The organism is Maribrevibacterium harenarium, from assembly GCF_006385675.1.
Lineage (GTDB): Bacteria > Pseudomonadota > Gammaproteobacteria > Pseudomonadales > Marinomonadaceae > Marinomonas > Marinomonas harenarium.
Window position 1 is genome coordinate 1 of the sequence record NZ_VFRR01000013.1, and the last position, 57,671, is coordinate 57,671.

General features: G+C 45.2%; 46 protein-coding genes and 6 tRNA genes (1 of these 52 running past the window's edge). 5 read left to right on the top strand and 47 right to left on the bottom strand.

The genetic code is table 11. The features are described 5' to 3' along the window. Nucleotides 1–71: 71 nt before the first annotated feature. On the top strand, nt 72–1,880 hold the full coding sequence (locus FJM67_RS08120) for an ATP-binding protein (RefSeq protein WP_140588304.1): 1,809 nt from the start codon (nt 72–74) through the stop codon (nt 1,878–1,880). Between the two features lie 199 nt (nt 1,881–2,079). Here the strand turns inward: FJM67_RS08120 and FJM67_RS08125 are convergent, their stop codons facing one another. The 16 genes from FJM67_RS08125 to FJM67_RS08195 all read right to left on the bottom strand — a co-directional run bounded on the left by FJM67_RS08125 (nt 2,080) and on the right by FJM67_RS08195 (nt 23,567). Further along, nucleotides 2,080–2,844, bottom strand: a complete 765-nt coding sequence (locus FJM67_RS08125) for a hypothetical protein (protein ID WP_140588306.1) — start codon at nt 2,842–2,844, stop codon at nt 2,080–2,082. A gap of 148 nt (nt 2,845–2,992) precedes the next feature. Beyond that, a complete protein-coding gene (locus FJM67_RS08130) occupies nt 2,993–3,598 on the bottom strand; it encodes a hypothetical protein (protein ID WP_140588308.1) in 606 nt (201 codons plus the stop codon). 18 nt (nt 3,599–3,616) lie between these two features. Beyond that, nucleotides 3,617–4,078 carry a hypothetical protein gene (locus tag FJM67_RS08135; RefSeq protein WP_140588310.1) on the bottom strand — a complete coding sequence of 154 codons (462 nt, stop codon included), beginning with the start codon at nt 4,076–4,078 and terminating at the stop codon, nt 3,617–3,619. Continuing rightward, on the bottom strand, nt 4,071–4,289 hold the full coding sequence (locus FJM67_RS08140) for a hypothetical protein (RefSeq protein ID WP_140588312.1): 219 nt from the start codon (nt 4,287–4,289) through the stop codon (nt 4,071–4,073). The genes FJM67_RS08135 and FJM67_RS08140 overlap by 8 nt, the downstream gene beginning before the upstream one ends. A gap of 51 nt (nt 4,290–4,340) precedes the next feature. Beyond that, a complete protein-coding gene (locus FJM67_RS08145; RefSeq protein ID WP_235890019.1) occupies nt 4,341–7,358 on the bottom strand; it encodes a type III restriction-modification system endonuclease in 3,018 nt (1,005 codons plus the stop codon). Between the two features lies 1 nt (nt 7,359). Then, nucleotides 7,360–9,219, bottom strand: a complete 1,860-nt coding sequence (locus FJM67_RS08150; protein ID WP_219845930.1) for a site-specific DNA-methyltransferase — start codon at nt 9,217–9,219, stop codon at nt 7,360–7,362. Nucleotides 9,220–9,257: 38 nt separating this feature from the next. Continuing rightward, complete coding sequence (locus FJM67_RS08155; protein WP_140588314.1) at nt 9,258–10,112, bottom strand: DUF4391 domain-containing protein; 855 nt, start codon at nt 10,110–10,112, stop codon at nt 9,258–9,260. Beyond that, complete coding sequence (locus tag FJM67_RS08160; RefSeq protein WP_140588316.1) at nt 10,105–13,386, bottom strand: helicase-related protein; 3,282 nt, start codon at nt 13,384–13,386, stop codon at nt 10,105–10,107. The genes FJM67_RS08155 and FJM67_RS08160 overlap by 8 nt, the downstream gene beginning before the upstream one ends. A 562-nt stretch (nt 13,387–13,948) precedes the next feature. Next, nucleotides 13,949–14,662 (bottom strand): DUF7424 family protein, encoded by a 714-nt coding sequence (locus FJM67_RS08165; RefSeq protein ID WP_140588318.1) that lies wholly within the window; start codon nt 14,660–14,662, stop codon nt 13,949–13,951. A gap of 287 nt (nt 14,663–14,949) precedes the next feature. Then, nucleotides 14,950–18,354 carry a DEAD/DEAH box helicase gene (locus tag FJM67_RS08170; RefSeq protein ID WP_140588320.1) on the bottom strand — a complete coding sequence of 1,135 codons (3,405 nt, stop codon included), beginning with the start codon at nt 18,352–18,354 and terminating at the stop codon, nt 14,950–14,952. Further along, a complete protein-coding gene (locus FJM67_RS08175; protein WP_140588323.1) occupies nt 18,351–20,492 on the bottom strand; it encodes a phospholipase D-like domain-containing protein in 2,142 nt (713 codons plus the stop codon). Before FJM67_RS08175 ends, FJM67_RS08170 begins: the two co-directional genes overlap by 4 nt. A gap of 1 nt (nt 20,493) precedes the next feature. Further along, nucleotides 20,494–21,795 carry a hypothetical protein gene (locus tag FJM67_RS08180; protein WP_140588325.1) on the bottom strand — a complete coding sequence of 434 codons (1,302 nt, stop codon included), beginning with the start codon at nt 21,793–21,795 and terminating at the stop codon, nt 20,494–20,496. Further along, entirely contained in the window at nt 21,788–22,333 is a 546-nt protein-coding gene (locus FJM67_RS08185; protein WP_140588327.1) for a YqiA/YcfP family alpha/beta fold hydrolase, read from the bottom strand. The genes FJM67_RS08180 and FJM67_RS08185 overlap by 8 nt, the downstream gene beginning before the upstream one ends. A gap of 143 nt (nt 22,334–22,476) precedes the next feature. Further along, nucleotides 22,477–22,629 (bottom strand): hypothetical protein, encoded by a 153-nt coding sequence (locus tag FJM67_RS17490; protein ID WP_181161452.1) that lies wholly within the window; start codon nt 22,627–22,629, stop codon nt 22,477–22,479. Between the two features lie 44 nt (nt 22,630–22,673). Further along, complete coding sequence (locus FJM67_RS08190) at nt 22,674–23,009, bottom strand: hypothetical protein (RefSeq protein ID WP_140588329.1); 336 nt, start codon at nt 23,007–23,009, stop codon at nt 22,674–22,676. Between the two features lie 12 nt (nt 23,010–23,021). Then, complete coding sequence (locus FJM67_RS08195; RefSeq protein WP_140588331.1) at nt 23,022–23,567, bottom strand: hypothetical protein; 546 nt, start codon at nt 23,565–23,567, stop codon at nt 23,022–23,024. Nucleotides 23,568–23,779: 212 nt separating this feature from the next. On the opposite strand from FJM67_RS08195, the gene FJM67_RS17495 reads away from it, so the two are divergent. After that, a complete protein-coding gene (locus FJM67_RS17495) occupies nt 23,780–23,932 on the top strand; it encodes a hypothetical protein (RefSeq protein WP_181161453.1) in 153 nt (50 codons plus the stop codon). Between the two features lie 140 nt (nt 23,933–24,072). Here FJM67_RS17495 and FJM67_RS17500 read toward each other — a convergent pair whose 3' ends face one another. The 17 genes from FJM67_RS17500 to thrS form a co-directional block, all read right to left on the bottom strand. Next, nucleotides 24,073–24,774, bottom strand: a complete 702-nt coding sequence (locus FJM67_RS17500) for a hypothetical protein (protein WP_181161454.1) — start codon at nt 24,772–24,774, stop codon at nt 24,073–24,075. A gap of 321 nt (nt 24,775–25,095) precedes the next feature. Next, the gene (locus FJM67_RS08205; protein WP_140588333.1) at nt 25,096–25,845 is read right to left on the bottom strand and encodes an NYN domain-containing protein; all 750 of its coding nucleotides are present in this window, start codon (nt 25,843–25,845) and stop codon (nt 25,096–25,098) included. 340 nt (nt 25,846–26,185) lie between these two features. Continuing rightward, nucleotides 26,186–31,447 (bottom strand): site-specific integrase, encoded by a 5,262-nt coding sequence (locus FJM67_RS08210; protein WP_181161455.1) that lies wholly within the window; start codon nt 31,445–31,447, stop codon nt 26,186–26,188. After that, nucleotides 31,444–32,259 carry a hypothetical protein gene (locus FJM67_RS08215; RefSeq protein WP_140588337.1) on the bottom strand — a complete coding sequence of 272 codons (816 nt, stop codon included), beginning with the start codon at nt 32,257–32,259 and terminating at the stop codon, nt 31,444–31,446. Before FJM67_RS08215 ends, FJM67_RS08210 begins: the two co-directional genes overlap by 4 nt. A gap of 970 nt (nt 32,260–33,229) precedes the next feature. Beyond that, nucleotides 33,230–33,305, bottom strand: a tRNA-Val gene (locus FJM67_RS08220). Nucleotides 33,306–33,321: 16 nt separating this feature from the next. Next, nucleotides 33,322–33,397: transfer RNA gene (locus tag FJM67_RS08225), tRNA-Thr, on the bottom strand. A 13-nt stretch (nt 33,398–33,410) separates the two neighbouring features. Further along, nucleotides 33,411–33,486 (bottom strand) — tRNA-Thr (locus FJM67_RS08230). A gap of 27 nt (nt 33,487–33,513) precedes the next feature. Continuing rightward, nucleotides 33,514–33,589: transfer RNA gene (locus tag FJM67_RS08235), tRNA-Thr, on the bottom strand. A 30-nt stretch (nt 33,590–33,619) separates the two neighbouring features. Beyond that, nucleotides 33,620–33,695: transfer RNA gene (locus FJM67_RS08240), tRNA-Thr, on the bottom strand. Between the two features lie 11 nt (nt 33,696–33,706). Beyond that, nucleotides 33,707–33,783 (bottom strand) — tRNA-Pro (locus tag FJM67_RS08245). 217 nt (nt 33,784–34,000) lie between these two features. Then, nucleotides 34,001–34,297, bottom strand: a complete 297-nt coding sequence (locus FJM67_RS08250; RefSeq protein ID WP_140588339.1) for an integration host factor subunit alpha — start codon at nt 34,295–34,297, stop codon at nt 34,001–34,003. Between the two features lie 2 nt (nt 34,298–34,299). Next, nucleotides 34,300–36,684, bottom strand: coding sequence for a phenylalanine--tRNA ligase subunit beta (gene pheT / locus FJM67_RS08255; protein WP_140588341.1), 2,385 nt, complete (start codon nt 36,682–36,684; stop codon nt 34,300–34,302). Nucleotides 36,685–36,701: 17 nt separating this feature from the next. Further along, a complete protein-coding gene (gene pheS / locus FJM67_RS08260) occupies nt 36,702–37,697 on the bottom strand; it encodes a phenylalanine--tRNA ligase subunit alpha (protein ID WP_140588343.1) in 996 nt (331 codons plus the stop codon). A 110-nt stretch (nt 37,698–37,807) separates the two neighbouring features. Continuing rightward, a complete protein-coding gene (gene rplT / locus FJM67_RS08265) occupies nt 37,808–38,164 on the bottom strand; it encodes a 50S ribosomal protein L20 (RefSeq protein ID WP_140588345.1) in 357 nt (118 codons plus the stop codon). 41 nt (nt 38,165–38,205) lie between these two features. After that, entirely contained in the window at nt 38,206–38,400 is a 195-nt protein-coding gene (gene rpmI, locus FJM67_RS08270; RefSeq protein WP_140588347.1) for a 50S ribosomal protein L35, read from the bottom strand. A gap of 67 nt (nt 38,401–38,467) precedes the next feature. Continuing rightward, complete coding sequence (gene infC, locus FJM67_RS08275; RefSeq protein WP_140588348.1) at nt 38,468–39,004, bottom strand: translation initiation factor IF-3; 537 nt, start codon at nt 39,002–39,004, stop codon at nt 38,468–38,470. A gap of 30 nt (nt 39,005–39,034) precedes the next feature. Beyond that, on the bottom strand, nt 39,035–40,951 hold the full coding sequence (thrS, locus tag FJM67_RS08280) for a threonine--tRNA ligase (protein WP_140588350.1): 1,917 nt from the start codon (nt 40,949–40,951) through the stop codon (nt 39,035–39,037). Nucleotides 40,952–41,199: 248 nt separating this feature from the next. Here thrS and FJM67_RS08285 point away from each other — a divergent pair, with 248 nt between their 5' ends. Together FJM67_RS08285 and FJM67_RS08290 are read left to right on the top strand one after the other, a co-directional pair. Next, entirely contained in the window at nt 41,200–41,826 is a 627-nt protein-coding gene (locus FJM67_RS08285) for an O-methyltransferase (RefSeq protein ID WP_140588352.1), read from the top strand. 93 nt (nt 41,827–41,919) lie between these two features. Beyond that, nucleotides 41,920–42,639: a GIY-YIG nuclease family protein gene (locus tag FJM67_RS08290; protein WP_140588353.1), complete on the top strand. Its 720-nt coding sequence runs from the start codon at nt 41,920–41,922 to the stop codon at nt 42,637–42,639. A gap of 73 nt (nt 42,640–42,712) precedes the next feature. Here the strand turns inward: FJM67_RS08290 and FJM67_RS08295 are convergent, their stop codons facing one another. From FJM67_RS08295 to ppiC, 4 genes are all read right to left on the bottom strand, one after another. Continuing rightward, nucleotides 42,713–44,062, bottom strand: coding sequence for a class II 3-deoxy-7-phosphoheptulonate synthase (locus FJM67_RS08295; protein ID WP_140588355.1), 1,350 nt, complete (start codon nt 44,060–44,062; stop codon nt 42,713–42,715). 37 nt (nt 44,063–44,099) lie between these two features. Beyond that, nucleotides 44,100–44,711 carry a helix-turn-helix domain-containing protein gene (locus tag FJM67_RS08300; protein WP_140588357.1) on the bottom strand — a complete coding sequence of 204 codons (612 nt, stop codon included), beginning with the start codon at nt 44,709–44,711 and terminating at the stop codon, nt 44,100–44,102. A gap of 125 nt (nt 44,712–44,836) precedes the next feature. Continuing rightward, nucleotides 44,837–45,259: a TIGR01244 family sulfur transferase gene (locus FJM67_RS08305; protein WP_140588360.1), complete on the bottom strand. Its 423-nt coding sequence runs from the start codon at nt 45,257–45,259 to the stop codon at nt 44,837–44,839. A 14-nt stretch (nt 45,260–45,273) separates the two neighbouring features. Beyond that, nucleotides 45,274–45,552, bottom strand: a complete 279-nt coding sequence (ppiC, locus tag FJM67_RS08310; protein ID WP_140588362.1) for a peptidylprolyl isomerase PpiC — start codon at nt 45,550–45,552, stop codon at nt 45,274–45,276. A gap of 96 nt (nt 45,553–45,648) precedes the next feature. On the opposite strand from ppiC, the gene FJM67_RS08315 reads away from it, so the two are divergent. Further along, a complete protein-coding gene (locus FJM67_RS08315; RefSeq protein WP_140588363.1) occupies nt 45,649–46,446 on the top strand; it encodes a response regulator in 798 nt (265 codons plus the stop codon). A gap of 15 nt (nt 46,447–46,461) precedes the next feature. Here FJM67_RS08315 and mutT read toward each other — a convergent pair whose 3' ends face one another. The 10 genes from mutT to murG all read right to left on the bottom strand — a co-directional run. Next, nucleotides 46,462–46,857, bottom strand: coding sequence for an 8-oxo-dGTP diphosphatase MutT (gene mutT / locus FJM67_RS08320; RefSeq protein ID WP_140588365.1), 396 nt, complete (start codon nt 46,855–46,857; stop codon nt 46,462–46,464). After that, nucleotides 46,857–48,077 (bottom strand): bifunctional glutamate N-acetyltransferase/amino-acid acetyltransferase ArgJ, encoded by a 1,221-nt coding sequence (gene argJ, locus FJM67_RS08325; protein ID WP_140588367.1) that lies wholly within the window; start codon nt 48,075–48,077, stop codon nt 46,857–46,859. Before argJ ends, mutT begins: the two co-directional genes overlap by 1 nt. Before the next feature lie 14 nt (nt 48,078–48,091). Continuing rightward, complete coding sequence (secA, locus tag FJM67_RS08330) at nt 48,092–50,764, bottom strand: preprotein translocase subunit SecA (RefSeq protein WP_140588369.1); 2,673 nt, start codon at nt 50,762–50,764, stop codon at nt 48,092–48,094. Nucleotides 50,765–50,899: 135 nt separating this feature from the next. Beyond that, a complete protein-coding gene (gene lpxC, locus FJM67_RS08335; protein ID WP_140588371.1) occupies nt 50,900–51,814 on the bottom strand; it encodes a UDP-3-O-acyl-N-acetylglucosamine deacetylase in 915 nt (304 codons plus the stop codon). A gap of 108 nt (nt 51,815–51,922) precedes the next feature. Next, on the bottom strand, nt 51,923–53,194 hold the full coding sequence (ftsZ, locus tag FJM67_RS08340; protein WP_219845932.1) for a cell division protein FtsZ: 1,272 nt from the start codon (nt 53,192–53,194) through the stop codon (nt 51,923–51,925). 43 nt (nt 53,195–53,237) lie between these two features. Further along, complete coding sequence (ftsA, locus tag FJM67_RS08345; protein WP_140588374.1) at nt 53,238–54,518, bottom strand: cell division protein FtsA; 1,281 nt, start codon at nt 54,516–54,518, stop codon at nt 53,238–53,240. 64 nt (nt 54,519–54,582) lie between these two features. Further along, nucleotides 54,583–55,263 (bottom strand): cell division protein FtsQ/DivIB, encoded by a 681-nt coding sequence (locus FJM67_RS08350; protein ID WP_140588376.1) that lies wholly within the window; start codon nt 55,261–55,263, stop codon nt 54,583–54,585. A gap of 2 nt (nt 55,264–55,265) precedes the next feature. Continuing rightward, complete coding sequence (locus FJM67_RS08355) at nt 55,266–56,207, bottom strand: D-alanine--D-alanine ligase (protein ID WP_140588377.1); 942 nt, start codon at nt 56,205–56,207, stop codon at nt 55,266–55,268. Then, the gene (murC, locus tag FJM67_RS08360; RefSeq protein ID WP_140588379.1) at nt 56,204–57,622 is read right to left on the bottom strand and encodes a UDP-N-acetylmuramate--L-alanine ligase; all 1,419 of its coding nucleotides are present in this window, start codon (nt 57,620–57,622) and stop codon (nt 56,204–56,206) included. The genes FJM67_RS08355 and murC overlap by 4 nt, the downstream gene beginning before the upstream one ends. Continuing rightward, a protein-coding gene (gene murG / locus FJM67_RS08365; RefSeq protein WP_140588380.1) for an undecaprenyldiphospho-muramoylpentapeptide beta-N-acetylglucosaminyltransferase crosses the window boundary here: on the bottom strand, nt 57,623–57,671 show its 3' end. Its footprint extends 1,022 nt past the window's final position; 49 of the gene's 1,071 nt are visible here — the last part of the coding sequence; its start codon lies beyond the right edge, outside the window — the gene reads right to left on this strand; its stop codon occupies nt 57,623–57,625.

Genomic DNA, 57,671 nt, shown 5'->3' on the forward strand with positions numbered 1-57,671 from the left:
TATAAAATATCGTCAACACTGTCACGACCAGCTTGCCAAAAACTTGCGGTGAATCAATCTGAAAAAACTAGGTGTGGTTTGCCGGACGCTTACGCCATATCGATTCACACGAATATGCAGATAGCGCTAAACCTATTCTTCATAACATGGCGGACATGGCGAGAGCGTTGAACCTCTCCGTTTTGCAGGCTGATATTCTGCTGTTCCTAACGGTACGTGAGACCGATGAACGGATAAAAATTGCACTCGATCACTTTTCAATGAGTCGCTATTTCAGCACCCGAAAAATGCAATCGGTGATGAAGATCGTATTTGATGTGAGTGCCAGCGATATGACTGAAGCACTTAACGGAGAGAATGGCCTCTGGGGCATTGGTCTGCTGTGTCCAAATACACGGCACCATGGTATGGAATTACTAGAAGGCATCGCCGATATGTTGCATTACGAGGAGAATGCTCTTACTGAATTGATGGATAACTTTGCCCGTCAGAGCGTGCCGCCGACATTGTGCCGCGAGCACTTCAACCATATCGACAGCATGTATAAAGCAACGATGGCGCTATTAAGCGCAGCAGCCAGACGTAACAGGAACATTTTAATTTATGGAGCACCCGGCACCGGTAAAACAGAATTTGTTCGTCATATTTGCCTGCAAATGGGGTTGCGCCTATGGGAAGTCGAAACTCTTGATACCAACTTCAATCCCTTAAAACCGGGTAATCGACTAGCTTCATATTCACTTTTGCAACGCATATTAGGACGCAGCAATGGTAACTGCATCCTATTTGATGAAGTGGAAGGCGTTTTTCACCCTTCTTTCACGCAAGACTACAAGGCTTGGATCAATAAATCTCTGGAGAGCAACATTGCTCCGTGTTTCTGGTTGAGCAACGATATAAGCGCGATGGATCCTGCCTTTATACGCCGTTTCGACCTATTGATCGAAATGCCAAGCGTACCGGAACAGTATAAACGAGAACAACTTAATGCACTGATCTCAGAAAATACACAGGACACCCTGCTTGATGAGCTCTGTGGACATCCTGCTCTCGAAATTGCACACATCAGAAAAAGCGTCGATATCGTCAAAACCCTTCCAAAAGGGTCAACTCTTGGCGTGGTAGACATACTGAATAGCTACATCAAAGCCAATGGTCATCGCCCAGTGAACACAAAGCCTGATCAGGATGACGAAACCTACGACTTAGGTTTAATTAATACCAATATTGACCTAACAAACCTACTCCAAGGCCTTTCAAACAATCATGGGCAAGTTTGCCTGTATGGCCCACCTGGAACAGGAAAAACAGCATTTGTACGCTACTTAGCAAAGAAGCTAAACAAGAAGCTACATTGTCACCAAGCCTCGACTTTACTTGGTAGCTTCGTCGGTGAAACCGAACGTAATATTGCCGTTGCATTTGAAAAAGCACAGAGACATAATGCAATTCTATTCATTGACGAAGCTGACTCATTTCTTCGCAAGCGGGAATGGGCTTCACAAAGCTGGGAAGTGACGCAAGTAAACGAATTACTTGTGCAAATGGAGAAATTTACAGGGACGCTCATGCTAGCCACCAACCTCATCGAAAATTTAGACAGCGCGACCATGCGTCGTCTCCCTGTTAAAGTAAAATTCGACTACCTGACTCCAGTGCAGTGTCACCGTATGTTGACCCAGCTTAGTTCTGAGCTGGATGCTCCGCTACGCCCTTTACTCAGTCGATTTAAATTTACTCCCGGAGATATTCACGCAGTCTTGAAGCGGTTAAAGCTCCTATGCCAGCCAATTACCTATGATAATTTGTTAAAAGGCTTAGAGCAGGACAGCGACTTCCTAATAAATAGAAATAAAAAACCTATCGGATTTATAAATTAAAACGCCACTTAATTAATTTTATTCTATAACTATGTTTTAGTTAATTTCATAAAACATAGTTATAGAATCAAGAATCATTATATTTTCAGATTAGTAGTAGTTTCTCAAATCTAAAATCATTTAAAGTTTTCAATTGGCTTCTGAAAATTTTTTGAAAACAATAAGGTAATGGAGAAAATTAATTCGGTGAAATATGCGACTAAAATCCTGTAAAACAAGGTGGTATGCTATAGGATAAAAATTCAATACCAGCATCCAAGATTGCTAACAATACATCTCTTTCTGAAGTATCTCTGTCTTTTTTCTGGATCTGGTTCAGAGCATCTGCCATAGCACCATAAAAAGCAAATTTATTTAAATGGTTTATCAAACCAGGATCAGCATCGCGTACTCGAATCCATAATTGTGTGATTTCATAAGCATAGGGCGTCAGGCATAGCTCTTTATTGAATGGCACTTCAGCTGAAGGGTCATTAGTCACAAAGATTCCAGCTCCAGACCAATACGCCAACCTAGTTTCAGGTACAGCCTTTCCAGAGAAAGACATACACTTTAAATTTGAATTATTTGATTCTATTTCTTTACGAAGCAATTCCAATCGAAATATAAAAATATTCATCATATTTTTAATTTTTCGATTTGTATTGTCAAAACCTCGCCATGCTTTGTAGTTTTTTTGATATTTTATATGGTTGTCGAAGTCCCGAAATGTATATTCTATCAAGTAATTCATCGACTTCCAAAAATGACGTTTCACCTTATTAGGATTAGATTCTTGAACAACTTCTTCAATCAAATAAGGCCTTGCTAAATACATCAATCGGTATAAAGACAATAGTAATTTAGGTAAATGATCTGGATAATCTCGGTACTCCCCAACGATATGCCATTCGCCAATCTTAATGACATTATCATAAAGATAATTCAATGTATCTTTATTCAACCGAATTCCTGATTCTGTCATAAGCCCCCCCATTTGAGACAAGAAGATATTATGACAGTACTAAGCGACAAAAATCGTCGTCAAACTAAACTTTTAGGTAATAGTCGACAAAACACCCACAAAAAAAGTAGAAAACACTTTATAAATCCGGATATGAATACAATAAAAATCAGCTAAAAAAATAAAACACAACCAGAAAAATAAATGAAACAAAAAACAACAAGATATCAATATCTGGAAGTCTATAAATTACATCACCATCATCCTTTATATACGCATACTTAGATTTCTCCCCTGAAATAAAATGATACCTAAATATAACCAAAGATGTATACATAAATGAAGACAAAGAAAAAACATGAACAATAGCTACAGGAACTCTCCAAAGATAGGAAAAAAATCCATCAGCATTCAAAATCAAACCTAGGGAAAATGTCACCAACGATAAGATGGCACCAGCCAAGCCAAAATACCATTTATTTAAATTTGGAGACAAAGAGTTTGCTCGACGAATATCCTCTTTTACTCTTCTTTTAGTCTTTAATCGATTTTCTTTATCAACTCTTTCTTCCTCTTTTATTCTTTCCCGCTGTATCTCTTGCCACTCAAACTCTTCACGATATTCATTTTCAATGATAACAGCAGCCTCACGAATATACATAGCTTCAGCTCTATCTATGTCCATATCACAATGTGCCTTACAATATGACCATAAATTTTCGCGTCGTCTCATCGGATCATCTAACTCCGCTTCAGCCATAGCATAGAAACTCATCTCGAAAAACCCCTTAAATCAAACAGAAAGACCTGGCGCACCCATTAATAAAAAAATAAGCGCAACGATAAAACTTAACGAAAGACCTATTTTTCTAAACAAATCTCTCCTAACTAAAACATCGCTTTCCACACACCACTTCTTAATATTAATAGCTGCATAAGCAAGCACCAAACCAACATGAAAAAAAACTGAAAGCTTTTTATTTTCTTCAAAAAAATACTGATAGCCGCCAAATAAAAACAAAAACAAAGCCAACACAATTAATAAATATGAAAACTTCCTTAAGAACGAAGATAATTTTTTAACGAAATCTTTAATGACCTCAATCTCCTGAACTCTTGGTGCAAATCTACCAAGAAAAACAATCAAAAAGAATATTAATAGAATAGCATTACCAAAAGCTAAGATCTGCTCGTCATTCAAAGAACATCCCGTAAGCAGCAATGAGAAAAATACAGTTAAAATAGATCTATTCATTTTTATCACCTTTTTTCATTACTCTTTTAAGCTTTCGAGTAAATGCATACCTATCTGGAAGAAATGGAATCAGATATAATATCACTATAATAGCTGCAACTGTGAAAACAATTGTCGTCAAAGTTGATGTGGCGAAATATGTTAAAAATCCCGCAAGGGAGCCTACAAAAAATGTTCCAGCTAAAACCCAAAAAATTATCATTGGTGGCATATCTTTTCCTTTTTCAATGAGATAATAAATTTAAAAATATGAGCATATTTATTATGAGTACCTTCCTGAAAACTCATCAATCGAGTTAGATACTGTAAAATTCACATCATCACCCAGTGCCTCAAAGTGTGCATAACCGCATTTGATTTTGGCATTTTCTTCAGGGCGTCGTTCAATTGAGAAAAGCGTGCTCTTGGTTTCGACTACGAAATAGAGCTTTTCCTTCCCATCTTGCTCAATTAGCACCGCCCAGTCAGGGTTGTAGCCACCCAACGGCGTATCAATTTTGAACCAGCCGGGAAGTTTGGCATAGAGTTTGATATCCTCGTTTCGCTCGAAGGCTGAGGCAAATTCCAGCTCGATATCGGAGTCGTAAACCACATGGTCAAAAACAGACTTCTCAGCTTTAACCATGTTGTCTTTCAGGTAGCCGAACAATTCGTTCTGTTGGAATAACTCCTGAGCATAGAACTGATCATCACCAATTTTGTGGTACTTGATGCCATCAACAATAAAAAGACGCATCTGACTTTTGATAATGTTGGCAGCCTGCTCGATAAACTTCTGTGGATTGTTCTTAAATGATTCCAGGCGACCACTTTTGTTAATAATGGCAACTATTGAGCGGCGCGTCAGGTTGGTTTCATTCTGCAAGTAAGTGACCAAATCGGGTAAATCAAACGCGCGAGATTCGTACACGCTAGTTGTTTCCTGAACCTGCTCAGTATGCACGCCACCCTGGTCAATTTCAGTCTTCGCCTTGCGATAAGTGAAGCGAGCCTTGCCTACCTGAAGGTTAATTTTAATCTCTTCAGCGCACTTTTCGATCAAGGCGTTGGTATCAAAGTCCACGCGGAACGTGGTTTTATATTTGATACGATCCCACAACGCCTGGAACTCGGGGCTCAGATACACGGCCTTATTCAGGGAAACCTTGGCTTTGTCATCGCGGTTCTTGATGTTTAGGTTACCGGATACTTTTTTCAGCACCGATACAATCTGTGCCGCATGGAGCTGGAATGCCTCTGGCAACGCCAGAGTACCGTTCTTTAACGATACCTTGAGGCTATCCTGGACTTTACCTTTGCTATCGATATGACCTTCACTCTGCAAGTGTTCCCACAGCTGTTTCGAGGCCTCTGTACCTAAGTATTCGTGATTGTGATCGTCAACCGGCACCACGATATTGGCAAACAGGTGTTTCTCAACCACACCAAACTTAATGCCTTCTTCGTTTTCGATTTCCTTCTGCAATTGCTCTGCAAATTGCTCGTAGGATTCATTGGCCATCACGGTGAGAGTATTCACCGCAAAGCCGTGTACCCGCTCACCACTCTGATTTACACAGATACGCAAGCCACGGCCGATCTCCTGACGTTTTTTAATGACTGAGCTTGTTTCGTTCAGGGTGCAGATTTGGAATACATTGGGGTTATCCCACCCTTCCTTTAACGCCGAATGAGAGAAGATAAACTTCAGCTTTGAATCAAAGCTCAGTAGCTTCTCTTTATCTTTCATGATCAGGTTATAGGCGCTTTCATCAGCAGCGGTTTTACCGGATGAGTCTTTCACCATCTCGTTGCCTGAGCTGTCTTTTTTCTTGTCGACCGAGAAATAACCGTTATGCACACCATCCGCAGCCGTATCCAGGTCGGCGCCTTCAAATAGCTGGCTGTACTTGGGTTTGCGAATGGCGCGATCGTATTCGTCTTCAAACATCAGGGCGAACTTACCCTTTTGCGGATTGCCGTCTTCGTCATACCAACGGTAGTTGGCGACCTTGTCGATAAAAAACAGGCTCAACACCTTAATACCCAGTGGGCGCAGGCGCATTTCTTTATCGAGATGTTCCTCAATGGTTTTGCGGATCTGCAGGCGTTTAAACTCATCCGGGTCTACTTCGCCCAAGGCCTGGCCCAGTTTCAGAATATCGGGCTTACTGGTAAAGCTGATGTATTCATTGCCCTGTTCGCAGTAGATGTCTTCAATGATGTAGCCATCGTATACGTCGCGACCACCGCTGTACTTAACATCCAGCAAATCCGCTCCGCTGGTTACCGTGACTTCTTTGCGCTTAATGCTGCCATTCTTCAGGCGAGTATCAATCTCGATTTTGGCACTGATTGGGCTTTTTTTATTGTTCACACTGAGTAGCTTTATATAAGCCTTATTGTGGCCATCCTTAACCTCAATGCCTGCCACTTCAATCTGCTTAACTAGCTTTTGCTCGTAGGCATCGACGGAATCCAGCTTGTAGAGCATATGGTGCTTTTCGACGTGCGTTGCCGAATAACGCAGGGTGCACATGGGGTTAAGCGAGGCGATAGCCTCTTTGCTTTTCGGAGTTGTATCTACACTCTGAGGCTCATCAATAATCACAATCGGGTTGGTTTGCTGGATAAATTCGATCGGCCTGGCACCGGTCATGCGGTCGTGTGCCCGGTGAATGATATTGGCTTTGTTCTCTTGCTCCGGATCGGTAAAACTTTTCCGGAAGGCATCGATATTGATCACCATGATTTGAATATCAGGGCTGGTCGCAAAATTACGCACATCCGACAGCTTACTGGAATCGTAAGTGAAATAGTCAAAGGCAACGTTTTCGTAAAGCTCTTTAAAATGAGTCGCCGTAATTTCCAGCGACTTCTGCACACCTTCTTTAATGGCAATGGACGGCACGACGATAATAAACTTGGTAAAACCATAGAGACGGTTCATTTCAAAAACCGTACGCAGGTACACGTAGGTTTTACCAGTGCCGGTTTCCATTTCTACTGTCAGGTTGATGCCGCCTTTGGAATCAAAATTTTCTGACGGCGCGAGGCCATTTTTCAGCTGTATTTTGCGGATATTGGCATGGATATCTTCATCCAGCAGGCGTAGGCGGTTACCAATACCTAGGGTATCTTCCTGCGTACCATGAAACAGCGAGCCTTCCTCCCAGGATTGCAACGGCGCTACAGTGAAGTTGGTCTGGCAGATTTCCTGACCAGCGAATACGCCCGTAACTGACTCAATCGCATCTCGCTGATAATCCAGATTGGCATCGAACTGAATATTCATACTCATGTTACAGGCTCCTTACGTCTTCAATTCCGGCCTGCTTGAGAATCTGTACCGCGTTGGTTTTTACCACGTCGTCGGCAAAACCGGCGTCTTTGAAGACCACCCGCATAATTTCTGGATTCAGTTCGTCTTTGAGCTTGGCAATGCCCTCCACCACGTCGAGAGTAATGTCGTCAGACAGACAGATCATCAGTGCGCCCATGCCGATGTCAAAGACTTTATGACCCGCTACGATATGCTCAGCAATAGGTAAGGTCAGATCCAAACCATATTTCAACAGCACTTCGTAGAGCACATCTACATCTTCACGGCCATGCTTGATATTGGAGATCTGATCTTCCAGATCCTGCTCCGTGAGGTCAAAATTTAGCTCCCAGGGCTTAATATTGGTGGAGTCGAGTTTAAAAACTTGAAAGCCAAGATCGCCTTGATAATCTGGATTTTCTTCTTTGATCTTCGCGGCAGCGCGGCGAATTCTATCCTTCGTGATATCGGAGATAAATCTATAACCAGCCTTAAAAGCATCAGTTTTATCTTCAGTTATTTCGGGTAGCTGAATTGCTATGAATCTAATGTTAGTGCCTGTTTCACAATTGAACTGGAAGACAGCATCAGCTGTTGTCCCAGAGCCAGCAAAAAAGTCAAGAACCATTTCATCATTATTTACCGATAGCTGAATAATCCTTTTTAGTAGCGCTGTCGGTTTAGGATTATCAAATGGAGCAGAGGTCTCAAATAGCTTTTTCAATTCTTTTCTAGAACTATCCGTATGACCCACTTCTTCATAGGACCAATAGGAAGTGGGAACAACTCCATCTTGAACTTCTGAAAGATATCGTTTGAGTTGGGGGGCACCATCCCCCTTTTGTCCAAAAAAAACTCTGCCTTCATCAATCCACTCCAGCATTTTCCTTTCATTTGTAAGCCAGCACCGGCCCTGCGATGGTGAATAAGACTTCCCTGTATTAGGATTCACGATTTCGTATAGATATGACTCGGATACAGTCTTAACCGTTAAATTGTCAGGACGCCACCTACCTCGGCCATCATCACTGTCATATTTATATAGTGCATCTTGCTTTTCCGTTCGTGGCAATAGCTTTCGCTCAAATCTATCAGATTTTTGATAGACCAAAATATGATCATGCATCGCAGGAATGCCTTTTGCGTCATTTGAAGCTGCATATTTCTTATGCCAAATAATATTTGACACAAAATTTTCTTCCCCAAATATCTCATCACATATTTTTCGCAAATTGGGCACTTCGGAGTCATCAATACTGATAAAAATAACCCCATCATCCTGCAAAAGATTTCTTGCTAGCTTTAAACGCGGATACATCATATTTAACCAATCGGTATGATAGCGCCCACTGGTTTCTGGATTGCTAGATAAGCTTCGACCTTCACCATCCACCTGGCCGGTAATCTCTTTGTAGTTTTTGATGTTGTCTTTAAAGTTATCTTTATAAACAAAGTCTTTACCCGTGTTATACGGTGGATCGATATAGATCATTTTGACTTTTTTGTGATAACTCTTTTGCAGCAGCTTGAGCACTTCAAGATTATCGCCTTCGATAAACAGGTTCTGGGTGGTATCCCAATCAACGGATTCTTCTTTACTAGGGCGTAATGTGCCGGTACTTGGGGTTTGTGCCAACATACGAGCTTTGTTTTTGCCGTTCCAGGTGAAGCTGTAGCGCTCTTCGCGGCCATCAACGTATTCACCCAGCACTTCTTTCAAGGCCTCAAAGTCTACTTTGCCTTCGGTAAAAGCTTCCGGGAATAGTTCTTTCAGCTTGCTGATGTTGTCAGCGACTATGTCCATGCTTTTACTATCCACTTCTGGAATAACTTTTTTCACTGTGTTTCCTCTTGATTCTTCTGCTTTCGGCAATTCGGTTACAGAGTTTCAGCGATCTGCTTGAGCCGCTGTTCCTGCTGTTTAATCTGGGTATTCAAGGTAACCTGTTGGCTGAATTCGGCCTTTTTGATCTGGGCGCGTAGTCTTTTAATGTCCTGCTCGATTTGACGGTAGCGTTGCAATTGCTGTTGCTGCTGTTTCGCCGCTTCACCATCCACCAAAGAAAAGCGCCCGCAGATTTCAGCACACTGAAAGGCTTGGACACAGGCCATAATGGCTTGATAGAACTGCCAGAAGTTGCTGTGCGGCAAGCAGGTAAAGTTCAGGCTGTTAAAAAATACTTTGGCGAGTTCCGTTACGTTGCTCAATGATAACCAAGGCGATAGCTGAAAATCTTCAATAACCCACTTTGTTTGATCCGCTTTGTTAATGCGTTTGTCCGCTAGGCAAATAGCCAGTTGTTCGTTGGGGTCTTCTTTTTTCCGATCTTTTACATCCGGTTCGTCATCTGCTTCAGTGCCGTTTTCTATAATTTTGCTTTCAGAGTGCACAAAGAAAATGACTAATGGGTAAGGAATCGCCCGGTTGATTAGGTGGCCAATTCGATCAGCGCTTTTGGTATTGTTTAATTCCACGTATAGAAAGGCCAACTCACCATAATCATGCAGGTCATCACTAAAAGGCGCGATATTGATGGTGCTGGGCTTTAAGGTGTAGAGCCAGCGGATTTTATCAACATCGTCTTTCAGAGCCTTTTTGTCTTTGGCGTCCAGGTCGGCGTGCTCCTGAAACATCTTTTTGAACAGGGGTTTATTGAGCACACAGCTATTGTGTACGTTCAAGCCTTCAAGAAAGGCTTCGAATTGTGGCAAGCCTAATCCCAGTTCAGGCATGACCCTCTCCTTGACCTTCTGCTTCGTCAGCGGCTGTCAATATCAGGTAGGACACCACCATAAAGTCTTCAATGCCTTGGCTAGAGGTGGAAGTAAGTACGGTACCGCCTTTGCTAAACAAGCTTTCGATGCCTTTTTCTTCGCTTTTGCCCGCAATGCTATCTACGGCGACAGCTAATAGATGCTGAAAGTGGCTCATATCACGTCCGTTACGTGTCATGTGGTTAGCTTCGGTGATGGCAGATTGATCGGGCGATTTGTGTTTGAAGGCTTTACGCTTGAGCAGATCGAGTATCTTTTTACTTTGGGTAAAATTCAGCTCAACTACCGTGCTGCCTTCGGCATCAGCGGTCACGTAGATCAGGAAGTATGGTGCTAGTGGGTAGTTATCATCGACCTGAACGGCTTCTTTGCCACTGCGGATATTCTTCAGGCAGAAGATAACGCCCGGTTTAATGCCATCGGCGGCCAGATCTTCATCAATGCTAACTACGGCATACAGGCCTAGCGGTGCCTGCTCCAGCGTTGTGAGGCGCGCCTTGTCGTTCATATAACCTGACAGATCCATGCGGAAATCATTGAGGGTTAGGTCGGTAATGGATACACCACCGCTCATGTCTTCCAGATCGACTACCGCGTCTTTGAGTTGCTGCAGTTGTCTGCGCCGGTATTCAAGGTCATTCATGTCTTTGGCGCTTTCGTCGATGACATTCTCTTCACCTGTGGCGGATATATCCAGCAAGACCATGCGCCCGGAAACACGGGCTTCAAGATTGATGTATTCGTCCAGCTCCATGTTGGGCCAGAAGTTGATGAGCTGGATTTGCGTGTTTTTACTGCCAAGACGGTCGATACGGCCAAAGCGCTGAATGATGCGTACCGGGTTCCAGTGAATGTCGTAGTTGATGAGCGTATCGCAATCCTGCAGGTTCTGCCCCTCACTGATGCAGTCGGTGGCTATCAGTAAATCCAGTTCCGTCGTGGCGGTTGGGTCGACTTTGCAGCGCTCTTTAGATACCGGCGAGAAGGCGGTCAGAATATTGTTGAGGTCGGAACCTAAGCCCGTCATAGTGGTTTTATTGGTACCGCCGCCCGTCACCAATGCAGTATGAATGCCCAGTTCGAAATGCGCCCATTGCGCCAGATGGGCATACAGGTATTGAGCCGTGTCGGCGAACGCAGTAAACACGATCACCTTTTTATTGCCAGGATTTAGCGGGTTAACCACCTTGCTGGCAATGGTCTGTTTAAGCCGCTCTAACTTTGCATCACGGTCTGCATTAACACTTTGTGCAGTTTCGGTAATGTAAGTTAGGAATTCGTGATCGGCTTCCAGCTCCTGCCGAAAGCGAATAAGATCCATATCCTGCAACAGTACTTTGGTTTTGTTGCCCACCATGTAATTTTCCAGCTCGGTGGACTCCAACTCAAAGTCGTGAATATCCTCGATATTCAGCTCGGTCAGTTCTTCTGATTCGTGGGCATCGATTTTGGCTAGCAGTCGCTCGACTTGCTGAGCAAGTTTGGTGGCCGTTAGAGTAAATGAGTGAATGGAACTTTCCATACGCTTCAGCAAATTGACGCGCATAAGGTGAATCAGGCTTTCTTCACGGTCAATTTGCCTGAATACCCCTTTACCACCACCGACGGCTTTATCGTAACGACGGGCATATTCGGCCTTTTTGGCTTCGCGCACGAATTTCAGCGGAGAATAACCCGCTAGGGACAGTCGTCTGATGGTTTTGTTGACGTCTTTCAAGGGCGGAAACTCGCCGGAGACATCGATGTCGGCATAAATATTTTTCGGTTGCAAGCGGGTCGGGAAGCGGCCGATATCTTCGGTACCATAGTACTTTTCTATGTGTTTGCGGGAGCGGGCAATGGTAACGATATCGAGTAGTTTGAAGTAGTCAAAACTCATAATATCGAGTAAGGCCGCCGTAGTGCGCTTTTCGACCGGTTCACTGACCCACTGATTAAATTGCTTCTGGGCAAGCCGCAGAGTGGATTCAATATTCTTAATACCCTGTTCGGCAAAGGCATCATCCCGACCTTCCGTAATGAAGGCGACCTGATTTTTCAGATCGTTCATGCGATTGTTGACCGGTGTTGCCGACAGCATCAGCACTTTGGTTTTGACACCTGAGCGAATAATGTCGTTCATCAGCCGCTCGTAGCGGCTTTTACCTTCTACCTTGCTCGGTGTGTTACGGAAGTTGTGGGATTCGTCGATGACTACCAAGTCGTAATTGGCCCAGTTAAGTGTCTCCAGATTTATTTCGCCCGAGTAGCCTTTCGGCCGGGTCAGATCGGTATGGTTTAGTACGTCGTAATTAAAGCGGTCAGCTGCGAGCAGGTTGCGCTTGTCGTTGACCGTGTACATGGACCAGTTGTCACGAAGCTTTTTCGGGCATAGAACAAGCACGCGATCATTACGTAGTTCGTAGTATTTGATCACAGCCAGGGCTTCAAAGGTTTTACCCAAACCCACGCTGTCGGCAATGATGCAGCCGTTGTGCTTTTCGAGCTTGTCTATTGCACCCAGCACACCGTCTTTCTGGAATTTGTAGAGTTTGTTCCAGACCAAGGTATCTTTAAAGCCAGTTTTACTGCGGATAATGTTGTCTTCGTCGATGTCTTCGAGGAAGTCTTTAAACAAATGAAATAGCGTGAGGAAATATATAAAGCTGGCCGGTTGATCGGCGGCGATGCTATCCAATCTGGCGATGAGATCATTCTTAATATCACGAAGGCTCAGCGAATCAGCCCAGACATTATCAAACCACGTCAGAAGCTGCCGGGTGCTCTCTGGATCAGACAAACCCATGCTCATGTGCAGTGAGTCGGAGCGTACGTCGCCGAGCCCGGTTGGGGTGAGCGTGGCACTGCCGCTGATGGCAAAACTTTGCTCGGGCGAGCCTGTTTGTTCGGGTACGTACAGATGAATAATGTTCTGCCCCGGCTGAGGCCGTACACTAGCTTTCACTTCAGCCTTGTTTGCCAACCATTGGGCGAACTCACTGGCGATGCGTTTTTGTTGCAGTTGATTCAGCACTCGAACGTCTGATTCAGAACCGACTAGCTTCTGTAAATTGAACGAATCCCATTCGCTGAAAATGATCCTTGCTGACTCCAGCTGCTTCAGCTCGTGCTTCAGCGAGGCAAAACCGTATAGGGTAAACAGGCTCGACAGAACAGAGAGCTTGGAGCCAGAAAAGGTGTGTTTTTTCAGTTCGATACCAACGTGGCCGCTGGTTTTGTTATCCAGTAACAAAATAAAATTCCCTGTCTTTTCATCGATAGTAGGGGCCGAGATAGAGCTCAAAGCCGCCAAAGAAAGCCTTTACTTACCACAGTAAATATAAAAACCATATCGTACGCCAAGTCACCATCGAGAACATAACTAACATCGATGTGGACGAATATTACAAAATAGTTGATCTTCAGACAATCTTGTACACAACTCTGTGCTAGCCGCGTGAGCACCTAGCCCGTATTTGTATTGAAATTGATATCTCGTACAAACTTAGCTGTTATATTGTATCCACGAAGACGACATTTTATGTCGCAATCTTTCTATTGGTTCTCTTGGTTCGCTTCACGAACCCTCACAGACACTTCAACGTCCTCGCTGGATTTGACTTCAAAAAGATCAATCGCTGTAAAGAAGTCGCTCAGCTTTTTTGTAACCATAGTTGCGCTAGTCGGATTACAAAGTCATATTTTGGCTTCCTAATATAAATGCCTTTGCTTGCTAAACACTTATCTCTTTAAAGTTGACTTATCCAGAGAATGGAGGCTGGATAAAATGCCTCGAGAAGGCTTGTTGATTCTTACTACTTTTTAGCATCTGGTGTTTTCGGTGAAACTGTTCCTACGTAAGCAAAAGATCCCCAGCCTCTTCCTGTCAGTGTGGACACTGATACGTCAGCTAATGTGACAACCGATTCGGATCTTCTTTCTAGATCTACTGTGTACCTAGTACCAGTGATAATTGCAAGCCCGTCCAAGAATACGCCTTCCGTAGTAAGAGAATATGTATCTCTAGTGTCATTATTCACTGATATTTTTATGTTCATATCTTCGGGATTAATACCACCGCTGCCAATGAAGTTACTGCGTAAGTTATTATCTAAATCTGATAACAGATCGAGGTTCACGGCTAGAAAGATATCTATCCCGTAGCTTTGGTTACTTAGTTGAGCAGAAAAACCACCTTTAAATTCATTGCTAATTTTTCCTTCAGCCTTAATCATTGGCAGTTCAAAAACTGCGTGATAAAAATCAGCTGTCCCCTCTTTAATGCAGTGTATTTTATCTAGGTTAATGAAGAAGGGAGAGATAGCTCTTGTGATTTCACTTTTTTTATTGAAACACATCTCACTGGTTGAGGTTTCAATTTTAATTTCTGCGAAAGTTGTAAGGTTATTAGCAGTATTTGCGACTTCAATCAAGTCTCTAATATATAAAGTCGAGGATACTTCTTGTTTACACCCAGTTAATAATAATGTTGCTAATAGTGCGGTTGAAGCTGATTTAACGTAGTGCATATTGGGTTCCTTTCTAATTGTTTCTTCTTTTTCTCAGTGATTTTAGCGCCAATACAAAAGTTTCATCATCAGTTTTGACGAATAATGTAATCTTAAAGAAGATGGCGAAGCCAGAAAGATAAAGGATAGTGTTCATTTTTTCCTTAACTCCGTTTAGCTCTAGAGTTTACGCGTGCTGACGACATTTTATGTCGTGTATCGCTAAATGATCTGATTCGAGACCATCAACTCTAGCCATACAAGTCTAGATCAACCAACGTTTAAGACCACGGACAAAAAGTAGGCATTCAATGGTGCTCAGAAAATAAATCGTTAATTGCTTTAAGTGCTGAATCGCACCATCCTTCGCCATTGGCATTGCTATGGATAATCTTTGCCTTCTGAACTCCATCCTTTTGAACAAGATTTATATCAACCAGAAGAGAATCTCCTAGACGATCAGATTTGGGCCGAACGAAAAGTTTACTATCCGCAATGTTGTAATGTCTTTCAATACCTTGCCCCCTCGAATCTTCAAATGGGCTATAGGTCTTCTCTAGCTTTGACTCCAACAGTTTCAATTCAGACAAATACTTCGCTGTACAGAAATCACTCTTTCTATCTGGCTCAGCTAGTTCACCTCTGAGCCATTCACTCTCTTTGACATCAAACGGAGAGCTCAAGCGTTGTGTGATTTGCTTTGGTACGTCGAAACGATCGGAAATGAATGCTTCTTTGTCTTCTTCAATTGGCTTATCTGTATCGTGAAGCCGTTGTACCATTCGATTGCAATTCAACAGTACTCGTCTGACCTGAAACTTCTCAAAAGTATCATTCTGATAGGGGAATAGAGACTGAATTTTTCGCTCATCCACAAATTCGCTGATGTTTTTCATTGAGGCAACGTCACGCTGAAAAAGACCACCAATACGATCCACGCGCCCTGTGCGTTGCTCTACTGACGAAGCCGTGTGTGAGATGCCGTGATGTATGACGGTTTTGCAGAACGTATGTAGATCTACGCCTTCCTCATAGACATTGGTCGCTACAACAACCCAAGGCATTCCCGGCATACGAAAGTGAGTTGTAATCCGGTGGCGTCTTTCATCTTTTTGACCTCCTTGAGCAGCGGCTGTTGGTGCTTGACCGGAGAACTCTTGGGTTAAAAAGCGTCGCACCGAGCGGATGTTACCTTTACTGTCCGAATAGGGCTCTTGCCCTTCAAGTAATGGACGATCTAAAGCCCGGGTTGTCTGTTGAACGACATCGATCGTGGGGAAATTTAATTTCCTGATGAGGTCAAAGTTCTGCTTTATTTCAATTAGCTCAGAGAGACCACAATTGAGCGACGCTTCAGGCGTTCTAGCCCACTTGTCCCACTCAGAGACGAGAGTTTTAGCAACCCTATTGGGACTTAGGTTGCCATTCAACATGATGCTTCGTTTTTGAGTTTTTAAGCAGGCTAAATAAAGGTCAATCAGTGGCGCGCCGTTTCGTAATGTCGCTGTTTGCATATGACGGATTTGTTCTCTTTGGCGCAATGCCAGACGGAAATCAAACGTAGCGGCTTCACCTTGCGCTTCAAATACTCCCCGAGCTACTGCGCGAGAGACCTCAGGTTCTTTTGAGCGTGCTAATGATGGGTAAATGCCTTGTATCGCGAGCATTTCTCGAATTAATTTGCCTGAAATTGAACTTGCAGTGTTTTTGATTAAGCCAGGATTGTCAAAAATTTCATCTACAAGAATTCGGAGGTTATCATGCAATGTCGAGTAGCAAGGCTGCTCTAGCATCCATCTAAGAGTGGCCAATTGAACGTGATGAAAGGTTCGTCGGTAATTTTTTATCGTCCCTGTAGAGAGCTCGATTGGCAGATATTTGGCTATGCCTGAAATGACGTCCATCTCCGAAGACGTTGAGTCATGGGCCAGTTGCGCTAGACAATTTTGCGGTCTTAGTAGCACCCAGTCGACGTAATTCTCTTCTAGCAGTAGTGATAGTTTGGAACTTGCTTCTAATTGTTCGCGTAAATATCGCCCAGTGAAGAGATGGGCGTATTCTTTCTGGTTAGTGCGTGCTCCCCGAAACCACCAAGTAAAAAGAGACGGTACAACTTCTGACACCACTTCGTTGCTTTCTTCATTTTGTTTTTCTTCTTCCATTGAAGGATCTTGGAGCTCCTGACGTTCGGTTGTTTCTTCAAATTCTGCATATTCCCTTGAGGCACGCTTCTTAGTCCAAACTTGAGCGATTTTATCAACAATCGAAGCCTCGTCGTGGACGATCGCACTTTTGATACGAGCAATTATTTCCTGATCAAATGCTGCGGAAACACGGCTAGCAAGGTCTGTAGTGGTTGCTACACGACGCACAAACACAAGGGCTTTTTCTCGTTGCGCGACTTTCTCAGAAAGCATCTTAGCAACCGCATTGAGTTTGGGATGGGGAACTTCTGCTGAAAATGTATTGCGATAGCTCTGACATAGGTCGGCTATGAGTCTCTGATCAGGTAGAACTAGCCCTACTTGATCTATTCCATCATCCGTTTCCGATAGGGAACTTTCTGCACCAGCATAAATTTCAAAACTCTCCAAGGCGCCAATTCGATACTTTCCTCCTTTGTCTCGTTGAAGCATTTCAAAGACATTTTTTTGAATAACGCTGTTTACTAACCTCTCATGCAAGGATGCGGCTTTTAAGGGCTGCTCATGAGATTCAACGCCACCTTTGCGCCACTCTCGTCGATACATATTTCGTGTCAGATTAGAATCGTCGGGGAGTTTTAGCTCCGCCACACGCCGGACAATGAGTCTTCTTTGCAGATCTTTGAGGTGGTGTGAGGAGTGATCCCCAGCGAGTTCGTGTAACGGAATGGGAGAATCTTCATCATCTGTGAGACGAAGTTGATCACGCTCACGACCGAATACTTCGAATTGACGCACCAAACTCATTGGGTCGCCATTTTCCATAGGTGTAGCAGAAAGCATGAGCAGCCAAGGTTTATTTTGGTCGGTCTTGTCTTTTGGGCGAAATAGGTGGTGCAGGGTCTCATTCCTTAGTGAGGACGGTATGCCCTCCTGATAACCATGCTTTAGATTGTGAGCTTCATCGACAATGATAAGGTCATAGTTCGTAGCCTTATCAATCAGCTTTCTGATACCTTCTATAAGTGTTTTCTGTGTTGACGTAGTTGGCAGTGTCCAGTTTTTGCCCGTTAACTTTCCACGATCATCATTTTTCGCGTTAATGCTGAAAGAAGTCATTCGCAGAATCGTATCGTGCGGCTCCATGTCTTTGTCATAGAGATTGTCTAGCCAGTCCGATAGACGATTAGGTGTTTCAGTTGGCCAATCCGGGGTACCTTGCGGTGTCTTCACCCTATGGTCTGCTCGTAACCAATTTTGATGAACGAAACTGGCAAGGTCATTTGTCCACTTCTCTTGGATGTTACGTCTTGGCGTAATGATCAAAACGCGCGCATCAGGTTTCTGGTATCGCAGTAAATGCATTACGGCCAGACCAATATAGGTTTTGCCCATACCTACTTCATCGGCAAGGTAGGCGACACCATTGCGTACCAGCATGTTGAATAGCGCAACGCTTCCATCTCGTTGAAGGTCGCTGATGCCACTTTGTGTAATGAGTTCCGTCGGTGCAAAATTGATAAGTTGCTCAACATAGCTTGGGGTGATGCTATTGACTCCCTGAATCATCGTTGTGCTCCCATTGGTAAACGTTGATCGTAATCGAAGTTATGTTCAAGCCAACGGATTAGTCGTTCAGGTGACGGAGAGTCTTTTTCATGGATTAGCTCTTTTTTAAGTTCACGTCTGATCTTTCTATATTCTTGCTCGACACTGGAGGCTAACGAGCGAAATTCGGTTTCGACCCTTAGTCCCTTTAACTTGGGGTGTAATCTGTTTAGGCTATCTTTAAGGCTCATAACACCTAGGTACCGCTCAACGACATCAACCCCTCCTTCATCACCCTCCAGTGAGCTTGATAGCTTCCCTAGGAAATAACGAACACTCATTGCCCCTCGTCCAAACAAACGGGTTTTAAGCTGTAGTTTTGCGAAGGAATTAGAATCTTGCCGCGCGGCTTCTATATTCTTAATAATGTCTGACCTAAATCGATACATAGCTAAAAATAGGTCGTTGAGTCGATCTGTAGCCACCAGATCTTCTGTCTCTTGACTAGATTGATCGCCTAAAATGCCGTGTTCCATTGGCATCGCTGCACGGGAAATTTGTGCTGCTTGTCTTTGCTCTGGACCCAGTTGCCAATCTCGAAGTAAATCATCGATGCTTCGTTCCATTGAAGGTGCTGGAGGTTTTAGGTGTAGATTTGTTTCTGTAACAAGAATTAACCAAGCTTGGTCATCGTGAACAGGTGTCGTAATTTTTATGCTTGCCGATCGGAAAAGTGCGTCAACTTGAGCTTTCTTTAAAGTCAGTCGGCATACTTTTTCTTTAGCATCTAAAGTCAGAAATGGTTTAACTTCGCTATTGAAGAACAGTTTTAAGACTCGGCTATCTTTGCTGAGAGCGTTAAATTCGAAATTTTCCCAGTCGAATTCGAGCGTGATAATCGGAGGTGTAATGTGTGGGGGAGTATCCTCTTGGATGATTACGTCTTTACAACTATCCGCACCAACTTCTTTATTCAGTGGCCGTAACCAAGAGGTTAATTTTGGTGCGCCTTCCGGGATTTGTCGGCGTATTACCATGCATGCTTCATCATTCCCTTGCAGCGTGTCTCGATGACCTTGTGGCGTTGCATTTGCAGAACCGACGATGATGATTTCACGAATTGGCGACCAAAACCGATACACCTTGGCATGTAAGAATCGTTGTAAACGATTTCCATCGTGATCCCTAAATTCGCTAACAAGAGGATTCTGTTTAAACTCTCCCCAGTTTACATTGGGTAAGGCGCTATAGCTTGAAAAAGTAGAGGACGTAATATCCAATAAGTCACCATCTCGCGGACAATAAACAAGAACAGATGGGCGCACTTTTGCGCTGCCATTTGTCGAAAAGCAATCACTTACCCAATGAAGGAGTTCGGGAGGCTTTTCACCGAAATAAGGAGAAAGAACATCAAGTTGCCATTTAGCCCCTGAGTCCTGTAGGTCATTTCTAGAGATCACATTCGTTTGAACCCAATCTACCAAATTTGTTTGTTCACTTTTCAGGTGATGCTTGCTTCCGAGCCACAGTCTTGAATGTGAGCCTTTGACAATGTTTTTGTATCGTTCCATGCCAATGCCATCCACCGCTGCTTTTATTCGATCTAGTGCATCCGAGCCTTTCGCATCTTTTCTAAGTGCAGTGATCATGTCATAGACATCTTTGAGAAGTAGACTCCTCATGCCTTGTTTCAAAGGAATCGTGTCTATTACGCAAGCTTCAAAATTTCTGCCCCATCCCGGTTTTGTTAAATTGGCTGAGCCGCAACCAATGACTAACGTCTGAATGTCATTTTGACGCGTCAAGGCAAGTATGACTTTGGGGTGAAAACAGTAGCCGGAACGAATGACGGGAAAGGACTGCCAGCGTAACTCTTTTAATACAGCGGTAGAGGCCGAAAGAGACATTTCACCTCTTACCAAGTTATTTGCATCGAACAGTACACTGATTGGTGTTGGATTTTCTTCTAAATACTCGAAAAGCGGACGGTGAGGCTCAGATGATGGCCCTTCTCCAAGGCTGGGGAAGAAGGAGGGCAAAATGGACTTTTCTAGGTACTCGATATCTAAGCCAAAAGTTGTTAAGACCAATGCCTCAACTTGTCCAAGAGCCTGAAACTGAAGGCTTACTTGTTGAAAAAGTGATTGTGCCTTGTCCATTTTAAATCTCCCTAATATATCCAATTTCGCGAGCAACACTTAGCCAAGACGATAAGAAATAGTCATATCGCCAACGAATCCCGCTTGCGTAATTCTCAGACCTTGGATCATTTGGTCCGTTTGATGGATCTCGGATAATAAGATCATCTGTTGGTGTTAATTCCACCCATGCAGCTCCATGACGAGTGCGCATGACATGTGTGTGTCTTTCAATGAGAAGTCGTGCAAGTTGTTGAAATGAAGAAGGTCCTGCTACAGCTAGTGCACGATATTTCTTTAACTCTATGTCACTTGGTTCTGGCATTGAACGAATTTTAGTGAGCCATTCTTCATTAAATCCAAGCTCATAAGCTCTAGTTTCAGCATCCTTCAGGTTTGATGACTCGCCTCGCATTCGGCAAACATCAAACACCCATTCACAAACCCCAATAATCGCTTCAGTAGCTTTTACTTGGGATGCAAAGTCGCTGACTGATGAGGTCGCTTCTCCCAACGATAGCTGCTCCCAGATTTCACCGAATTTCAAACCTGTTAAATTCAATGACTTGATTTGCCGAGAAAACTCTTTAATGGTTGGATGAGAATGACTGGGCGCCTGTAGTTTTTCCGGTGTTAGCAGATGGGAAGTCCAGAAGTTTCCCCATTCCTTAGTACCGTCAAGCGGCTTATCAAAAAATAACTCTGACATATCGTTAAAATCGGCAAGGGAAATCGGGACTGGCCTGGCTTTAAAAAGTTGACGTAGGCACGCTTCATGTCGAAGTAAAATAGTGCGTGCCGAGGAGTTATTAAATACTCTCAGTGCTTCATCAGTTAATCGATATCCAGGTTTTAAAGCAGAATTTTTTCGAAGTATCCCACTGCCTATGCTGGCTTGATGATAGTAACCCCAGTACCCCGTTGCTTTTTGTGATGGTACTAGCCAGAAATCGGACTCAGCACCTACTGTGATGGCGTTGCCTTTTGATATTCGGCTTTCTTTTATACCGGATATGCCGGGGAAGTTTTGAGTGCGGTGAGAACACCTTGATCGAATAAACGCACAGAGTTGCTCGAATTTGCAAAAGATAGCCCATTGCTCATCGATTGATGCGTTCGCTAACTCTGGCTTCAGTTCTTCTAAAAGACCGTGAAATAAAAATCTCGTGAGGAAGCCTCGATAGGATGGCGTGACAGTTGTTAAATAAGGGATCATTCGCCTGGCAACAGAAGACCAAATAGGAAGGAACCTAAGCGGGTCTCGCGAACCTTTTGGGATTTCTCTCGGGTCTTCTGCAGTAAAAAAGAATATTGGATTATTCATTATGGATGAATCTATCTATCAAATATAAATACTTGTTCAAGCCATCAAAGCGATGACTCCCCCCCTCAAAAAGGTGTACTTCAAAGTGAGAAGAAAGCATCCGATGGCTCAACTCGGCATCTAAAATTTCATCATCCTTTTGAAGCAGTACTAGCCCTTTGCCAGTTAGAAACATATCAGAGTAAGACCGAACGACGGCTTCACTCATATGAAATGGCTTGCCATCAAAAGTGACACCGTCACCTAAATATCGATGTAACGTTTGGTTTGGATATAAAGATGGATTAAGACTGACAAAGGGGATGTTAAGCTTATGGGCAACTTGCGCGGCCAGCCATCCACCTAGAGAACAACCCACAACTAAATCTATGCGATGGTGTGCAGCGAACGCTAGCACATTACGAATAACCGTCTCTGAGCCTTGGCTATAGTCGAGATCTAACCCGATCACATTACCTAATTGAGTAAGGGCCTGAACTTTATCAGAGTGGGGCTTGTAGTAACTAGCAAAGCCATGAAGATAAAGGATATTCAGCATAACAAATCCTATTGTTGTTGAGCACGTAGATTACCATTAATAAACGACATATAATGACGCCTAGCCTGATAACACTCATAAAATCAGTAAAACCCCAATACTTCCCTAGCCTGCTGCTGAATATGCTCGCGCCATTGTTTTAGTTAATGAACATCGATGGCAGCATTATAACTTTGTATCCACCAGAGGGTTTGTTGGTCATCTGGCACATTAGCAGTTAGCAAGTCCCCTTCATCCGCTTGTTGTAATTCTTGGTCTTCGCTAATGGGCGTTGTTAGCAATAAATGCATGCTCATAAATAGCACTACAATAGCTTGATAGAGTCATTAGAGGTTTAGGTTTAGGTGTCGCTGTTGACCTTATCTAAGGTGGTAATTTGGTCGATGTTTTCATTAAACCAGTATGTGATCAACTCAGCAGCCTTTTTTACCGAGGCGGGATCTTGTTCATGCCCTACCCCCATGAGCTCATCGGCGACGTAATGAAAGTACTCGCAAAGAGCTGACGATGTTGCGCCATCAAGCAACATCTCACAGACTACCGGTACATAGCTATCATACTCGTCTCTTGCCCATTCTAACTCGTTAAATCCAAGAGGATCCCAGTAGTAAAACAACATTTCACTGACGCGATGTTCTAAAACAAAATGTTGCTGGCGTATTAAATCTATATTCATGTACGGTTCCTGTTAGTCAGTAACAACCAGTTCTACGCTATTTCTTTGAATATTGAATTTGACCATACTTAGTTGAAAAGGGTGGTCATCAAAGCAAAGCCGTTTGGGTAAAGTGCCGTCTTGATTGAAAAGTCTTAGAAATTCGATTGGCGAGCACAGTTGAGTGTATGTCGAACATTCATTGATTTTAGCAGAGACCTCAACCTTTCCTTCGCCAGAAAAGAGCCACAAGAATTCCGTTTCTCCTCGTTCATTCCAATACATCACATCCAAGCCTTTAGGGGGACTGTGTTGCTGAGGAAAAGGAAGTACATCGGGTCTGATCAGGATTAAGGCAATTTGATTAAGAGAGTTATCAATCTTGACCCGACTAATAGCAAAGGTTTGCTCTTGAATCGATAAGGTGCGTCGAAAGTCTTCTCCTTCGATCAACAATCTCAGTATCTCGGCAGTCGGAATGCTACCTTTTGAAATAGTTTTACCATTGTAACTGGCTTTTATTGCGTAACTGACTGCGCTGAGGTAACAGTCCTCTAAATGAAGTAACGTATTGGTCACGAGTCCTCCTTGTGTGGCAAAAGTTGATGGCCTCGAAAGAAATCATATAGCGATATACGACATAAAATGTCGTCAGCATTAGTAAACTCCAAAACTACATAGAATTAGGAATAAAATATGAACACTATCCTTTATCTTCATGGCTTTGCCATCTTCTTTAAACCAAACTCTGATAAAGCGCAGGCGCTTTTCTCGGTTGGGAAAGGTCGTCCTTGACCCGCTATCGTGGTGATGGTATTACTTTTGATGGCAAACCGTTTAATTTGAGTACTGACACCATAGCTACCTATCCCGATAGGCAGCTAAATGGTATTGGTCTTATTTTGCTACAAAGTGACGATGACATACTGGATGCAGAGCTGTAAGTTGCTTCACCCCTACTATGAGACCCATCTTTTTAAGGGAAGTAGCCACCGGTTCTGTGGCTTGGAGGAAAAACTAACACTTATCTCAGCTTTCAGGAAAAGCATAAACATCCTTTTAAGTAAGAATATATATAATTTTTTTACGAGATGCTATCGATATTAATTGAGACACATTCCTCAATATTATTCACAATCCACTTTGGTGCTATCATGAAAAGAAGCATCTCAAGCTTATATGGTTTACTATCTTCCCCAAAAACCAAGGGAGCCAAATTGCAAATTAATCCACAATAATCATGATATGCAACCGTATGTTTTCTATATTCAATACCTAGTTTTGTTAGACGAAATATTGTTTGCATATCATACTTAGCCAAGTTTGTACTTCTGCCAGTTGGCTGATGGAAAAACGACAGCTCATCTGTATAGTTAAACAGCAACCAGTTTAATGAATATATAACGCGTGAGTCGTAAATCACATACCTTTCAGGATCTAGAAATGAAGCTACCTTTGATAAGGATGAAATACAACTAAATGAATCCTTTGTCAATTTACCCCTATCAATTTCTGCGATAAACTTTTCAATTCTATTGTTATTTCTTTTATTCTTTTTAAAAGAACTTATCCCACCCCATGACTGAATTATCCAATAGCATGAATCTAAACTCTGATCATTATTCATAATAAGGTTATAATTGTCTTTTAGGTAAATATTCCTCTCATAACTAGTAGAAAAAGACGTTGGTATTTTTATTGGGCAGTCACCAGGGATTGGCCAATCATATTTTTCAACCTCATAAATTTTGGCAATTTCTTTTAGCTTATTGATTAATCTATTCATAATATCTTTATTTTATGATGGCAAATAAACAGTCGAATTCATCAATATAATTTATAGCAAATTATTTTGTGTGAAAATAAACATCCAAGCGTGAGAAATAGCAAGCTAAATTTGCACCACACTAAATATACGTATGTGAACTCGTCGGCTCTTTCAACCCTTTGCGCCAGGGCACTTTCCATTCAGCTACACCGTCTGCAATCTATTTAATTATCAAATCAGCAAGCGGATTCACTTCCTTTTAAATCATAGCTTTATCTCTTTCTCGTCAACCATCCTACGCTGTGTGACAGCCTAGATATCGAAGTTGATTGTTACTATTCAACGAATTCTGACAAAAAGCCCTGTCTCTGCATTGGCTTTGACTTCAAACAGGTCAATCGCTTTAAACAGATCGCTGAGTTTTTTGTAACCGTAGTTGCGCTGGTCGAAGGATGAGTGGTTGCTGATATGGCTGCCAATTGCGCTAAGCGTTGCCCAACCCGATTCATCTTCTAGTGCTTCGACGGCTCGTTTTAGCAATTCCATTAACTTTTTATCCTGCTTGAGCTTATGGTCTACATGTGGCTTTTGGATTGTTGCCTTTTGTTCAGTGATGTCACTTTGCTTGCTATTCCCTGCCACATGCTCGCTAACGCTGTGTTTGGTGTCGAGATATAAAAATCGGGAGCAGCTGCTGACGAAGGCAGGAGGTGTTTTACGCTCGCCAAAACCAATCACCTTTTTCCCTTCTTCCAAACAACGAATGACCAGTGGAGTAAAATCACTATCGGACGATACAATGCAGATGATGTCTACGTCTTTACCATGAAGCACATCCATCACATCGATAGTCATAGCCATGTCGGTGGCGTTTTTCCCTTTGGAAACGTCAAACTGCTGCATTGCGCGGATGGCACACTCATGCAACACCTCACGCCAAGATTTAAGATTCTCACTGTGCCAGTTACCATAAGCTCGACGGATATTCACGACACCATACTTTGCAAGCTCGGTCAGTATGTTTTGAATATGTGCTGCCGGCGCGTTGTCGGCATCGATGAACATGGCGATTTTGGTTTTGTCTTCCATACGAATTCCCTGTGAAAGTAAACGTGGCACTGAACGAGTTAATTGGAGTGCTCTAACATGGTAAGCAAAAACAACACATGACCAAACAACCTTATCAATATCTTGCCATTAGGAAGTAGGTTGATGCTTTCAACCTTCTTGCACCGTAACGTTAGCTGGTTGCGCAAAGATATTTTTTCCTCACCAAATGTTATCTCTGCATTGATCAATCTGAAGATACGTTGCCAGTTCGGTTAGTTTTGCCTGTTTGAGACGCGTCACTACTGCTAGCTTAGTCAAGCATACGCCGCCCATGATTCAAATCTTCTTATCATTATATTTGCTCAACAGATAACACAACTCACAGCTGATTCGAAACCGTTATCAAAAACATCGCGTGACTGAATTGCGGGATAGAAATAGTCCTGCCGTCTAGTGATAAACTCTCTATCGGTGCGGATTCATAGAGGACGCCACCAATCCGTCGGTTTATTCGGTCGCATCCATATTCCGCGTGGTACTGACACTCATGAAATACTTTGCTCGCACTATCAATCTGGGAAGTCGGGATGTAGAGCTTTTTCTTGCTATCGTACCAAGCACTAGCCCATGTCTGTTTAAGCTCTGAATAAGCCTGCTGATTTGATTGCATCAACTCTATAAGGTGTCGCAGAAGACGATGGAATGAAGGGTCTTTAAAGTAACCTCTCGCCTCATACAGCCGTGGTTGACCGATAAAATCCACGCCCTCCTCGCTCGAGGATATTCTGTATGCTCTATAGGATACAGTATCGGTTAGGACTCTCTGGTAGGCATTTTGGACCTGCTCGACGAAATGTGACGTTAGGCCGTATTGATGATTCAATTGCAGCATAAAATCGGAACCACGCGAAACAACATGGATTTTTTCGACATCTTCGAGGTAACGCAGAGCTCTTTCGAGCCTCTGAATCTTATGGATTTCGGGCGTAATGCGGTCTTGCGCTCTGGTGCTCAATGAGGGCTCTTGGTCGAAATCTTCGATGCGATATTTGGTCGTTTCCGGCACCAATTCCTTTCTGGTCTTTTTTAGCACGGCATAGCTCGCTGAAAGTCCCCACTCGCTTTTTATCTCAGTCAGACGCTTGCGGTTTATCTTCGCTAAAGCAGACAGCGTACCATCTAATTTTTTTACTGATTTAAAATCAGATTCGACTGACAACCACCGCCAATACTCTAGTAGGTGCGTATACGAGGATAACGTCGTCGTAGCGCTTGAATGTCCGACCATTAAAGCCAGTGCCGGAAGCAAAGAATGTCTTGTGGATGGCACCGCTATTGTCGTGGATTTGAATCTAGTTTGAAATTCTGAAATCGAATTGCAACGTACCCACTCTTTAACCACCTTGGCAATCTGATCTTGTTGTCGTTCATCTATAACAAGTGCCGTTGCAGTGAAAGTAACAAACGTGTGCCGACCATCATGAAGTCGCATACTAGGATCACCGGTAACAAGTTTCAATGCCTCGATCACACGATTAAATTGACCATCCATGAGGCGCAGCTCTTTCGGGTTGATCGAGTCAAAGAAAACAGGAACTGCCTTGCTATTCTGAGCCCTTGCTTGTTCCACGATCCAATTAAGGATGTGCAACTCAGCATCATTTAGAAACAATGAATATGGGACGCGACGATTACCGCTTTTGGATTTTAGCCGGACTGTTTCCTTGAAAATGCGATGGGTTCTAACATACAGCAGGCAGTCTTCCGTCGAGAAATCTCTGAGCTTTATACGCTCTATCTCTTTGCGCCTCAGCCCAAGTCGACAACATAAAATTAAAATAGCTGCATTGGTGTAACGTTCCTGATTATTGGCATCATCGTCAGCCAACAATAGGGAGAGTGCTTGCTCGTATTCCCACGGCATGATTATCCTACCGATGGCGCTCTGGTCACTAGCCTCCACATCCAGAGCACGAAAATCGAACTGGGGTACACCAAACGTCTCATGAATCTGGCTATGAAAATCCGCCAGAATTTTGACCCGCTCTGAGCGGTTCGATACATCGCCAGAGTCAACGACATTTTGGTAGAGCTCTATGAAATCCTCGTAGAAAAATGTCGTCAATGATTTGTTCGCCGCAAATTCGCAGAGCCTAGGAACAACCTTGGAGAAGTAGGTACTGATGGATGACTGCGCCAGCCCCCCATGTCGCTGCCCTTTTCGACCTGACGCTTTGTAGAGCCAAGTCAATATTAGCACGATAATTTCGGGCAGCTCTTTAGATGCATTTACTAAATCAGGCAACTTCTTTAGGCCAGTCTGTGAAATCAGCTCTGACCATACACTGATAACACGATCTGTCGAGTTACCGCCATTATTTCGGAAATTGCGTCGGAACGTGGACAAAAACTCTTTATAGTAGTTATTCGGCTTTAAGCATTGGTTGAAAAAAGTGCGCTCCGGTACAACACCCATCATAGCTGGTCCAGTAGCGTGAATAATGTAGCGGTGTTTACGATCCAGCATCCTAAAAAGCGTGTGATCAGATAACCCTTGGACTTTTATTGACCCGTGCCGCAGCCCATACAGGCAACCTGTTTCTGATCGTTTTGGAGCATTTTCAATAAGCTGGTATAGCTTACTAAACGTCATCTTCTTGTCATGTAGCTGACGAAATAACGCGGACAGTTTTTTGAATGCAGCAGCTACCGATTTGATATTATTATCTGGGCAGCGGTCATTCATCAGTCTCTCAAGGTCAATTGGATCCAATGAAATAGCTGATGCATCGCCCCTCTTAATTATCATCGCTAGCAATAGTGCAGATAAGCCACCGAAAAACGTGGTGCAGTCCTCTTTCATCTCGGCTATTAGGTATCCGTTAACGTAACAGGGAGAATGAATCACAACTGTCTTTTGCAGTTTTAATGGTGATAGCGCTCCTGTACCATCTAATATCATTGAGAATAGTAGAGTAGCACCCAATGTTTCCTGAGGTATTTGGCTATGATGCTGTAGCAGCTCTTGTGCAAAGTCATAAAATACCGCACATATTTCCCGATAGCGCCGCTCCGCTAGCATGGTATCGTAAGGCAAGATAGCTGATGCCACAGGGGATTTTTTAAAGCTGTCCCGCATCGTTGAAGCCAAGTCATCGGCTGAAATGATGTCCTGACCATCGCTCAACTCTAGTTGCTTTAACTCAGTTAGGGCTTTCTCATGCAGATAGGCGTCTTCGCTGTAATGCTTTGCTAGCAACTCGTAGAAGTCCTGACCTGTTGCAACAGATTCATCGAGCAGTGACTTTAAGTCGTCTTGAATGATTTTCTTAGCACTCTTGGATTGTCCCCCTGCCTTCCTACGAATCGAATTTGGGACAAACTGCCCCTTGTTGTACATAGTGGAGTGAGAAAAACTGGTTCGCCCCAATAGTTCAAACCCAAGATCTGCGAGACATCGTGAAAGCAAGTTCCGATGAACCTCTATTTCTTCACTTTCATGTACGATCAGAGAGGTGTTTTGATATGAGTGCATATCGGAGGACACGTGCCCCATTTGATGATCTAAATACGGCGCTGCCTCTGGGTACCTAAACAAAATTTGGTAAGACAGCTGCCGCATTGCATTCTGAGGCAAGGACCAATCATCCCCCATAAAAACAGCGATCTGAGAGGTACTGGGATTATCGAACGACCCATCCTTTTGCCATAAGCCGAGAAAAGAGGCATCACTATCACGATGAATAGATGCTTTTATTCTGACCGCTAGCTTTTTATCAATTAGGAACACACGTTTATAGATTTGCTCGATCCATCCGAGGGTATTTTGGATCTGCCGCGTCAGTAAATTAGGTGCTGGTATTAGTCGTGTTGCGCTTTCGCCAAAATGAATTTTGTCAGCAACCAGCACTGCCGTATAGTTGTCGTTCCAACAGTAGTGCTCAATAAACATGCTTTTATTTCGACGATGACTCGTCGCTACGGCAAACATCAAAACGGTATATGAGACTAACTGATTGTATGTGTCCCTTAAGAAATCTCGGGATCTGCTATTCCTAACCTTGCGTAACGCAGTATTTAACAGCGCAATTCGTTCTGATAATCGCTTCGTGAAAGTTTCTTTATTGATAACTAGCTTCGATCCTACCGTGACAGATTCGTCAATGAACTGAAAGTTTTTCCCAAGGTAAAAACCGAGTTCGTTGGTAACGACCTCTGCAAATGCCTTTTGCAAATTTCGTGCTGCATCTGCCATATAGTAATGCGCTGTGGATTGGCCAAACTCGTTGTTAGCAAAAATAAGGGATGCTTTGTGTCTTCCATACTTAGCAGCAATGCACCCAAACAGAAAGTAACGCAGCATTTTATGCGTCAGCTTTCTATGGAAGTTACCTGATTTAGCTATATGCTGACATGCTGTAGTCAACTCGTTAGAGACATTGACCACAACCTCATCAGGCAACACTTGCTCTAATAGGCCGGACACACAGTTTGCGAAATACGTCCTAAGCAAGATTAAAAACGGGGCAGGAATAGGCAGCTTCAGCCAGTTTGAATGTGGCATCAGCCACTTCACATCCTCTGATGTGGGCTGATAGCTATCATCAATTTCGAGCTCTCTACGCCAGTACACACCGGCTTCGAGATTGATTACACCGTAGCATTCCTCAGATTGCTTAAATGTATCGCAGTCACTCTCTGCTAATGCGATGTGCAACCCGAGCACTTCATGGGTTTTCAATGCCGTTAGCATTGTTAGGAATGATAACGCCGAACTCGCTGAGGGAGTTGCATGATTGATCCATTGAATCAATTTAGCCTGTTCAAGCGGTGTTAGGCGATAACTGATGAACTGAAGCCCGAATTGCTCCCTTGAGGTGAGGATTTGATTTCTATAAATATCACGCTCAGCCGTGACGACAGGACTGATTGCCTCCGGGTCTAGATCAACCGTTTCAACGTCTGGATCATCCTCAATGTCTAGATCATTCCCTTGGAATGGGAATGGTGTAGTGTGGATTAGGGGCTTAGCACCTGAATTAGGACGCCTCAGTCGAATTTTTGACTTTCTAGAAGAACTAGCCTTGTCTTTATGATTCGAACATACGCTCCAACCGTTCATTACCATTCTCAGGTACGCGTTGGAGACGGTATAGCGCCCCTCGATGTTGTTACAAAGATATTCTAGCGTCTCTAAGGTCGATAACTGCTTGGGAATAGAGCGAATCTTCTCGATATAGGAGGTGCTAGATAGTAGTAATCGAATCTGGTTGGCAGCTTCTGACAGTGTGATAAAGTTAAAAGTTTCATCCTCAGAAACCAAAGCGAAGAATAAAGTGGCTTTTAGTTTATGGACGACAATCTGCTCTGCGTCCGCATGCATCGCTGCTCTCAGGGACAAACACGAAAGCAACGGATATTGAGAAATTCTATTTTGACAGCTGTATTGTACCTGACTAATTAGCTCTTCTAACTTATCTTTGGACAACGACCAATCGCTATCAAAAACATTATCAATTGCAGAATCACCAGCTTCACAGACACTGTTAAATAGTATCGCACTACCTGACTTTCTTAATCGTATGTTTGAGCGCTCCCTCGCCCACCGCTCCTGCAAGCGCTCAAGAATTAACGAGCTCAAATATCCAATTCCGTCTGAGTACCAGCACATTTTACATCAATCAATATGTACAGCGTAGGTTTCGTTTGCTTAACGGTAAAATCAAACAGTTCATACTCATTCAATGAGAAGGCATTATGATTAAACAGTGCCGTATACTGCTCTGACGTCAACTCAATGGTCTTTAGCCCTTTTCCAGATTCAGGAGCAATTTTGATTTGGCGATTCTTTTTAGACACGACCAAAATCTCATGTCGTGCAAATACCACCTCGCGATCATCGGGCTCAAATTCGGGTTTATCAGGAGTTACCGGAATATTAATTTCTCGTATGACATCTGAACCTGAGATTTTAACTGAAATCTCATCCGTTCCCGCATGCGTAGCAATATCAGCAAAAATCTTTGTCATTTCATATGCGTCATTGAAGTCGGCAAAGCCGGCCGCCTCATACGCTTTTTTTACGGGTTGATCTTTGCTCATCTCTACGGTTACCAGATCTACTCCGATGATCTGAGAGTCAATCAGGTCACGAACCAGATCTACCCTAGAACCCAACAAATCAGACGGTACGTCGCCAAAGTCGTAATGAATCTGAATGCTATTTGGCGTGGCATATGCGAAAAAATCTCTTGCGTTTAAACGAAATCCCGCGCCGCCATCGGATTTACTCGTTGAATTTGCGACCTTTGCACAAATGCCAAACAGCTTCGCTAACGCTCTTATAATAGGGTGACCACTTTCGGCAAATACGGTAATTAAAATCGCGTTTGACGCCTTATCAAACTCAATCCCGCTAAGCCCTATCCCGATTTCGTAAACGCTTTCTCTCATCTAAGCCCCGGTCACAGCAAAAAAACAACCAATTAACACTGCCTGAAAATTTACACAAATAACACAAAGACTCAAAATATAACCAGCAAAAGCACTGAATAACAATATTTACTTACACTTTTTACATAAGTTTGCAAAAATCTAGTCTTAAGGGCTAAACCACTCCAACTCAGAGACAATTTTTGAGTTACGCCCACTTCATCAAGTTCTTTTCAAATTGAAGTGTCAGATTTAGTTTGAACTACTTCATATCAACTAATGCTGGCCATGGTCGATCGCAATGAGCAAGACAAACGTGCTCACCGTTATCTTATCGAACGAGAACGCCAGTTCTCCGGTTTTTGTGGTCAAGTAAAACTGGCCACGGTTTTGTAGTTTTCCCAGTACAGCTCTTTCGCTCTATTTGGCGGCAACATGTTGCTATTCTGATGTGGCCTTATTGGTTCAATGTTCTGGACGACTATAACCGAAAAGGATTAGTGATTGATGTTGATCTGTCGTTACCTAGTGCCCGAGTGATACGCAACGCTTGCTTGAGCAAGACTACCACTCGACGACACACATTTATTAATTGGCACTAAACCAAGCTTCGTATAACAACAAAACCGCAAAATCTAGACACAGCCACAAATAAGGTAAGCCCCCATTACAAAACGAGACGATATCTACAACACGCTCAGTGAGTCGGTATCATTGACGTCGAAAATGGGTGGACAAGGTAAAATAAGGTATCAGAGAATGGATGACACTAGGGGTTGTGGCAAGTTGGGGCTATTCTCAAAAAGCCGCACAATCAAATCACATAAAAGCGACAAGACAATCAAAGTGGTCACAATTTGGTCACAGTGGGGTCACATCGAAAATTGTTGTTACAGCTTGGTCACACCGTGGTCACAAAACAACTCTGGAGATAACGAGAAAAAACTCAATTAATTCAAGGAGTTAAACGATAAAAGGTAAGAGAAATAAGTGGTGGGTGTGGAGAGGTTCGAACTCCCGACATTCGCCTTGTAAGGGCGACGCTCTCCCAACTGAGCTACACACCCATCATCTAGGGAAAGATGGTGCCGGCACCAAGAGTCGAACTCGGGACCCCCTGATTACAAGTCAGGTGCTCTACCAACTGAGCTATACCGGCTTTGGGTTTAAGATGGTGCCGCCACCAAGAGTCGAACTCGGGACCCCCTGATTACAAGTCAGGTGCTCTACCAACTGAGCTATAGCGGCAAATCTTAAAATTTTTAAGTTTTTTGATGGTGCCGGCACCAAGAGTCGAACTCGGGACCCCCTGATTACAAGTCAGGTGCTCTACCAACTGAGCTATACCGGCTTAATCAAAACACTTATAAACCAATTTAGATGGTGCCGGCACCAAGAGTCGAACTCGGGACCCCCTGATTACAAGTCAGGTGCTCTACCAACTGAGCTATACCGGCATTACTTAAATTGGTCGGGACGGCAGGATTTGAACCTGCGACCACTAGCACCCCATGCTAGTGCGCTACCAGGCTGCGCTACGCCCCGAGACCGAAGGCGACGCTATCGCCGTCAGCGGGTGCGTATATTACTACATGGTAGTAAAAAGGGAAGCCTTTTTTTAAAAAAATTACTTCGGTTTATCATGCAGTTAGTTCTAGGAGGACAAACATCTGCTATTTACTTATAAAAATATTAAAAAGCCCTGTCTTGGATTGCAAAGACAGGGCTCAAGATAGCAAAACATACTGTATATCGGAGCGAACTAATCCTGAATATACTTCTCCACCCGAGCTTTTAGCTTTTGCCCGGGTTTAAAAGTCACCACGGTACGAGCGGTGATGGGGATTTCTTCACCAGTCTTGGGGTTACGCCCTGGACGTTGGCTTTTTTCACGGACTTCGAAATTGCCGAAACCGGACAACTTAACCTGCTCCCCCTCGATAAGGGTTTCTCTGATGGTATCAAAGAAGCTTTCGACTAAATCCTTCGCATCTTTTTTGCTAAGACCTAGATTATCGACAAGGTTTTCCGCTAAATCAGCCTTCGTTAAGGACGCCATAGTTACCCCCTGATCGTTGCTCCTAGCTCAGTATTCAAAGCAGCAACGATTTGTTCCACAACAGTGTTTGTTTCTTCATCACTAAGAGTGTGTGAAGGACTCTGCCACGTCAAGCCCAAAGCGACACTTTTTTTCGATTCATCAATGCCTTGGCCTTGATAAACGTCGAAAACCGTCAAGTTTTTGAAGGCTTCACCGGCCTGCTGCTTGATCACGTTCTCCAATGCACTCACTGGTGTCTGGCGATCTACAAGCAAGGCCAAATCACGACGTACTTCTGGGTATTTGGATACCGCTTTGTACTCCGGTAGCTTGGCGCCCAGCACCGCTTCACGCAATACTTCAAACACATAAATCGCTTGGTTCGCACCGAGTTGTTTGGATAGTTGCGGATGTAGTTCACCAATAACGCCCACTTTTTCACCATCGACCAAGATGTATGCGGAACGTCCTGGGTGCAGATAAGTTTCATCAGCACGTTCGAACGTAGGCTTTGGCCCTTGGTTTAGAGCAAACAAGGCTTCCACATGGGCTTTCAGGTCGTAAAAGTCTACTTTCTCGTTGTTGTGATACCAACCCTCTGGGTAACGAGACCCCGCGATCAGACCAGCTACTTGGTGCTGCTGATCCAGTTCCGCCAGATTGTTCACATCACCGACAAAGCGACTGCCCGTTTCAAACAAACGTACACGGCTCTGTTGGCGGTTTTGGTTGTAAAGGTAAGACTTCACCAAGCCAGGAATTAAGCTGGTACGCATCACGCCCATATCGCCAGAGATCGGGTTCTCTAACGGCACTGGTGTGATTTCTGGGAAGAATTGCTTGCTCAATACCGGGTCAATAAAGCTGTAAGTTACCGCCTCTTGATAGCCTTGAGCCACCAATACGCTACGTAGGGCAGCAAGTGGTGTTTCGCTTTCAGTCGCAGGGGTAAAGTTAACCGCAGCCGTAGGCATATGGGATGGCAAGTTATCGTAGCCATAAATACGAGCCACTTCTTCGATCAAATCCGCTTCGATCTGAATATCAAAGCGATGAGAAGGAGCAACCGTCACCCATTTTTCATCGGTGACTTCCACCATTTCCAGACCGAGACGAGTCAGAATGTCAGTTACTAGGTCTTTATCTAGGCTAGTAGCCAAGTATTGGTCTAGTTTAGCGCGACGCAAGGTAACCGCTGCTGCAACTGGCATGTGCTCTGGTGCTACGTGCTCAACAACTGGGCCCGCTTCACCGCCAGCAATCGCTTGGATCAATGCGGTAGCACGCTCAATTGCGGCCGGTGCAAGGCTTGCATCAACGCCACGCTCAAAGCGGTGGGATGAATCCGTGTGCAAACCGTACGAACGGGCTTTACCAGCTAACGCTAGCGGAGCAAAGAAAGCCGCTTCGAGGAAGATATCTTGGGTTTGGTCATTTACACCAGAGTGCTCCCCCCCCATGATGCCAGCCATCGCCAGTGGCTTTTGCTCATCGGCAATAACCATGGTATCAGCACGTAAAACAATTTCTTGCCCGTCGAGTAGAAGGAGCTTTTCGCCCTCTTCCGCCATACGTACAACCACAGACCCAGATAGGTTCGCTAGATCAAAAGCATGCATTGGCTGACCTTGTTCGAGCATCACATAGTTGGTGACGTCGACAATTGGGTCGATGGAACGAATACCACTACGACGTAGCTTTTCAACCATCCACAAAGGTGTCGTAGCTGTGACGTCTACCCCTTTGATTACACGACCCACGTAACGCGGACAGCCGGATTGAGCTTCTACCCGTACAGGGAACACTTGATCGTGGGTAGCAACTACGGCTTCTATAGCAACTGGTGTTACGTCAACTTTGTTGATTACTCCAACTTCACGGGCCAAACCTGCAATGCTAAGACAGTCACTGCGGTTAGGGGTGAGATCGACGTCGATGATAGCGTCATCTAGGCCAAGGTAGACACTAATATCTTCCCCTACTGGAGCATCAGCCGCCAATTCCAAAAGGCCGGAGTTATCGTCGCTAAACTCTAGTTCGGAAGCCGAGCAAAGCATGCCGAAGGATTCCACTTGGCGCAATTTGGCTTTTTTGATTTTGAAGTCTTCGCCCAGTACTGCACCAATCTTGGCAAATGGCACTTTGATACCTGGGCGTGCATTGGGAGCACCACAAACTACTTGGAATTGTTCATTACCATCGGAAACCGTACATACTTGCAGTTTGTCAGCATTTGGGTGTGGTTCAGCAGCGATGATTTCACCGACGACTACGCCGGAGAATTTACCAGCAGCGGCTTCCACATCGTCTACTTCAAGGCCAGCTAGGGTAATCTGGGCTACAAGCTCGTCGGTAGTGACCGCCGGATTGACCCACTCTCTTAGCCAATTTTCACTGAATTTCATAGTTTTGCCTTTGGTCCTTACTTAAATTGCGATAGGAAACGAAGATCGTTTTCGAAGAACATGCGTAAGTCGTCTACCTTGTAACGCAACATGGCAAAACGCTCTACGCCCATACCGAAAGCAAAACCGGTGTATTTTTCTGGGTCGATGCCAGACATTTCCAATACCTTAGGGTGCACCATGCCACAGCCAAGTACTTCCAACCAAGACTCTTCGCCTTTGCTGTTAGTGCGCATGATATCGACTTCGATAGAGGGCTCGGTAAACGGGAAGTAGCTTGGGCGGAAGCGTACTTTCAGGTCATCCTCAAAGAACTCGTTCAGGAATTGCTGCAAAATACCTTTCAGATCCGCAAAGGAAATATTTTCGTCGATTAACAAACCTTCTACCTGATGGAACATAGGTGTATGGGTTTGATCCGAGTCACTACGGTAAACACGGCCAGGACAGACGATACGGATCGGTGGCTGGTTATTTTCCATGGTACGTACCTGCACAGGCGATGTGTGAGTACGCAATACGGTATTGGCATTGAAGTAGAAAGTATCCTGCATGGCACGAGCTGGATGGTGCTCAGGAATATTTAGAGCCTCGAAGTTGTGGTAATCGTCTTCAATCTCTGGGCCAGATGCCACATCAAAACCAATGCCACGGAAGAAGTTTTCGATACGTTCCATGGTACGTGTCACAGGGTGCAAGCCCCCTACTTCCTGACCTTTACCGGATAAAGAGATATCGATGGTTTCATTAGCCAACTTGGCATTTAGAGCAGCTGTCGCCAATGCGGTTTTGCGTTCATTAATTTGGCTTTGCACTTGCTCCTTGGCTTCGTTCACCAATTGCCCAAACTTAGGACGGTCTTCTGGTGCAACATTGCCAAGCTGCTTCAATAAAGCGGTCAGAGCCCCTTTTTTACCTAGATACTGCACACGCACATCATCTAGGCCGGACTCATTGTCAGATGCAGCCACCGCGGCTAGCGCGTCAGCAAGAATCTGGTTTAGGTTCTCCATTTCGTACTCCAAAAAATAAAATAGGGGAAGAGCGTTGGCTCTTCCCCTATTAAAGACTGCTTGAGTGACAACACATAGTGTGCAAATTCACTCTAGGCACTACGTCAGAATTAAGCCAAGCTTGCTTTCGCTTTTTCAACGATCGCAGCAAAAACTTCTTTTTCGTAAACTGCCAAGTCAGCCAATACTTTACGGTCGATTTCAATAGAAGCTTTCTTAAGGCCAGCAATGAAGCGGCTGTAAGATAGACCGTTTAGACGAGCCGCAGCGTTGATACGAGCAATCCATAGTGCACGGAATTGACGTTTACGTTGACGGCGGTCACGGTAAGCGTATTGACCAGCTTTGATAACCGCTTGTTTCGCTACACGAAACACACGGCTACGAGCACCGTAGTAACCTTTAGCTTGCTTTAAAATCTTTTTGTGACGGCGACGAGCCTGAACACCACGTTTTACGCGAGGCATAATATAAACCCTTTACTAGTAAGTTGACTGAAAAATATCGATTAAACGTAAGGCAACATGCGCACGATTAGTGGCTTGTCGCAAGACTTAACTTGGTTCATTGAACGAAGTTGGCGTTTACGCTTAGTAGACTTTTTAGTCAAAATGTGACTAGTGAAAGACTGCTTATGTTTAAAACCGTTAGCGGTACGTTTGAAGCGCTTTAGGGCGCCGCTGTTAGATTTGATTTTTGGCATGGTAAAACCACTCTCGCATTCGTTAATGTTAAATGTAATAACAAGAACTAATAGTTAGTTGCTTTTATTACTTCTTCTTTTTCGGGGCCAGCACCATCGTCAATTGACGACCTTCCATTTTCGCGGCTTGCTCTACTACACCGTAATCTTCCAAGTCTTGAGCGACTCGGTTCATAAGCTGCATGCCAAGCTCCTGATGGGCCATTTCACGACCACGGTAACGTAGCGATACCTTGGCCTTATCCCCGCCTTCAAGGAAACGTATCAGGTTGCGGAGTTTTACCTGATAATCCCCTTCCTCCGTCCCTGGACGGAATTTCATTTCTTTTACTTGAATTTGTTTAGCATTCTTCTTCTGAGCAGCTTTAGCTTTCTTCTGCTCGAATAAGTGCTTACCGTAGTCCATGATTTTGCAAACAATCGGATCTGAATCAGCGATCTGCACTAGATCAAGCCCTGCCTGCTCGGCCGCGGCTTGTGCTTCTTCAATCGACACAACACCAATTTGATCTCCATCGGCACCAATCAGGCGCACTTCGGTAGCTCGAATGTTCTCGTTGATTTGAGGACGCTGCTGCTTTGTGGTAGCGCGACCACGATTCATGTTACCTTTTATAGCTCTATCTCCGTTTTATTATTTACGACTACGGCGAGAAATTTCGTCATTTAGCATGGATTCAAATGCTTCCAAGCTCATTACGCCCAAATCTTCACCGGTGCGAGTACGAACAGCTACTTGCTTGTTCTCAACCTCTTTATCACCGACAACGACTAAATATGGGACTCGCTGTAAAGTATGCTCGCGGATTTTAAACCCGATCTTTTCGTTTCTCAAGTCAAGTTTTGCTCGCAAGCCCTTAGAATTCAGAGTTTTCTCCAAATCCTTACAGTATTCTGCCTGGCGATCGGTAATATTCATGATCACCACTTGTTCCGGCGCTAACCACAATGGGAACGCACCCTCCGTTTCCTCGATAAGAATACCGATAAAACGTTCTAAGGAACCAACAATGGCACGGTGCAACATAACTGGAGTCTGGCGTGAACCATCTTCAGCAACATATTGAGCGCCTAACCGAGTTGGCATCGAAAAGTCTACCTGAATAGTACCACATTGCCATACACGGCCGATGGCATCTTTCAAAGAAAACTCAATTTTTGGACCATAGAATGCGCCTTCACCCGGTAGCTCTTCCCACTCTAGGTTGGCAGCATTCAGGGCATCGGCCAAGGCTTTCTCAGCCTTATCCCACACTTCATCAGAGCCTACGCGCTGCTCTGGGCGAGTAGACAGACGGTAGATGATTTGGGTAAAGCCAAAGTCCGCGTAAACATCGTGCAACAAACCGATGAACTCCGATACTTCTGTCTGAATCTGGTCTTCGGTGACAAAAATGTGGCCGTCATCCTGCACGAAATTACGTACACGCATGATGCCATGCAACGCACCAGATGGCTCATTACGGTGACAAGAGCCGAATTCCGCCATACGGAACGGTAGGTCACGGTAACTCTTCAAACCTTGATTGTACACTTGAATATGACAAGGACAGTTCATTGGCTTAACAGCGTAGTCACGGTTTTCTGAGTGGGTAGTAAACATGTTTTCATGATACTTACCCCAGTGACCCGATTTTTCCCACAATACACGGTCTACGATTTGCGGTGTTTTCACCTCTTGGTAGCCATTTTCCCGCTGCTTGTTACGCATGTACTGTTCGATTGTTTGGTATAAGCGCCAGCCTTTGGGATGCCAGAACACCATGCCAGGCGCTTCTTCCTGCACGTGGAATAGGTCTAGCTTCTTACCTAATTTACGGTGATCACGCTTTTCAGCTTCTTCGATACGGGTTAGGTAAGCTTTTAGATCTTTCTTATCGGCCCAAGCTGTACCGTAGATACGTTGTAGCTGCTCATTGTTTGAGTCACCACGCCAGTAGGCACCAGCCAGTTTCATCAATTTAAAGTGACGCATCACACGGGTATTTGCCACGTGGGGACCACGACACATATCCATGTATTCTTCATGATGATATAGGCCTACAGCAGTGACGCTGTCGTCCATATCGTCGATCAACTGGACTTTGTAGCTTTCACCACGGTCCAGGAACTTTTGGCGCGCCTCTGCGATTGGCGTCATCACTTTGATAACGTCGTAATCTTTTTTGATTAACTCGCCAATACGCTCCTCAATCGCCGCCATATCCTCAAGGGTAAACGGGCGCTCGTAGGCGATATCGTAGTAAAAACCTTCGTCGATAACCGGGCCAATTGCCATTTGCGCTGTTGGGAACAGCTGCTTAACGGCATGACCTACCAGGTGGGCAAATGAGTGACGAATAATTTCCAAGCCTTCTTGATCTTTACCGGTCACAATATTGATCTGCGCATCTTCGGTGATCAATTCACAGGCATCAACCAACTGACCATTGATCTTACCGGCAACGGTTGCTTTGGCTAAACCAGGACCAATATCTTCGGCAACCTGCATGATTGTAACGGGTTCGGCAAAGGAGCGCTGGCTCCCATCTGGTAAAGTAATTACTGGCATTTTTTCCTCTGTCGAGTCAGTGGTGCTCAATACGAAAGAGCACATGGTAATTTAGTGGCGTTACGCTATCATTTTTTACCCTCAATATCGACCTTTTCACTTTAAAAGACTGACCTTTTTCAAGGTTTGCCAAAGCGCACGTTACGCTACAAAAATCAACGCTTTTTTCTTCAGCTTTGCCATAGACATTCTGTTTTGGGGCGTTAAAATTGGCGCCTGTTTCACAACAACTCGACGAATCACCCCGAATGCTTGATAACGCTATTGACCTGTATTGCGATGAGACAACACAAGCCGAACCAGACTTGTTGTTAGAGCTAATCGACAAAACATACTCGGATATGGGCTACCCGAATAAGCTTTCTGGGCGCATTGTTGGCCGTACTTTGGCACTACTTACCCGTATTCACCAACCACGACGTGCCCTTGAAATAGGCATGTTTACTGGCTATTCAGCTTTGTCTATTGCTGAAGGCATGCCAGAGGATGGTGAACTTATCTGTTGTGAAACCAATCCTAGAGCAATCACTTTTGCTCAATCCTTTTTCGATCGCAGCCCACACGGACACAAGATCAAGCCGATTTTTGGTCCGGCGCTGGACACGGTCGCCACTTTGACCGAGCCATTGGATTTTGTTTTTATCGATGCCGATAAACGCAACTACTTAAATTACTATGAGGCGGTCGTGCCTCTAGTTCGTAGTGGCGGCCTAATCGTTATCGATAACTCTATCTGGCAAGGCCGAGTACTCGCCCCCGCCGAGAATAGCGATCTCGCGGTGGACGCCATGAATAGACGTATCGCCAAGGATGATCGGGTAATGAATGTTCACCTGAATGTCCGAGATGGCGTAAACATCGTCCTGAAACTCTAATTTTGACGCGATATACCTCCGACGTGAGCTTCACTAGCGTCACGTGGGGGTGGTATTGCATGTTAACCCGACAGATATAACGAGGCAGCGATTTTGGTCGTTTTTAAAATCACTAACAGTATTACTGGAAAGCATTACATCGGCACTTCATTTAATAGTGGCTTCCAGCGCTTCGAGCAATATGTGGAGGCGGCTGAGGAGGGTCTAGACTACCCTCTTTACGAAGAAATCCGCACCCATGGTACTGAAGCATTCAATATCGAAGAGTTGTATGATACTTCTGATAAAGAAGAATTGTACGAGCTAGAGCAAGACTACCTAGCCATTTACAACGCTGAGTCACTACGCGGTTACAAAATTGGTCAAAGTACCAAGGTTACCCGTAGCTTCGATTTTGGTAAAAAGGCGATGTTTGACACCAACGGCGTGTCCACTACTGCACCAGCACCAAGCACTCGTAAAAAAGCAGCTGCTACAACGAGCAAAACACCAGCACCTGCCGTTGAAACGCCGGCGCCAAAACCAACAGTGGCGTCATTTTTTGGTGAATTAATCGGTGAAGATCGCCTAGATGCGCCAGCGGCACCGGTACAGGAAGATTTCAAAAAGCCTTCAACTGTTACCCGCCCGAAAAAAAGCACCGCAGATATCCAACGCATGTTGCGTGAAGCTGAAAAGAAATCCAAGGAAGAACGGGAAGCCAAGCTGAAGGCTGCCCAAGAAGAACAAGCGCAAGAAATGGCGATGATTATGGCCAAGCTAGATGTTACCGCTAAGTCAGCTATGAGCTCATTTCGCCGCCGTAAAGGCTAATATTCGCCTCTAAAACTGAAAAAGCCCGCTAGGCATCACCATTACCTAGCGGGCTTTTTTATTTCTCACCGAATTATTGACGAGCTGCTTTAAGAGAATCTGAAATCAAAAACGCCAATTCCAAGGACTGATCCGCATTTAGGCGCGGGTCACAGTGGGTATGATAACGATCAGCCAAATCCGCCTCGGTAACTTGGAAAGCACCACCGACACACTCGGTCACATTCTGCCCAGTCATTTCAAAGTGCACACCACCAGCGTACGTGCCTTCTGCTTTATGCACTTCAAAGAACTGCTGCACTTCACGCAGCACACTGTCGACATAGCGGGTTTTGTAGCCGGTACTGGCTTTAACGGTATTGCCGTGCATTGGGTCACTCGACCAAACCACTTTCTTCCCTTCTCGCTCAATAGCGCGAATCAGAGCTGGCATACCATCAGCCACTTTATCAGCACCCATGCGCACGATGATATTCAAACGCCCCGCCTCATTATTCGGGTTCAAAATATCACATAGACGCAATAAGTCGTCTGGATCCATACTTGGGCCCGCTTTTACGCCGATAGGGTTGTGCACACCGCGTAAGAATTCAACGTGAGCACCATCGATCTGACGGGTGCGATCACCGATCCATAACATATGAGCTGAACAGTCATACCATTTACCAGTCAAGCTATCCTGACGTGTAAGAGCTTCTTCATAAGGCAACAGCAGCGCCTCATGGGATGTGTAGAACTCGGTTTCGTGCAGCTGGCTCACACTGTCAGCAATACCACAGGCTTCCATGAATTGCAGTGCATCATCAATCTTGTTAGCTAGAGCCTGGTAGCGCTCGCCAGCTGGGCTGGCGGAAATGAAATCTAAATTCCACTGGTGCACTTGGCGCAAATCAGCGAAACCACCCTGTGCAAAGGCACGCAGAAGGTTCATAGTCGCAGCGCTCTGGTTGTACACCTTCACCAAGCGCTCTGGATCAGGCACCCGAGCCGCTTCATCAAACTCGATACCATTGATGATATCGCCACGATAACTAGGCAAAGTTACACCATCGATGGTTTCACTGTCCGCCGAACGGGGCTTCGCAAACTGACCAGCCAAACGCCCTACTTTTACCACAGGACACTTACCGGCATAGGTCATAACGACCGCCATCTGCAACATCACTTTGAAGGTATCGCGGATATTATTCGCATGGAACTCAGCAAAACTTTCGGCGCAATCACCACCTTGCAATAAAAACGCTTGGCGATTTGCAACTTTAGCCAAGTCATTACGCAAACGACGCGCTTCACCGGCAAAAACCAAAGGCGGAAAGTGTGCTAAGTTTTGCTCAACACGCTCTAACGCAGCAGGATCAGGGTACTGGGGTTGCTGTAGCGCTACTTTATTGCGCCAGCTCTTCACACTCCAAGAGTTTGACATTCATTCCTCGATAATTTTCTACTATATTTGCTTGGGCCTAACGGGCGACGACCCACAAAATGTCCGCATCATCAGCGGACACAGAGACAACGGCATGCCCCATAGTGGCATCATAATAAACGCTGTCCCCTTGCGCGAGCTCTACCGGCTCGTAAAACTCAGAATAGAAGCAGACTTTGCCTCGTAGCACTAATAAAAACTCTTCACCGTCGTGCCGCACCCACTCTTTAAACTCATCAAAGCGCCGTGCACGCACCCTTGTTTTAAACGGCACCATCTTCTTCCGACTGATGGAAAAGTTCAGCAACTCATGTTCGTAAGTAGAGGTAGGATGAGGCTCCCCCTGCCCGCGACGGGTAACATCACGCCGTGCTGCAACTGAGTTTTCACTCGCTTCCACAAATAATTGTGGCAAATCCATTCCTAAACCAGAAATCAGCTTTTGCACAATAGCAAAGCTCGGCGATACCTGTTCATTCTCGATTTTCGATAAGGTAGAGCGGGCAATTCCCGTACGTTGACTAACTTCTTCTAAGGTCCACCCCTTCGCTTGGCGGATACTACGTACACGTTTACCGAGCTCTAGCGGCTCCACAAAACGTTCCGGCTCCGAGGCCGAGGCGGTTTCTAATGACGGTCGACTTACCATTGTTTCTCGTTACTCCATATATTGAAAATGAGTTTACTAAAAGAAACTTGGTTTACCTACGGCAACCTGCCGACATCACGAAAAAAAGGGAAGAACGCCTCCCCTTTTGTCGCAAATGGAAAAACCTATCGCTGCAAGGACTGCATTGCCGGCAAACAACGCTGCAAATCGAACCCTTTTGCCGATACTTGCTGACAAAGTTGCTCAAAATCGTCACCTGCTTGCTGCTGCAACAAAACCCATAGCACAGAAGAGCGTGTCCCAGTGCGGCAGAAAGCTAGGGTTTTAACATTATCTGCCAAGGCCGCTTGCTGAGCATCCACCTCATTTTGAGATAACTTGCTTAAATCGACAGGGTTATAAACATAAACCAAACCCGCCGCTTCCACCGCAGCCTGCAAATCTGCAGAAGACGGCTGATCTTCCGACTCACCATCAGGGCGATTATTCACTACTTTTTGAAAACCCGCTGCGGCGATAGCTTCAACTTGCTCAACGGAAATCTGTGGGGTAACAAAGTACTGTTCTGCTAACTGTGTGATAGACATAGATTCTCCAGTATTTAGTTGCGATAAAGAACTTTAATTAGGTGAAAACCAAACTGGGTTTTTACGGGACCTTGAATCGCCAGTAAAGGCCCTTTAAACACCGCCTTATCAAACGGGGCAACCATTTCCCCTTTGCGAAACTCTCCTAAGTCTCCACCTTTTTTTGACGAAGGGCAAATAGAGTGTTTCTTTGCAAGTTGATGAAAATCAGCACCTTTATCCAACTCTTGCTTTAACTTTTGCGCCTCGGATTTCGTTTTAACCAAAATATGGCACGCACTTGCGGTAGCCATGAAACCTCCCCGAAGGTATTTACAAATCTTCACATTAGATTACCGAAACTATGTTAGTTTGATAACCAATTTTACAATTGACCTAAAGAGCACCACATGGATTTAGCACCAACCTTAGGACAACTCTCTATTCTTTTGCTGGAGCCATCTCCAGTACAGCAAAAAATTATTGCGCAAGCACTGACAACTGCCGGCATTCAGCATGTCCGCCAAGCTCAAACGATTAGAGAAGCGGTCGGACAAATTGCAGAAGATAAACCAGACCTTATCATTTCCGCCATGTATTTGAGCGACGGGGATGCCAATAGTTTCGTACAACTGCTGAAAGGTCACACAGAAACCGAAGACATTCACTTTATGCTGGTCTCTAGCGAGCGCAACCGCGAACATCTTGAGACAGTCCGTCAGTCTGGGGTTCTGGCAATTTTACCAAAGCCATTTGAGCTAGAAGCACTAAACTGCGCCATCAAAGCATCACTGGACATGACCATCGAAACGGAAATCGAGCTAGCACTATTTGACCCAAAATTACTGCAAGTACTGGTGGTAGATGACAGCAGCCTAGCCCAGAAACATATTGCGAGAACCCTAAACAATATGGGAATTACTCACATTAGTTATGCAGAAAACGGTAAACAGGGCTATCAGCAGTTACTAGATGAGAATTTTGATCTCATCATCACCGATTACAATATGCCAGAGATGGACGGCAAGGAGCTCACAGAGCAGGTACGCAACACAGGCTCCCTAGCCCATATCCCTATCTTAATGGTGAGTTCCGACGCTTCCGAACCGCAACTGGCTAATGTTGCCCAGCAAGGGGTAGATGCGATTTGTAACAAACAGTTCACCCCAGAGACTATTCGAAGATTGCTACATCAAATTTTAGATTAGCTCTCGACCAAACGATTAGAGAGCTGCCTGCTGCACTAGTGCGTCTACAATCGGCTGGTTTGCAGCAGGAAAGGTAAGTTCAGATAGCTCTGGCAAAGTTACCCAAGCCACAACTTGCCCTTCTTTACCATGCGGCTCACCAGCGAATTTCTTCACTAAAAAAAAGTGTAACTGTACAGCTTTATCACCGTAATCATGGTCGATGCGCTGAAACATTTCAGCCTCTTCTACCTGAATACCGCACTCTTCAGCTAACTCGCGCTTGAGGGCAGTCAATGGTGCTTCATCCGTTTCACACTTTCCTCCAGGAAATTCCCAGCACCCTCCCTGGTGCTGGTCTTGGTTCCGTAGCGCCACAAAAAACTTATCATCGCGGGTGATGATACCGGCACTAACGACTATTTGCTTCATCAGGTGCGATACTCAGCATTGATAGTGACATACTCGTGGGAGAAATCTGTAGTCCAAACTGTGTCAGATTCTTGACCCGCCCCAAGATCCACTTTGATATGAATCTCTTGTGGGTTCATGGCTTCTTGGCCAGCCTCTTCCGTATAGGAAGGCGAGCGGCCGCCATTTTCAACGATCTGGCAGCCATTGATGTGCAGGCTAACGTTATCCACGTCTAGACCCTCGACACCGGCACGCCCAACAACCGCAAGGATACGTCCCCAGTTCGGATCGGAAGCAAACAAAGCTGTTTTAACAAGGGGTGAGTGAGCAATTTCAAATGCTGTTTTTGTCGCATCTGATTGCTGGGCTGCGCCGGTCACTTCCACCGTGACAAATTTAGTGGCCCCTTCACCATCACGGACAATGGCATGGGCTAGCTCTTGCATGACCTCTAAAAAGGCTGCCGCAAACAACTTACCATCATCGGACTCAAGGCTATTTATGGTGGACGCGCCTTTTGCAGCGGTCGCGACGGCAACACAGGAGTCGTTGGTAGAAGTATCACTGTCGATGGTAATACGGTTAAAACTCTGATTAACCGTCTGGGATAGCAAAGCTTGCAATACACTTTGCTCTACGGTTGCATCAGTAAAGATAAAACCAAGCATGGTCGCCATATTAGGACGGATCATACCCGCACCTTTGGAAATTCCCCCAATGGTGATGGTTTTACCATCCAGTTCCAATTGGCGATACGCGCCTTTTGGCAAGGTGTCGGTAGTCATAATACCTCTACCAACGTTTTCCCAACCCTCGGCAGAAAGTGCCGCTTTCGCTGCTGGTAATACTGTCGTAATTTTCTGCACCGGCAAGTGTTCACCGATAACACCAGTAGAAAATGGTAAAACTTGAGATGGCTCGCATCCCATTAACTCAGCCACAGCGACACAGGTAGCTTTAGCATCTTCAAGACCGCGTTTACCTGTACCGGCGTTAGCATTGCCAGTGTTAATTACCAAATAGCGGGGCGTACTATCAGTCAAATGCTCACGGCAAACACGTACTGGTGCTGCACAAAACGCATTCTGAGTAAATACACCCGCGACAGTTGCCCCTTCAGCCAACTCAAATAACACCACATCTTTACGATTAGGCTTTTTGATACCAGCTTCTGCAGTTGCAAAACGCACACCTTCAATTACAGGGATATTAGGAAACGCACCTAAACCGACGGCCATGACGGCACTCCTTACTAAACTAGACTACCATGACATTGTTTGTATTTTTTACCGGAACCACAAGGGCAAGGCTCATTGCGACCTACCTTGGGCACCTCTGCTGCCGATTCTGCCGCCTGATCATTTACGTTGGTCGTCATGGTCATTCTGGCTTCTTGCTCCCGACGGGCAGCTTCAATACGCTCAGCTTCTTCGGCAGATTGTACTTTCACTCGGGTAACAACTTGCAACACATCAAATTTGATCTGCTCCAATAAATTCTGGAATAGTTCAAAGGCTTCACGCTTATATTCTTGTTTCGGGTTCTTCTGGGCGTAACCACGTAAGTGAATACCCTGACGTAGCATGTCCATAGTCTGCAAATGCTCTTTCCATAGGGTATCAAGAATTTGCAACAGAACTTGCTTCTCGAAGTTACGCAACGCAACCGGGCCAGCGATTTCCTCTTTGGCCGCATAGTCATCAATAAAGGCCTGTAAGATACGCTCACGCAAGGGCTCTTCGTAGAGTTTTTTGTCTTCCGCCACCCACTGTTGAACCGGGATAGTCAAGCCAAACTCCTGATGGATTTTCTGCTCTAGACCTTCTAGATCCCACTGATCGAACATACTTTGAGGTGGAATAAACTCATCGATTAAGTTAGATACCACCTCTTCGCGCATTGCCATAATCGCTTCGGAAAGATCGTCGGAAGACATCATGTCAAAGCGCTGACGGTAAATGACTTGACGCTGGTCGTTGGCAACATCATCAAATTCTAATAGCTGCTTGCGGATGTCAAAGTTGCGACCTTCCACTTTACGCTGGGCTTTTTCAATCGCGTTAGACACCATTTTGTGCTCAATCGCTTCACCACGCTCCATCCCCAAAGCCTGCATCATTTTCTTGATACGGTCGGACATAAAGATACGCATTAAGTTGTCTTCCAAAGACAAGTAAAAGCGAGAGGAACCCACATCACCCTGACGACCCGCACGACCACGCAGCTGGTTATCAATACGGCGGGATTCATGGCGCTCAGTACCGATAATGTGCAAACCACCGGCCGCTAACACGGCTTCGTGACGTTGCTGCCAATCGGCTTTCAGGGCGGCTTTTTGCTCTTCGGAGGCATCTTCACCAAGCTGCGCAAGCTCGACCTGTAAATTACCACCTAACACAATATCAGTACCACGACCCGCCATGTTGGTGGCAATGGTCACTGCACCAGGACGACCCGCTTCGGCAACAATTTCCGCTTCACGCTCGTGTTGCTTGGCATTCAATACATTGTGTTTGATGTTTTTCTTATTTAGAAACTCAGATAGAAGCTCCGAATATTCAATAGATGCCGTACCCACTAGAACAGGACGACCAGCTTCAACGTTGGACTCAATGTCCTTAACGATGGCTTCGAACTTTTCTTCGGTGGTCATAAAGATCAGGTCATTGAAGTCTTTACGCTGTACTGGCTTGTTCGTTGGAATAACCACGACGGTTAAACCATAGATTTGCTGGAATTCGAATGCTTCCGTATCCGCCGTACCTGTCATACCAGAAAGTTTATCGTACAAACGGAAGTAATTCTGGAATGTTGTCGACGCCAAGGTTTGGCTTTCTGCTTGAATCGCCACACCTTCTTTTGCCTCTACCGCCTGATGGATACCTTCAGACCAACGGCGTCCCGGCATAGTACGACCAGTATGTTCGTCAACAATAACGACTTGTCCGCCTTGAACCACGTAATCAATATTTTTCTTGAAGACAACATGGGCACGCATACAAGCATGAACGTGGTGCAATAGGGCCAAGTTAGTAGCAGCGTAGAGGCTATCACCCTCTTCTAACATGCCATTTTCGACTAACCATTCCTCAACAAAAGTATGTCCTTCTTCAGTGAGTTCCAGACTCTTTTGCGACTCGTCATAAGTGTAATGACCAGGCTCTTCCGACTCCTCTTCTTGTTTCTTTAACAAGGGAGCCAATTTATTGATTTTACGGTACTGCTCTGAGCTGTCTTCTACTGCACCAGAAATAATCAAAGGGGTACGGGCCTCATCAATTAAGATAGAGTCAACCTCATCCACCACGGCAAAGGCAAGGTCACGCTGCATACGGTCTTCCATACGGAACACCATGTTGTCGCGCAAATAGTCGAAGCCAAACTCGTTATTGGTACCGTAAGTGATATCACTGTTGTAAGCCGCTTTCTTATCTTCCCGATCCTGTCCGGAAAACACGACGCCAACACTCATGTCCAAAAATTCGTAAAGCGGACGCATCCAGTTAGCATCACGACGCGCCAAGTAATCGTTCACAGTAACAACATGAACGCCTTTACCTGCCAACGCATTGAGATACACAGCCAAGGTCGCTACCAAGGTTTTACCCTCACCGGTACGCATTTCAGCAATGCGACCTTCATTGAGCACCATGCCACCAATCAACTGGACGTCGAAATGGCGCATCCCCATGACACGCTTACTGGCTTCGCGGACGGTTGCGAAAGCTTCTGGCAAAAGGGAGTCCAGCGACTCGCCCTTGGTCAGACGCTCTCTGAATTCGTTGGATTTTGCGGAGAGCTCATCATCACTCAGAGCAGAATAGTTTTCTTCTAGCTTGTTAATCTGAGCCACAACTTTGCGGTAACGTTTTACTTCTCGGTCATTTTTAGTACCGATGATTTTTTTAATGACTGTGCCTAACATTTCTTTTAAACAACCTATTCTGAAAGTCTCTAGAGTCTATCATGGTAATGGGTAGCAAAACATGGAATATCAAGGTGTTAAAACGAAAAAAGCCAGGCTTAGCCTGGCTTCTTACATTTTTATTGACCGGTGTAGTTAGGCCAAAGCGGCTGACTCGGCATAGGATATAGGCGCACTTTCTGCACCTTCGCCAAAGGATACGAACTCCCAAGCAGTTTGATCTTCCAGAAGAGCGATCAGCAACTTATTATTCAGAGCGTGGCCAGACTTGAATGCTTTGTACTCACCCAAAACTGAATATCCAAGTAGGTATAGATCACCAATCGCATCCAGCACCTTGTGACGCACTAACTCGTCGCGGTAGCGCAGACCTTCTTCGTTAAGAACTCGGTAATCGTCTAACACCACGGCATTTTCCATGCTAGCACCGCGAGCTAAGTTATTTACCTTGAAGTACTCCAGATCTTTCATAAACCCAAACGTACGAGCACGGCTAACCTCTTTCACAAATGTCGTGGTAGAGAAGTCCACAGTCGCATTTTGCACCTCCTCACCAATAGCAGGGTGCTGGAAATCGATAGTGAAAGACAATCTAAAGCCATTGAATGGTTCTAGAGAAGCAAACTTATCGCCTTCTTCCACCTTAATAGGCTTCTTAATGCGAATAAATTTTTTCAGGGCACTCTGTTCTTCCAAACCGGCGGATTGAAGCAGGAAAACAAATGGACTAGCACTACCGTCCATTAGCGGAATTTCGCTAGCACTCACTTCAACGTAAGCGTTGTCCACACCCAGCCCAGCCATAGCTGACAACAGATGCTCTACCGTGCTAATAGAAACATCACCATTAGACAATGCGGTGGCAAAGTTAGTTGAACCGACAGATCGAGCATCCCCTTTGATTTCAACGGCTGGCTCTAAATCAGTACGCACAAACACAATACCCGTATCTACTGGTGCTGGCTTCAGTGTTAAATAAACCTTCTCACCAGAGTGTAGACCCACTCCAGTAGCGCGGATAATGTTCTTTAAGGTGCGCTGTCGTAACATTGTTTTCCTACAGATTAATGACGGTTATATGAATATGCGAATGATAACAACAACCCAATTTTTATACAATTGGTTAGCCCAAAACTACGCATTCTTTACGCAAACAAACTAGTCTGCTTGACGTCGCAAGAATGCCGGTACATCTAAGTATTTCAACGAATCAACACTAGAAGTTTGCGAAGCTTTAGGTGGTTCAGGCTTATCTTCTTCTACTTTGACCGCAGGCATTTCTGGCTGGACCACAGTTTTCAGTAGCGGCTCTTTCACAGCTACCGCTACAGGCTCTACTACTTTAACTGCTTCAGGCTCAGGCGCCTTAACTGCTGATACAGAAGCTGACGCGCTAGCAACAGTGGCAGAAGACGAAGCGACTGTAGTAGAAGAACCTACCGCATACTTAAGCTGCGCCTCTTCTTTACCTTCGAGACCGGTAGCAACCACAGTGACGCGCATTTCATCACCCACATTCGGATCAATAGCACAACCAATTACTACCGTAGCATCTTCAGAAGCGTATTCTTCGATGATATTACCCACCTCAGTGAACTCAGAAAGACCGACTTCATCGTTAGCGGTGATGTTAACCAATACACCTCGTGCGCCTTTCAAATTAATATCTTCTAGTAGCGGGTTATGGATGGCTGCCTCCGCCGCCACGCGGGCACGATCCTCACCTGAAGCAGAACCTGAGCCCATCATTGCCATGCCCATTTCTTTCATCACTGTCTTCACGTCAGCAAAGTCAACGTTGATCAAGCCGGGACGCATAATAAGGTCAGTGATACCCTGAACAGCGTTCAACAGCACGTTATTGGCCTCACCGAAGGCTTTCAGTAACGAAATGTTTTTACCTAGCACCGGCAACAAACGTTCATTTGGCACTGTGATTAGAGAGTCCACGTTCTCACGCAACTCACGGACACCGTCTTCTGCCACTTTTGCACGACGACGGCCTTCAAATGGAAACGGTTTAGTCACAACAGCAACAGTTAGAATCCCCAACTCACGAGCTACTTTCGCAATAACAGGTGCCGCACCAGTACCGGTACCACCACCCATACCAGCGGTAATGAACACCATATCTGCACCGGTGAGTAGCTGAGTGATTTTTTCTTGATCCTCAAGTGCTGAATCGCGCCCTACAGCGGGGTTAGCTCCCGCTCCCAGACCCTTAGTGATACCGGCACCGAGCTGCACTGTAATGCTTGAGTCCAACCCGACAAGAGCTTTTGAGTCTGTATTCGCACACAGAAACTCAACCCCATCTAGGTTATTTTCTAGCATGTGTTTGACAGCGTTACCGCCACCACCACCGACACCAATCACCTTAATGACAGCATCGTCAGATAAGTTATCATCAGCCAAGTCAAATACGTTAATAGTCATGGGCGTTTCGCTCCTATAATTCTGCTGTCATTCCTGACTAAATATTTTTTTGAAACCAGTCTTTTACTTTGTGCCACACTTTCGTTGGACTGACAGCTGGCTTGGTTTCACCATCTCCCACCTCATAGGATGGCAGTTTGCTCTTTATCTTTGGTTTTTGTATTGGTTCTGGAACAATGCTTTCAACGTGAGAGGCATCGCCACCGGCATACAAAAGCAATCCTGTTGCAGTCGCGTATGAAGGGTTATCGACCACCTCTGACATACCTTTAATACGAGTCGGATTAGCAATACGCACCGGCATGTCAAACACGTCTTCAGCTAGCTGCGCGGCCCCTTCCATTTGGGAAGTGCCACCAGTAATGACCACACCAGCAGGTATCTGTTCAGCAAAGCCACTTCGGTTAAGCTCATCCAGCACCATTTTGAAGATTTCTTCATAACGTGCTTCCACTACTTCCGCTAGAGCGTGCCGCGAAATGGAGCGGGGCTGGCGATCACCAACACTTGGCACCTGAATAATTTGATCCGTCGCCGCTAAAGACGCCTTTGCGCAGGCGTATTTCACTTTAATCTCCTCGGCGTGCATAGTCGGAGTGCGTAGCGCCATGGAAATATCATTGGTCACCTGATCACCAGCCACAGGAACGACCGCAGTGTGATGTAATGCCCCATCAATCCAAACCGCTAGATCAGTGGTTCCAGCACCGACATCTACAACACAAACACCGAGATCTTTTTCATCGTCGCTAAGACAGGAGTAACTGGAAGCCAATTGGGAGACTACTACTTTATCTACATCTAGCCCGCAACGGCGAATGCATTTCTCTACGTTGAGTACCGCATTAGCTGCCGCAGAAACAAGATGCACATTGGCTTCTAAACGTACCCCTGACATTCCCAAAGGATCACGAATGCCTTCTTGGGAATCGATATGATACTCCTGAGGCAAAACGTGCAGCAGCCGCTGATCTGAAGATAGTGGCACCGCTTGAGCCGCGTCTATCACTCGGGAAATATCTTCCGCTTCGACTTCTCCACCCTTAATGGCAACAATACCGTGAGAATTTTGACTACGGATATGGCTACCAGCAACACTGACATAAACCGAATGAATATTGCACCCGGCCATCAGTTCCGCTTCTTCCACAGCACGTTGGATAGACTGTACAGTGGATTCAATGTTGACTACCACACCCCGCTTCATGCCTTTGGCCGCGTGATGGCCAATGCCAACAATATCCACGGCGCCGTCCGCGAGGACTTCCCCGACGATACAGGTGATTTTGGAAGTACCAACATCCAAACCTACAATCATTTCCGCAAAATCCTATAATTAAAAACGTTCTAGTCGAATAAAAAAGCAACAATCAGACCAACATTTACTCGACTTCTTGCCAACGCACGGCGATACCATGGGGGTAACGGGCATCAACTGTAACAATTTGTTCTATTCTACCTGATAAATCGCTTTTATAAACAGCAACGAAGCGTTGCAAACGCTCTAATATCTCGTCACGCCCCAGTTTTACCGTGATTCCATTAGTAAAGGTTATATTCCAAGCACCACGATTCTCTAATTCCAGCAGATGAACTCGTAGTTGGGTCGGCGATAACATCTGACTGATAAGCCCAAACTGGTCTAAGACGGTTTTCTCTGTGCCATCGGGGCCAGCCAATGCCACCAGCGGCAAATCTGTGACACCACCCGGGGTAATGACTCGCCCATCGGAGGTCAGCAATGCATTTTGGTTCCATCGAGCAATCGGCTCATGTTCGGTTACTTGTATTTCCAGCGTCCCAGGCCAAACACGACGCACTTGAGCGCTCTTCACCCACTCCGGCGTCGTTGCCACCTCTGCGAAAGTCGCCATTGCGGAGGTTACCATGCTGCTCCCCAGCAAAGACGAATACGACGTCATTAACTGGGCTTCATTCGTATATTTTAAGTCACCGGTAATTTTGATCTGCTTGATTGGCAACCACACCTCTTCATCGCTGCCGCCCTGCAACAAACCCGCCAGAATCAACAACAAAGCGCCGATCAATGCTGCTATACGCATGTTTATCCTTTGACCGAGCGTGCCAAAGCATCCTGTACCAGACGCTCAACCAAATCTTGGTAAGATAGACCTGCATGTTTCGCTGCCATAGGCACCAAACTATGAGACGTCATTCCTGGTGAAGTATTAACTTCCAACACCCAAAATTTTCCATCCTCACTTTGCATCACATCCACACGTCCCCAACCCTCGCAACCCACGGAACGGTAAGCAGCCAATGCCAGCTCTTTGAGCTCCTGTTCTTTTTCATTAGACAAACCACAAGGGATCAAATACTGAGTATCGTTAGCCAGATACTTGGCATCATAGTCATACAATACATGTTCCGCAGAGGGCTGCAGTCTGATCGGCGCATAGGCTTCATCAGCAATCACTGTGACCGTATATTCTTTGCCAGTGATGTACTCTTCCACCAAAATATCTGAGTCATAACGCTGTGCCATCACCAATGCTGCTGGCAGCTGCTCTGGCCCATCGACTTTACTGATACCAATGGTGGAACCTTCCCGGGAAGGCTTGACGATAAGGGGATACTGCATTGTTTTATTGATCAGCGCTTCATCCACTAGCCCTTCGAAACACAGATAAGCTGGCGTCGGTATACCAATGCCCTGCCAAAATTGCTTAGTCAGGGCTTTGTCCATGGCAAAGCCCGAGGCTAACGGCTTACTGCCGGTAAAAGGCTTGCCCATTAAAGTCAATAGCGCCTGAATCGTACCGTCTTCACCTTCACCACCGTGCAAGGCGATAAAAGCCACATCAAACTGAATATTACTTAGCTGCTGGATCGGGTTCTCTGCCCCTTGATCACCATATAAATCCACATCAATAACCTGATAGCCACGCTCACGCAGAGCAGCGGCAACCATAGTGCCACTTTCCAATGAAACCTGACGCTCGGCGGAACGGCCGCCATAAACCACTGCTACTGTCACTTGATTCATAGCCCCTCCTCCGATAAGTTTTTGGAAATTTGGCCGATATCTCCTGCACCTTGGGTGATTAAGATATCATCTGCGCGCAGCACATTACGTAGAATGGATCGCAAATCACCGATACTGGATACATGAATCGGATCTACCGCGCCGCGCTGGCGAATGGAGCCACACATGGAGCGACTATCCGCCCCATTAATTGGCTGCTCCCCTGCCGGATAAACATCCAGAAGCAATAAGACATCGACCTCTGACAGCACTTTAACGAAGTCTTCGTAAAGGTCTCGGGTACGGCTGTAACGATGAGGTTGATACACCATGACTAAGCGGCGCTCAGGCCAGCCATCACGAATAGCACGAATGGTCGCTTTAACTTCGTTCGGGTGATGACCATAATCGTCGATAAACATCACGCTACCCTGACTCAAGGTCAGTGGCTGCTGCTCTTGGAAACGGCGTCCTACGCCGGCAAACCCCATCAAACCTGCCTGAATAGCCGCTGGCGGCACTCCTAAATCCACCGCGACAGCAATCGTCGCCAAGGCGTTCAAGACATTATGGCGGCCGGGCATAGGCAGACGAATACGCATTGGCTCTTGGTCCGGGCAATGGGCCAAAAACTCGGTGTAGCGGCCACTTTGCTGAATATCGGTAGCGTAAAAATCGGCTGGCTGCTCGATACCGTAAGTCAACACTGGACGACTTAGCTCCGGCATGATGGAACGTACATGTTCATCATCCACACACAGTACCGCCAGACCATAAAATGGCAGATTATGAATAAACTCGATGAAGGTACGTTTTACCTGGGCAAAATCCCCTTGGTAAGTGTCCATGTGGTCTTCATCGATATTGGTCACGATCACAGTCTGTGGCTGCAAATGTAAAAACGAAGCGTCACTTTCATCGGCTTCAGCAACCAGATATTTACTGCTACCGAGCTGGGCATTGGTGCCAGCACTGGTCAAACGCCCGCCAATAACGAAGGTTGGCGCCTCTTCCGTGGCCGCCAAAATGGAAGCCATTAGACTCGTGGTCGTGGTTTTACCGTGGGTTCCCGCAATCGCGATACCATGACGGTAGCGCATGAGTTCCGCCAACATTTCCGCACGACGTACGATCGGGATACGATTCTCCCGCCCCCAACGCACTTCCGGGTTCTGGGGATTAATCGCCGTTGAAACCACGATAACGTGGGCTTCTTTCACATTGTCTTCTTGATGCCCATAAAAAACCTTGATGCCCAGATTGCTAAGACGCTCAGTGGTTGCCGAAGGTTTTAGGTCAGACCCGCTAATGCAGTAGCCTTGGTTATGCAATACCTCGGCAATGCCACACATACCCACGCCACCGATACCGATAAAATGAATGTTTTGGATGCGGCGCATCGCCGGAATATCGTAGGAATATTTGGTAATCGTCATTTATTTCATCAACCTTATACAATGGGCCACCACATCATGGGTAGCGTTG

Coding starts and splice junctions, on each gene's coding strand:
- FJM67_RS08300 (WP_140588357.1), bottom strand. CDS start 44,711: ATGGTAAGTCGACCGTCATTAGAAACCGCCTCGGCCTCGGAGCCGGAA.
- FJM67_RS08190 (WP_140588329.1), bottom strand. CDS start 23,009: ATGAATATAGATTTAATACGCCAGCAACATTTTGTTTTAGAACATCGC.
- FJM67_RS08145 (WP_235890019.1), bottom strand. CDS start 7,358: ATGAGTATGAATATTCAGTTCGATGCCAATCTGGATTATCAGCGAGAT.
- FJM67_RS08285 (WP_140588352.1), top strand. CDS start 41,200: ATGCTTGATAACGCTATTGACCTGTATTGCGATGAGACAACACAAGCC.
- ppiC (WP_140588362.1), bottom strand. CDS start 45,552: ATGGCTACCGCAAGTGCGTGCCATATTTTGGTTAAAACGAAATCCGAG.
- FJM67_RS08155 (WP_140588314.1), bottom strand. CDS start 10,112: ATGCCTGAACTGGGATTAGGCTTGCCACAATTCGAAGCCTTTCTTGAA.
- FJM67_RS08175 (WP_140588323.1), bottom strand. CDS start 20,492: ATGGACAAGGCACAATCACTTTTTCAACAAGTAAGCCTTCAGTTTCAG.
- FJM67_RS08185 (WP_140588327.1), bottom strand. CDS start 22,333: ATGCTGAATATCCTTTATCTTCATGGCTTTGCTAGTTACTACAAGCCC.
- rplT (WP_140588345.1), bottom strand. CDS start 38,164: ATGCCTCGCGTAAAACGTGGTGTTCAGGCTCGTCGCCGTCACAAAAAG.
- argJ (WP_140588367.1), bottom strand. CDS start 48,077: ATGGCCGTCGGTTTAGGTGCGTTTCCTAATATCCCTGTAATTGAAGGT.
- ftsA (WP_140588374.1), bottom strand. CDS start 54,518: ATGATTGTAGGTTTGGATGTTGGTACTTCCAAAATCACCTGTATCGTC.
- rpmI (WP_140588347.1), bottom strand. CDS start 38,400: ATGCCAAAAATCAAATCTAACAGCGGCGCCCTAAAGCGCTTCAAACGT.
- FJM67_RS08135 (WP_140588310.1), bottom strand. CDS start 4,078: ATGAATAGATCTATTTTAACTGTATTTTTCTCATTGCTGCTTACGGGA.
- FJM67_RS08125 (WP_140588306.1), bottom strand. CDS start 2,844: ATGACAGAATCAGGAATTCGGTTGAATAAAGATACATTGAATTATCTT.
- secA (WP_140588369.1), bottom strand. CDS start 50,764: ATGTTAGGCACAGTCATTAAAAAAATCATCGGTACTAAAAATGACCGA.
- FJM67_RS17490 (WP_181161452.1), bottom strand. CDS start 22,629: ATGAGCATGCATTTATTGCTAACAACGCCCATTAGCGAAGACCAAGAA.
- lpxC (WP_140588371.1), bottom strand. CDS start 51,814: ATGTTACGACAGCGCACCTTAAAGAACATTATCCGCGCTACTGGAGTG.
- FJM67_RS08165 (WP_140588318.1), bottom strand. CDS start 14,662: ATGCACTACGTTAAATCAGCTTCAACCGCACTATTAGCAACATTATTA.
- thrS (WP_140588350.1), bottom strand. CDS start 40,951: ATGCCAGTAATTACTTTACCAGATGGGAGCCAGCGCTCCTTTGCCGAA.
- FJM67_RS08295 (WP_140588355.1), bottom strand. CDS start 44,062: ATGTCAAACTCTTGGAGTGTGAAGAGCTGGCGCAATAAAGTAGCGCTA.
- FJM67_RS08130 (WP_140588308.1), bottom strand. CDS start 3,598: ATGAGTTTCTATGCTATGGCTGAAGCGGAGTTAGATGATCCGATGAGA.
- FJM67_RS08205 (WP_140588333.1), bottom strand. CDS start 25,845: ATGGAAGACAAAACCAAAATCGCCATGTTCATCGATGCCGACAACGCG.
- FJM67_RS08350 (WP_140588376.1), bottom strand. CDS start 55,263: ATGCGTATAGCAGCATTGATCGGCGCTTTGTTGTTGATTCTGGCGGGT.
- pheT (WP_140588341.1), bottom strand. CDS start 36,684: ATGAAATTCAGTGAAAATTGGCTAAGAGAGTGGGTCAATCCGGCGGTC.
- mutT (WP_140588365.1), bottom strand. CDS start 46,857: ATGAAGCAAATAGTCGTTAGTGCCGGTATCATCACCCGCGATGATAAG.
- infC (WP_140588348.1), bottom strand. CDS start 39,004: ATGAATCGTGGTCGCGCTACCACAAAGCAGCAGCGTCCTCAAATCAAC.
- FJM67_RS08250 (WP_140588339.1), bottom strand. CDS start 34,297: ATGGCGTCCTTAACGAAGGCTGATTTAGCGGAAAACCTTGTCGATAAT.
- FJM67_RS08355 (WP_140588377.1), bottom strand. CDS start 56,207: ATGAATCAAGTGACAGTAGCAGTGGTTTATGGCGGCCGTTCCGCCGAG.
- pheS (WP_140588343.1), bottom strand. CDS start 37,697: ATGGAGAACCTAAACCAGATTCTTGCTGACGCGCTAGCCGCGGTGGCT.
- FJM67_RS08315 (WP_140588363.1), top strand. CDS start 45,649: ATGGATTTAGCACCAACCTTAGGACAACTCTCTATTCTTTTGCTGGAG.
- FJM67_RS08305 (WP_140588360.1), bottom strand. CDS start 45,259: ATGTCTATCACACAGTTAGCAGAACAGTACTTTGTTACCCCACAGATT.
- FJM67_RS17500 (WP_181161454.1), bottom strand. CDS start 24,774: ATGAATAGATTAATCAATAAGCTAAAAGAAATTGCCAAAATTTATGAG.
- FJM67_RS08180 (WP_140588325.1), bottom strand. CDS start 21,795: ATGAATAATCCAATATTCTTTTTTACTGCAGAAGACCCGAGAGAAATC.
- FJM67_RS08170 (WP_140588320.1), bottom strand. CDS start 18,354: ATGATTCAGGGAGTCAATAGCATCACCCCAAGCTATGTTGAGCAACTT.
- murC (WP_140588379.1), bottom strand. CDS start 57,622: ATGACGATTACCAAATATTCCTACGATATTCCGGCGATGCGCCGCATC.
- FJM67_RS08140 (WP_140588312.1), bottom strand. CDS start 4,289: ATGCCACCAATGATAATTTTTTGGGTTTTAGCTGGAACATTTTTTGTA.
- FJM67_RS08215 (WP_140588337.1), bottom strand. CDS start 32,259: ATGAGAGAAAGCGTTTACGAAATCGGGATAGGGCTTAGCGGGATTGAG.